The sequence below is a fragment of the Microcoleus sp. Pol12B3 genome (assembly GCF_036701355.1).
In the GTDB taxonomy this organism is placed as follows: Bacteria; Cyanobacteriota; Cyanobacteriia; order Cyanobacteriales; family Microcoleaceae; genus Microcoleus.
This window is the reverse complement of sequence record NZ_JAUBQS010000024.1, coordinates 1-57,671: the sequence shown is the minus strand read 5'-3', so window position 1 is coordinate 57,671 and position 57,671 is coordinate 1. Positions and strand designations below refer to the sequence as shown.

Annotated in this window: 51 protein-coding genes and 1 pseudogene (1 of these 52 running past the window's edge); 25 read left to right on the top strand and 27 right to left on the bottom strand. The window is 44.8% G+C overall.

Translation table 11 applies throughout. The features are described 5' to 3' along the window. Positions 1–429, top strand: the 3' end of a protein-coding gene (locus tag QUA53_RS14315) for a CapA family protein (RefSeq protein WP_333097877.1). The gene continues 1,320 nt to the left of window position 1, outside the view; 429 of the gene's 1,749 nt are visible here — the last part of the coding sequence; its start codon lies beyond the left edge, outside the window; its stop codon occupies positions 427–429. A 172-nt stretch (positions 430–601) separates the two neighbouring features. Here the strand turns inward: QUA53_RS14315 and QUA53_RS14310 are convergent, their stop codons facing one another. From QUA53_RS14310 to QUA53_RS14300, 3 genes are all read right to left on the bottom strand, one after another. After that, a complete protein-coding gene (locus QUA53_RS14310; protein WP_333097879.1) occupies positions 602–2,356 on the bottom strand; it encodes a Rieske (2Fe-2S) protein in 1,755 nt (584 codons plus the stop codon). A 76-nt stretch (positions 2,357–2,432) separates the two neighbouring features. After that, complete coding sequence (locus tag QUA53_RS14305; RefSeq protein WP_333097880.1) at positions 2,433–3,527, bottom strand: PfkB family carbohydrate kinase; 1,095 nt, start codon at positions 3,525–3,527, stop codon at positions 2,433–2,435. 286 nt (positions 3,528–3,813) lie between these two features. Further along, entirely contained in the window at positions 3,814–4,365 is a 552-nt protein-coding gene (locus tag QUA53_RS14300) for a response regulator (RefSeq protein WP_333097881.1), read from the bottom strand. Positions 4,366–4,563: 198 nt separating this feature from the next. Here QUA53_RS14300 and QUA53_RS14295 point away from each other — a divergent pair, with 198 nt between their 5' ends. Then, a complete protein-coding gene (locus QUA53_RS14295; RefSeq protein ID WP_333097882.1) occupies positions 4,564–5,538 on the top strand; it encodes a lipoyl synthase in 975 nt (324 codons plus the stop codon). A 126-nt stretch (positions 5,539–5,664) separates the two neighbouring features. Further along, on the top strand, positions 5,665–5,811 hold the full coding sequence (locus QUA53_RS14290) for a photosystem I protein PsaX (RefSeq protein WP_333069608.1): 147 nt from the start codon (positions 5,665–5,667) through the stop codon (positions 5,809–5,811). 272 nt (positions 5,812–6,083) lie between these two features. Here QUA53_RS14290 and QUA53_RS14285 read toward each other — a convergent pair whose 3' ends face one another. After that, complete coding sequence (locus QUA53_RS14285; protein ID WP_333097884.1) at positions 6,084–6,443, bottom strand: hypothetical protein; 360 nt, start codon at positions 6,441–6,443, stop codon at positions 6,084–6,086. 78 nt (positions 6,444–6,521) lie between these two features. Between QUA53_RS14285 and QUA53_RS14280 the strand changes: the two genes are divergently transcribed. Beyond that, entirely contained in the window at positions 6,522–7,112 is a 591-nt protein-coding gene (locus tag QUA53_RS14280; protein ID WP_333097885.1) for a DJ-1/PfpI family protein, read from the top strand. A 110-nt stretch (positions 7,113–7,222) separates the two neighbouring features. On the opposite strand, the gene QUA53_RS14275 is transcribed toward QUA53_RS14280, so the two are convergent. Beyond that, the gene (locus QUA53_RS14275) at positions 7,223–8,113 is read right to left on the bottom strand and encodes a sugar ABC transporter permease (RefSeq protein ID WP_333097886.1); all 891 of its coding nucleotides are present in this window, start codon (positions 8,111–8,113) and stop codon (positions 7,223–7,225) included. A 59-nt stretch (positions 8,114–8,172) separates the two neighbouring features. Between QUA53_RS14275 and QUA53_RS14270 the strand changes: the two genes are divergently transcribed. The 3 genes from QUA53_RS14270 (at position 8,173) to QUA53_RS14260 (ending at position 10,653) form a co-directional block, all read left to right on the top strand. Beyond that, positions 8,173–8,748 (top strand): GNAT family protein, encoded by a 576-nt coding sequence (locus QUA53_RS14270; protein ID WP_333097888.1) that lies wholly within the window; start codon positions 8,173–8,175, stop codon positions 8,746–8,748. A 131-nt stretch (positions 8,749–8,879) separates the two neighbouring features. Further along, positions 8,880–9,551, top strand: coding sequence for a phosphoribosylglycinamide formyltransferase (gene purN / locus QUA53_RS14265; RefSeq protein WP_333097890.1), 672 nt, complete (start codon positions 8,880–8,882; stop codon positions 9,549–9,551). Beyond that, positions 9,544–10,653 carry a class I SAM-dependent methyltransferase gene (locus QUA53_RS14260; RefSeq protein WP_333097892.1) on the top strand — a complete coding sequence of 370 codons (1,110 nt, stop codon included), beginning with the start codon at positions 9,544–9,546 and terminating at the stop codon, positions 10,651–10,653. The genes purN and QUA53_RS14260 overlap by 8 nt, the downstream gene beginning before the upstream one ends. 233 nt (positions 10,654–10,886) lie before the next feature. Here the strand turns inward: QUA53_RS14260 and rlmN are convergent, their stop codons facing one another. After that, positions 10,887–12,002, bottom strand: coding sequence for a 23S rRNA (adenine(2503)-C(2))-methyltransferase RlmN (gene rlmN / locus QUA53_RS14255; protein ID WP_333097893.1), 1,116 nt, complete (start codon positions 12,000–12,002; stop codon positions 10,887–10,889). Positions 12,003–12,368: 366 nt separating this feature from the next. Between rlmN and lgt the strand changes: the two genes are divergently transcribed. From lgt to QUA53_RS14240, 3 genes are all read left to right on the top strand, one after another. Then, a complete protein-coding gene (gene lgt / locus QUA53_RS14250; RefSeq protein ID WP_333097895.1) occupies positions 12,369–13,262 on the top strand; it encodes a prolipoprotein diacylglyceryl transferase in 894 nt (297 codons plus the stop codon). Between the two features lie 120 nt (positions 13,263–13,382). After that, positions 13,383–14,189, top strand: a complete 807-nt coding sequence (cobM, locus tag QUA53_RS14245; RefSeq protein WP_333097897.1) for a precorrin-4 C(11)-methyltransferase — start codon at positions 13,383–13,385, stop codon at positions 14,187–14,189. A 185-nt stretch (positions 14,190–14,374) separates the two neighbouring features. Beyond that, the gene (locus QUA53_RS14240; RefSeq protein ID WP_333097898.1) at positions 14,375–15,214 is read left to right on the top strand and encodes a dienelactone hydrolase family protein; all 840 of its coding nucleotides are present in this window, start codon (positions 14,375–14,377) and stop codon (positions 15,212–15,214) included. A 173-nt stretch (positions 15,215–15,387) separates the two neighbouring features. Here QUA53_RS14240 and QUA53_RS14235 read toward each other — a convergent pair whose 3' ends face one another. Then, positions 15,388–16,587 carry a glycosyltransferase family 87 protein gene (locus tag QUA53_RS14235; RefSeq protein ID WP_333097900.1) on the bottom strand — a complete coding sequence of 400 codons (1,200 nt, stop codon included), beginning with the start codon at positions 16,585–16,587 and terminating at the stop codon, positions 15,388–15,390. Positions 16,588–16,873: 286 nt separating this feature from the next. Here QUA53_RS14235 and QUA53_RS14230 point away from each other — a divergent pair, with 286 nt between their 5' ends. Further along, complete coding sequence (locus tag QUA53_RS14230) at positions 16,874–17,356, top strand: flavin reductase (RefSeq protein WP_190659726.1); 483 nt, start codon at positions 16,874–16,876, stop codon at positions 17,354–17,356. A gap of 42 nt (positions 17,357–17,398) precedes the next feature. Here QUA53_RS14230 and QUA53_RS14225 read toward each other — a convergent pair whose 3' ends face one another. Continuing rightward, complete coding sequence (locus QUA53_RS14225) at positions 17,399–17,905, bottom strand: pyroglutamyl-peptidase I family protein (RefSeq protein WP_333097903.1); 507 nt, start codon at positions 17,903–17,905, stop codon at positions 17,399–17,401. A 46-nt stretch (positions 17,906–17,951) separates the two neighbouring features. Between QUA53_RS14225 and hisH the strand changes: the two genes are divergently transcribed. The 9 genes from hisH (at position 17,952) to hpsP (ending at position 26,886) form a co-directional block, all read left to right on the top strand. Further along, on the top strand, positions 17,952–18,587 hold the full coding sequence (gene hisH, locus QUA53_RS14220) for an imidazole glycerol phosphate synthase subunit HisH (RefSeq protein ID WP_333097905.1): 636 nt from the start codon (positions 17,952–17,954) through the stop codon (positions 18,585–18,587). Between the two features lie 90 nt (positions 18,588–18,677). Beyond that, complete coding sequence (gene rsmD, locus QUA53_RS14215) at positions 18,678–19,220, top strand: 16S rRNA (guanine(966)-N(2))-methyltransferase RsmD (RefSeq protein ID WP_333097906.1); 543 nt, start codon at positions 18,678–18,680, stop codon at positions 19,218–19,220. A gap of 382 nt (positions 19,221–19,602) precedes the next feature. Beyond that, complete coding sequence (gene glmM, locus QUA53_RS14210; protein WP_333097907.1) at positions 19,603–21,063, top strand: phosphoglucosamine mutase; 1,461 nt, start codon at positions 19,603–19,605, stop codon at positions 21,061–21,063. Between the two features lie 177 nt (positions 21,064–21,240). Continuing rightward, a complete protein-coding gene (locus tag QUA53_RS14205) occupies positions 21,241–22,866 on the top strand; it encodes a glycosyltransferase family 39 protein (RefSeq protein WP_333097909.1) in 1,626 nt (541 codons plus the stop codon). Between the two features lie 18 nt (positions 22,867–22,884). After that, positions 22,885–23,859: a hormogonium polysaccharide biosynthesis glycosyltransferase HpsN gene (gene hpsN, locus QUA53_RS14200; protein ID WP_333097911.1), complete on the top strand. Its 975-nt coding sequence runs from the start codon at positions 22,885–22,887 to the stop codon at positions 23,857–23,859. 27 nt (positions 23,860–23,886) lie between these two features. Next, positions 23,887–25,056, top strand: coding sequence for a hormogonium polysaccharide biosynthesis glycosyltransferase HpsO (gene hpsO, locus QUA53_RS14195; protein WP_333097912.1), 1,170 nt, complete (start codon positions 23,887–23,889; stop codon positions 25,054–25,056). Between the two features lie 44 nt (positions 25,057–25,100). Next, positions 25,101–25,448: a hypothetical protein gene (locus QUA53_RS14190; protein ID WP_333097914.1), complete on the top strand. Its 348-nt coding sequence runs from the start codon at positions 25,101–25,103 to the stop codon at positions 25,446–25,448. Then, positions 25,445–25,624: a hypothetical protein gene (locus QUA53_RS14185; protein ID WP_333097916.1), complete on the top strand. Its 180-nt coding sequence runs from the start codon at positions 25,445–25,447 to the stop codon at positions 25,622–25,624. Before QUA53_RS14190 ends, QUA53_RS14185 begins: the two co-directional genes overlap by 4 nt. Before the next feature lie 47 nt (positions 25,625–25,671). Further along, positions 25,672–26,886 carry a hormogonium polysaccharide biosynthesis glycosyltransferase HpsP gene (hpsP, locus tag QUA53_RS14180; protein WP_333097917.1) on the top strand — a complete coding sequence of 405 codons (1,215 nt, stop codon included), beginning with the start codon at positions 25,672–25,674 and terminating at the stop codon, positions 26,884–26,886. A 12-nt stretch (positions 26,887–26,898) separates the two neighbouring features. Here the strand turns inward: hpsP and QUA53_RS14175 are convergent, their stop codons facing one another. From QUA53_RS14175 to QUA53_RS14155, 5 genes are all read right to left on the bottom strand, one after another. Then, positions 26,899–28,872, bottom strand: a complete 1,974-nt coding sequence (locus tag QUA53_RS14175; protein WP_333248915.1) for a TerD family protein — start codon at positions 28,870–28,872, stop codon at positions 26,899–26,901. Between the two features lie 157 nt (positions 28,873–29,029). Next, a complete protein-coding gene (locus QUA53_RS14170) occupies positions 29,030–29,248 on the bottom strand; it encodes a hypothetical protein (protein WP_333097920.1) in 219 nt (72 codons plus the stop codon). A gap of 33 nt (positions 29,249–29,281) precedes the next feature. Next, the gene (locus QUA53_RS14165; RefSeq protein ID WP_333219023.1) at positions 29,282–29,842 is read right to left on the bottom strand and encodes a TerD family protein; all 561 of its coding nucleotides are present in this window, start codon (positions 29,840–29,842) and stop codon (positions 29,282–29,284) included. A gap of 233 nt (positions 29,843–30,075) precedes the next feature. Next, a complete protein-coding gene (locus QUA53_RS14160) occupies positions 30,076–30,501 on the bottom strand; it encodes a DUF4359 domain-containing protein (protein ID WP_333097924.1) in 426 nt (141 codons plus the stop codon). A 225-nt stretch (positions 30,502–30,726) separates the two neighbouring features. Next, complete coding sequence (locus QUA53_RS14155) at positions 30,727–31,692, bottom strand: M48 family metallopeptidase (protein WP_333097925.1); 966 nt, start codon at positions 31,690–31,692, stop codon at positions 30,727–30,729. Positions 31,693–31,958: 266 nt separating this feature from the next. On the opposite strand from QUA53_RS14155, the gene QUA53_RS14150 reads away from it, so the two are divergent. After that, the gene (locus QUA53_RS14150) at positions 31,959–32,510 is read left to right on the top strand and encodes an acireductone dioxygenase (RefSeq protein WP_333097927.1); all 552 of its coding nucleotides are present in this window, start codon (positions 31,959–31,961) and stop codon (positions 32,508–32,510) included. A gap of 62 nt (positions 32,511–32,572) precedes the next feature. On the opposite strand, the gene QUA53_RS14145 is transcribed toward QUA53_RS14150, so the two are convergent. Next, positions 32,573–34,192: an NAD(P)/FAD-dependent oxidoreductase gene (locus QUA53_RS14145; RefSeq protein WP_333097928.1), complete on the bottom strand. Its 1,620-nt coding sequence runs from the start codon at positions 34,190–34,192 to the stop codon at positions 32,573–32,575. A gap of 171 nt (positions 34,193–34,363) precedes the next feature. Here QUA53_RS14145 and QUA53_RS14140 point away from each other — a divergent pair, with 171 nt between their 5' ends. Beyond that, positions 34,364–34,969 carry a chorismate lyase gene (locus QUA53_RS14140; protein ID WP_333072653.1) on the top strand — a complete coding sequence of 202 codons (606 nt, stop codon included), beginning with the start codon at positions 34,364–34,366 and terminating at the stop codon, positions 34,967–34,969. A 154-nt stretch (positions 34,970–35,123) separates the two neighbouring features. Here the strand turns inward: QUA53_RS14140 and QUA53_RS14135 are convergent, their stop codons facing one another. The 12 genes from QUA53_RS14135 to QUA53_RS14080 form a co-directional block, all read right to left on the bottom strand. Continuing rightward, a complete protein-coding gene (locus tag QUA53_RS14135) occupies positions 35,124–36,425 on the bottom strand; it encodes a cytochrome P450 (protein ID WP_333097930.1) in 1,302 nt (433 codons plus the stop codon). Between the two features lie 195 nt (positions 36,426–36,620). After that, on the bottom strand, positions 36,621–40,058 hold the full coding sequence (locus QUA53_RS14130; protein ID WP_333097932.1) for a PAS domain S-box protein: 3,438 nt from the start codon (positions 40,056–40,058) through the stop codon (positions 36,621–36,623). A 642-nt stretch (positions 40,059–40,700) separates the two neighbouring features. Continuing rightward, a complete protein-coding gene (locus QUA53_RS14125) occupies positions 40,701–42,731 on the bottom strand; it encodes an ABC transporter ATP-binding protein (protein ID WP_333097934.1) in 2,031 nt (676 codons plus the stop codon). 223 nt (positions 42,732–42,954) lie between these two features. Continuing rightward, positions 42,955–43,467 (bottom strand): hypothetical protein, encoded by a 513-nt coding sequence (locus QUA53_RS14120; RefSeq protein WP_333097935.1) that lies wholly within the window; start codon positions 43,465–43,467, stop codon positions 42,955–42,957. Between the two features lie 330 nt (positions 43,468–43,797). Then, positions 43,798–44,064, bottom strand: coding sequence for a hypothetical protein (locus tag QUA53_RS14115; protein WP_333097936.1), 267 nt, complete (start codon positions 44,062–44,064; stop codon positions 43,798–43,800). A gap of 98 nt (positions 44,065–44,162) precedes the next feature. Continuing rightward, positions 44,163–44,600, bottom strand: a complete 438-nt coding sequence (locus tag QUA53_RS14110) for a DUF3574 domain-containing protein (protein ID WP_333097937.1) — start codon at positions 44,598–44,600, stop codon at positions 44,163–44,165. 372 nt (positions 44,601–44,972) lie between these two features. Next, entirely contained in the window at positions 44,973–45,320 is a 348-nt protein-coding gene (locus QUA53_RS14105) for a hypothetical protein (protein ID WP_333097938.1), read from the bottom strand. Positions 45,321–45,653: 333 nt separating this feature from the next. Beyond that, positions 45,654–46,736 carry an ABC transporter ATP-binding protein gene (locus QUA53_RS14100; RefSeq protein WP_333097957.1) on the bottom strand — a complete coding sequence of 361 codons (1,083 nt, stop codon included), beginning with the start codon at positions 46,734–46,736 and terminating at the stop codon, positions 45,654–45,656. Positions 46,737–46,847: 111 nt separating this feature from the next. After that, on the bottom strand, positions 46,848–47,711 hold the full coding sequence (locus QUA53_RS14095) for a carbohydrate ABC transporter permease (protein ID WP_333097940.1): 864 nt from the start codon (positions 47,709–47,711) through the stop codon (positions 46,848–46,850). Positions 47,712–47,782: 71 nt separating this feature from the next. Next, complete coding sequence (locus QUA53_RS14090) at positions 47,783–48,691, bottom strand: sugar ABC transporter permease (RefSeq protein WP_333097942.1); 909 nt, start codon at positions 48,689–48,691, stop codon at positions 47,783–47,785. A gap of 182 nt (positions 48,692–48,873) precedes the next feature. Beyond that, positions 48,874–50,190: an ABC transporter substrate-binding protein gene (locus tag QUA53_RS14085; RefSeq protein WP_333097944.1), complete on the bottom strand. Its 1,317-nt coding sequence runs from the start codon at positions 50,188–50,190 to the stop codon at positions 48,874–48,876. A gap of 532 nt (positions 50,191–50,722) precedes the next feature. Continuing rightward, positions 50,723–52,057 (bottom strand): DUF4912 domain-containing protein, encoded by a 1,335-nt coding sequence (locus QUA53_RS14080; RefSeq protein ID WP_333097948.1) that lies wholly within the window; start codon positions 52,055–52,057, stop codon positions 50,723–50,725. An 879-nt stretch (positions 52,058–52,936) separates the two neighbouring features. On the opposite strand from QUA53_RS14080, the gene QUA53_RS14075 reads away from it, so the two are divergent. The 3 genes from QUA53_RS14075 (at position 52,937) to QUA53_RS14065 (ending at position 56,908) form a co-directional block, all read left to right on the top strand. Beyond that, positions 52,937–53,365 (top strand): hypothetical protein, encoded by a 429-nt coding sequence (locus QUA53_RS14075; RefSeq protein WP_333097950.1) that lies wholly within the window; start codon positions 52,937–52,939, stop codon positions 53,363–53,365. Between the two features lie 214 nt (positions 53,366–53,579). Further along, positions 53,580–54,536, top strand: coding sequence for a decaprenyl-phosphate phosphoribosyltransferase (locus QUA53_RS14070; RefSeq protein ID WP_333097952.1), 957 nt, complete (start codon positions 53,580–53,582; stop codon positions 54,534–54,536). 824 nt (positions 54,537–55,360) lie between these two features. Next, the gene (locus QUA53_RS14065; protein ID WP_333097953.1) at positions 55,361–56,908 is read left to right on the top strand and encodes a glycosyltransferase family 39 protein; all 1,548 of its coding nucleotides are present in this window, start codon (positions 55,361–55,363) and stop codon (positions 56,906–56,908) included. A 209-nt stretch (positions 56,909–57,117) separates the two neighbouring features. On the opposite strand, the pseudogene QUA53_RS14060 reads toward QUA53_RS14065, so the two are convergent. After that, positions 57,118–57,585: pseudogene (locus QUA53_RS14060) on the bottom strand (transposase); the annotation flags it as partial. Positions 57,586–57,671 lie beyond the last annotated feature (86 nt).

Genomic DNA, 57,671 nt, shown 5'->3' with positions numbered 1-57,671 from the left:
ACGGGAGCTGTAAATGTGAGGAATAAAACTGAAATTTTTTACGGAGAAAACCGGGGAAATATGGTTTTGTTTTCGCGGACGATGATTGATGCGGGAGCAGATTTGATTTTGGGACACGGCCCGCACGTTCCCCGAGCGATGGAACTTTATAAAGGGAAATTGATTGCTTATTCCTTGGGAAATTTTTTGGGTTATCGCACTTTGTCCACAGCAGGAACACTCGGTAAATCCCTAATTTTGGATGTGAAAATGACTCCGCAGGGGGATTTTGTTTCTGGCAAGATTATCCCGATCCAACTAGACGGGCGAGGCGTGCCATCTGTTGATAACAATTTTAGGACTGTGGGGTTGATTGACCGTTTGACAAAAAGCGATTTTCCCAAGACTGATTTGAAAATTGATGACAAGGGGATAATTTCCAAGAAATGATCGGGGCAATTATTTACCTAAAAAGTGCCTTATGACTCACATCTTTCACCATTCTCAACAACAGACAAGATGCCTGTTCCACAAAGAATGAGTTTTCTTGCGCGGTGGGCAGGAGATACCGCCCAAAAGAGGATTATTGATATTGGTGCAAGATGTGAGTTATGACGAGAAGCTATACTTCCGGCGACTCCTCAAATAAGCGATCGCCCCGGTGCAATCGATCGGCCATTTGATAAGTTTGTGCTTGCGATCGCACTGTCGGGGCATGGGCGGCTAAATACCTTGCTGCCGCCACTAATACCACAATGCGATCGCCCGCATTCTCTAATAAAGCATACTGGCGAAATGCCGCTTCTACCTGCTGAATAACGTGGAAATCCCGATTTTCCCGCAGCATCAGTTTTCCTAAAACTGCCATCAACCGTTCCGATTTGCCACCGCTATATAAGTATTTTGCAACTAATTTACCGACTTGATTCACCTGTTGCTGTCTGTCCAACAAGTCTGGCAGTTGTTTGAGCAATTCTTCGGGATTCTCAACTAAATCTGTTGGTTCTGGAAGTCGCGCAGGCGGTACATTTAAGAAACGGTTGAGATATACGCCGATCGCTGCATCGAAAACTCCCCGCAGCAATTCTATGGAAGGCGATCGCCGCAATCCTTGATGCACCGCATTCGCAAAGGTAAAGGGATGGTGCGCTGAATTCCAGTCGCTGTGGTCGTTATTCGTATTAAACCGGGCTACGCGGAGGGCCGCAGCATAAGTGACTGCACTTGCTAATTCTGCTTCGCTACAACCTTCTTTCAAGGCAGTTAAAAGTGCATCGACGATCGCCAATACATCTTCGCCCAACAACATCGGAATTAACTGTTCTCTTCCCGACCAATTGCCTCGGTGCGATCGGCCCATTTCTAAAGCTGCCGGCAACTGCGCCATCGCTGACTCTAAAATTGCCACCGCATCCACAGGGTAGCGCCAAGAACTCGACTCTTCCATGCGCGCCGCATTCGCCAAACCAGCCACCAAACTCGCGAAAATAGTTTCTGCCCCTTCCCAATTCACTGCATCCAGCGCTTCTAACGCCTTGTTAATAAAGTCGAGGCTGTGACCGACATCAATGTAGCGGTGGTCAGTAGCGGCCGCAAACAGCATATCAGCAATTTGTTCTCGTGCCAGAGGCGCGCGTACTGCTGTCAACAAACATCGTTCCGCCGCTTCACTGTCTCTGATTTCAATAAATTGCCGGAACCAGCTTTTAAGTGTCTCTGCATCAACCTCAGAATTAGGCAAGGGGTGAACCGCAAAGTGAGGAGGTGCGCCTGCACTATCGCGGGCCACGGCCGAAAGTCCCTGATAGAGGGCGGGCGGTCGGTCTTCTGGATCTAGATAAGGCAGGATATTCATCAAGCAGGTGTGGATCGATAAACCCGTATCCCATCCCGATTTGTTGTAGCGGGTGCCAAATTCTAATCCGATTTGGAAAGGTTCCCTGGCAGTTGCCCCCCCATCTAGCAAGGCAATCACTGACTTGGCGATGACTAGGGAAATTCCTTGTTCTAACCCATCTTGAAGTCTCTGGCGCTGGTGGGCGTAAGGGTCAAGCTGTTGTGCTAAATTTACCCAAACTTCCCCGTCGCGAATTTCCGCTGGGAACGATCGCACGTCGTCGGCCCAAGAGTCAAAAGTACCGCCGCTGGCGACATCAAAGCGGGCGTAGTGCCAAGGACAGGTGACTATGCCATCTTTGCAAGTGCTGCCGTTGAGGGGAAAACCCATGTGGGGACAGCGGTTGTCGATCGCGTATACCCGATCGTTTGAGTAGAAAAGGGCGATCGTGTGTTTTTCCAAATTCACTAACAAGCTGCCCTTTGTCTCGACTTCTGCAAGTTTCGCGGCGCGAACGTAATAGCCTGAAGTCTCAGCCATAAGTTTTTAAACTAATTTATATATAAACTAGATTAACTCAACCTCGATAGATCGCCAGCAGGTTTCTGTTTTGGACTCATTCCAGATTCATCAGCGATCGCAAAGCTTCTTTCATCTCCTCTACCGTTGTTGTCGCCGTACCGAATTGACGCACGACAATACTAGCCGCCAAATTTCCCAAAACTGCCGCTTCCCAACCAGATGCACCGACGCACAAAGCTAAAGTCATTGCTGCTACAACTGTATCTCCAGCACCAGTTACGTCGAATACATCAGTCTTGTTAAAAGGGGGAATGTCCCAACTTTTAATGACAAATTCCCCCTTTTCACAAATGGATGTTGGAGGGGGTGAATTTTTGATTTCTTCGCCGTTCGCCCTTTCAAACAAAGTCATCCCTTCTTCGCCGCGAGTAATCAGGATTTTTTGAGCTTGAGTTAAGTTCAATAAATCGCGTCCTGCTTGCATTAAATTTTGAGGGTTTTTGATAGCATATCCGACAGCTTGCTCGGCTTCTGGCAAGTTCGGAGTAAATAACATTGCTCCAGAATATCGCTGCAAATTTATTTGAGCGTCTACAATTGTTTTGCCGGGAACCACTGCCGATTCGATCGCCAAACGAGTCAAAACTCCGTCGCCGTAGTCGGAACAAACCACTGCATCTACTGTCGGTATTTGCTGCCGGATGTAGTCTGCCAATTGCAACTGCAAATCTAAATCCGGCAACTCGTCCGATTTGCGATCGACTCGGACAATTTGCTGAGTCACCGACTGCCGCGCGTGCCCCGAAATTCGAGTTTTGGTGACAGTTGGACGCTGCGAATCGATTAAAATCCCACCCGTATCAATTCCCGCCGCCTCAAAAATACCGCACAAAGCCTTTCCCTGGTCGTCTTTTCCGACCAAACCAGCAACTTTTACTTTGCCTCCCAGTTTGGCTAAATTATAGACAGCATTTGCGCCACCTCCGGGTACTTGCTGAGTATTTTCGTAGCGCAAAATCAACACAGGTGCTTCGCGGGAAATTCGCTCTACTTGTCCGGTAAGAAACTCGTCCAAGGTCAAATCTCCGATCGCTAATACCTGCGCTCGATCGAAGCAGTCTAATCTTTTCAATAATTGCTCTGTTGAGGCACGCAGTTGAGGCAAAAAATCGGAATAGTCGTTAGTCATTAACCAAAAAAATGAGACTGAGGAGTTGATAATTGAGTGTGGAACGAGCGGGAATTAAAAATCCTAATATTAATTAATAATTAATTTCCTCCCTTGTTTGATTTTTAACTTTTAATTGATTTTCTCACTGGGATTTTGAGCAACCAGTTGCAGGGTATTGGCAATCGCACTCGCTCAAACAATTTGGCAAAAAAATGCCGATAAAATCGCAGCCCTTGAGACTAAACTGAACGTTTCACGGTGTGGAAGTTTCCTTCTACATAAGTGCCTTCAAAAAACAGCAGAATTATTTCAATTTCTGCTTGATGATCGTAATCACCTGAGTCATTTGTTTTTTGAGTGCATCAATTTCCGCTTGCATTTTCGCCATTTTCGCAGTCATCGCCTGAATTTCGGCGGCGCCCCCTCCAGAAGTGGGTGCAGCGACGGCGGCTGGGGCTTCTGGCACTGGTTTCTTTTTGGCCAGTACCATCGCCGATTTGATTGCCTCGGTTAGCTGCTTCTTCTCAAATGGTTTGGCGATGAATGCAAAAAAATGCTTCTCAAAGGGTTTCGGAATTTTTTCCATCACCTCTTCTTCGCGGCCCGACATGATCACCAAAGGTATCTTAGAAAGCTCAGGATGGGCTTGCACTTTTTGATACACTTCCCAACCGCTGACTTTGGGCAGTAGGAAATCTAACATAATTAGATTTGGCCGGGCTTGACGGATCAGTTTGAGTCCCTCTTCGCCGTCTTTTGCTTCTAGAACTTCAAAGTTACCCTGAGGCAACATCTCTCGGACTCGGACGCGGATGACTTTACTGTCATCGATTACCAAGATTTTTTGACCAGCCACGACTGACTCCTTCAGTAATGAATGAGTGATGATTTGCAACCTTCAGTATATCCCTAACAGAATTCTACCCATAATTCTGGGCGAGTTTAGTTTTGTTGCACCTCGGCGCGATCCTGATTTCGGGTGATACTCCTACAAGTTCAGGGGCTTTGATTTCGGATACGATCGAAGGAATTAACTCGATCGCTACTTAATTATATGTCGCCCCAAATTCCTCAAACTCCTACAGTCAAAGCAGTTGCCGCCAAAATGCGGGGTGAAATCGAGGCGATGCCGGAGTGGTTGCGTAGGCCCGTTGGCAAAGCTAGCGAACTTTCTCAAGTGCAAAAAATTATCAAACAGCGGCAAATTCACACGATTTGTGAGGAGGGGAGATGTCCCAACCGGGGCGAGTGCTACGCGCAAAAAACGGCGACTTTTTTGTTGATGGGGCCGACTTGCACCCGCGCTTGTGCTTTTTGTCAAGTAGATAAAGGCCATTCTCCGATGCCCCTAGACCCGGAGGAACCGAACAAGGTAGCCGAGGCTGTGCAGTTGTTGGGTTTGCGCTATGCGGTGCTGACTTCGGTGGCGAGGGATGATTTGCCGGATGGGGGTGCGGGTTGGTTTGCCAGGACGATCGCCCAAATCCGCCTTCTGAACCCGCATACTGAAGTGGAGGTACTGACGCCGGATTTTTGGGGGGGAACGGGTAGGGGCGGTGCCTCCGTGCCCGCCCCCAACGGGGAGAATTCCGACCTCGATGAGTTGCAGCGACAGCGGATTCGCACGGTGGTGGAGGCTAAACCGGCTTGTTACAACCACAATATTGAGACGGTGCGGCGGTTGCAAGGGCCGGTGCGGAGGGGGGCCAAGTACGATCGCTCGATCGACGTTCTGCGTATTGTTAAGCAATATGACCCAACTATTCCCACCAAATCCGGTTTGATGTTGGGACACGGGGAAACCGCAGCCGAGATAGTCGAAGCGATGGCCGATTTGCGGGATGCCAAGTGCGATCGGCTCACCCTCGGTCAATACATGAGACCATCTCTAGAGCACCTCCCAGTGCGTAAATACTGGACGCCGGCCGAATTTGACCGTTTCGGGTCGATCGCGCGGGAGATGGGGTTTGAGCGCGTGCGATCGGGGCCTCTCGTCCGCAGTTCCTACCACGCCGGAGAGAGCGATTGAAATTAATCTAAATTCAACTCGGTATCAACTCCTTGTTACAAAAAATAACTCTAGAGGATTGTGCATAAGTGCGACGCTCTCTGCTATTTGTAAATAGAGTGACATTATCAATTAGGAGCTTTACCTATGCCAGAGATAGCGAAGAACCAATTAAAATCCGAGTCCGTGATGAAAACGGGAAAATTCCCTTACACCTTTCGCGCAGGCTGGTTTCTGTTGCTGTTAGCGATCAATTTTCTGGTTGCAGCCTATTATTTCCATATCATTGAATAGTTCTGCAAGTTAACTTTTAGCAGACCCTGCTGTTCTCGACCTCAACGTCAGAGAATGGGAGAGAGGGAGAGGGGGAGAGGGAAAGAGTTTTGAGTTGGGGAGAATATTACTTCATCCCTCTAACTAATGACTACTGACTACTAAGTTCTTCCCTCCAACTTCTTCCTTCTGACTTTTGAATCCAGATCCAGACTTTGGCTCAATAATTAATCGGTGTATCAGTGTCAAAATCCCTGTCGTGCCTTCCTTCTTCCTTATAACTAATGACTTGTCTAGCGATTTCTCGACGCTTCTAGCTTTGACAACCGCTCTTGAATTTTGATAACATCTTGCTTAGTTTCAATTGCCAAAGTTGCTAAGTTGTCAAACATCGGGTCTCCCGACAGCATTCTAGGATTTGTCCGACCCGAACCGGAAGGAGAGGGAGCCCTGTTAACTCTAGAACCTTGATTCTGCAAACTGTAGATTTGTCCTCGGAGTTCAGAAATTTGACGTTCTAATTGAGTAATGCGAAATTCTAATTGAGTTGTGGATTGAGCTGGTGTAAAAATTGGTGCTACAGCAATTGCTAAGGCACAAGCCAGACACAAAAAACTGATTTTTAGGGCGCGATGGCGATTTTTTTTCGGCATAGCTTTAATAATTTAAATTATACCATTTCTACGATAACAAATCGCCGATATTTTTGGACTCTATCAGAAGTATGTCTTATGGCAAGTAGGAACGTAGCAATTTTAATGTTCGATGATGTCGAGGTACTGGACTTTGCAGGCCCTTTTGAAGTGTTTTCGGTGGCATCAGAATTAAGTAAGGGCGAGCGACCTTTTGCAGTCTCTACCGTAGCCGAACATCCGGGTTCTGTCAGCGCCCGCAACGGTTTGAGCGTAAATCCCGACTGCACCATTTCCGATTGTCCGCCACCGGATATTTTAATTGTACCGGGAGGACAAGGTACGAGAAAGTTAATCGATAATTCAGCAGTTATTAATTGGATAAAAGATTCTGCGCGAACAGCAGAATTAGTGCTTTCTGTCTGTACGGGTTCGCTGCTTTTGGCAAAAGCTGGGTTGTTGGAAGGTTTGGAAGCAACTACACACCATCAGGTATTGGAGTTATTGAGAGAATTAGCTCCCAACACAATTATTATCGAAAATCAGCGATTTGTAGATAACGGCAAAATCATCACTTCTGGGGGAATTGCTGCGGGGATTGATATGTCTTTGCACGTTGTTGGCAAACTTTTGGGTACAGCACAAGCTGAACAAACAGCAGAGCACATGGAATATAAAATTGGGAATTGATAATTGGGAATCCAGTTTATTCAGGACATACACAAAACCTCTAAATTTAGGGTGCGCCGAGGCGCACATTACCGCTGTAATTCCCGCACGTGAAACTACGCATAACCTAATTAAGAATCTTCGCCCCAAACTTTTAGTTGTAAATAAACTAATAGCAAAGCTACAGCCATTAGAAAAGTTGCCGCAGCGGCTGCATAGCCAAAATCAAATTGCGAAAAAGCTTGCTCGTAAATATAATAAACGAGCAAATTAGTAGAGTTCAAAGGACCGCCGCCGGTGATGACGTAAACTTGCTCGAAACTTCGGAGGGTAAAAATAGCAGTAGTGACGGTAGCAAATACTAAAGTCGGTCGCAAACCTGGTAAAGTGATGTACAAAAATTGCTGCCAAGCATTAGCTCCATCCAATTCTGCAGCTTCGTAACGATTTACCGGAATTGCTTGCAATCCTGCTAAAAATACTACCATATTAAAGCCTAATTGTTTCCAAACACTGAGCAGAATTATCACTGGCATTGCCCAAACTGTGCTGCTAAGCCAAGGAATTGGATTTAAGCCGATCGCACTTAGCGCATTATTCACCGGGCCTGCGGTTTGAAACAACCACCGCCAACCCAAGCCAACTGCAACTAAAGAGGTAATCGAAGGAATAAAATAAGCGGTGCGGAGAGCTCCTCGCCAAGCAAACGAGCGATTTAGCAAAACAGCTAAGCCTAATGGAACCACTAAACTGGGAATGACTGTTGCAGTAGTAAAATAGAGCGTATTTTGGAGAATTTGCCAGAAATCCGGGTTTGTGACTAGACGCCAGTAGTTGTTGAAGCCAATCCAACGCACTCCCGACTGGGTAAAGCTGCCGCTGGTAAAGCTGAGGTAAAATAAATAGGCGATCGGCCAAATCAAAAAAGTACCCAGAAACAGCAAAGCTGGGGCCAAGAAAGTCCAAGCTGCGATAGTATCATTATCCAACCAGTTAAAACGCCCAAATTTAATCCGAACCATTGGCTTCTAAATTTTAGCTTTTAGTTTTAAATGGTATCACAATATAGGTCAATTTCCAAATGAACCTTCTAGATATATTAGCTCATTTACCTACTATAGAAACAGAAAGGCTGCTGCTCAGAAAAATAACTTTAAACGATGCTAGCGATATGTTTGAATATGCTTGCAACCCCGAAGTGTCAAAATACACAATGTGGTCAACTCACACATCTATCGAAGATACTAAATACTTTCTCAAGTCAATTACTAAAATGTACAAGAGACGAGAGTTGGTAGATTGGGGAATAGTCCACAAAGCAGATAAAAAGTTTATCGGGACTTGCGGATTTGTGGAATGGAGCATGACGCACAGCCGCGCGGAAATCGGCTACGCACTTTCTAGGAATTATTGGGGCGAAGGATACATGAGCGAGGCTGTCAATGCCGTTATTGAATTCGGTTTTCGGGAGATGTTGCTGAATCGAATTTTGGCTCGATGTGAAGTTAGCAATATTGCTTCAGCTAGGGTGATGGAAAAAGTGGGGATGAAATTGGAAGGGATATTGCGACAGCACATATTTGTGAAAGACAGATATTGGGATCTAAAACTTTATTCGATTCTCAGGGAAGAGTTTTTTGATAATATTGTAGAATAGGAGTGAATCAGTCGGTCTGCAAAAAAAAATAATATACTTAGGACTTCCGCAATATCTCCATGTAGAGTGCGCCGAAGCACACCTTACCCTTTACCTCTATAGTAGAATACGAGTGAATAGTTTTTATCTTTATGACCGCTAATCCAGTATCTGTTAATTCCAATGCCTGCCTGATTTCTCCTGAGATTGGCAAAAGTGGGCTCGATCCGGCCCATCCTCCATTAAAATTAGGAGTTTTAGCATCAGGAAGCGGAAGCAACTTCGAGGTAATTGCCCACGCCATCCAAAATCAACAACTCAACGCTAAAATCCCAGTATTAATTTACAACAACCCCGAAGCCAAAGCCGCAGCCAGAGCAGAAAAATACGGTATTCCCTCGATTCTGCTCAATCACCGCGACTGCAAAAGCCGCGAAGAATTAGATACAAAAATTGTCAAAACTTTTCAAGAATATGATGTAGAATGGGTAGTGATGGCGGGTTGGATGCGAATTGTTACCAAAGTTTTGTTGGATGCTTTTCCCGATCGCGTTATTAACATTCACCCCAGCTTACTGCCGAGTTTTCCAGGAATTCGCGCCGTCGAGCAAGCACTAGCTGCCAAGGTTAAAATCACCGGATGTACGGTGCATATCGCCCGTTTAGAAGTAGACAGCGGGCCGATTTTAATGCAGGCTGCAGTGCCGGTATTGCCTGATGATACCGCAGAAACGCTGCACGCTCGAATTCAGGTACAAGAACACAAGATTATGCTCGGTGCGATCGCACTTATTGCCGAATCTAATCAAAAATATTGTGACTAAAAATCTTACCAGTGCTGCATCTTTCTCGGAATTGCCAGTCAGTGAATCACCCGAAACAGGTCCGCCGCTGACAGACTCCAATCGCCTGAAATTAATTCTCAAAGAAAGGCTCAAAAAGAGCATTGGCATCAAGGGAGAATTCTATCTTCCTTGCTTGCCATCAATGCTAGATGACTATCTTAAATTACTCTCAGACTTGTTAAACATTCTCGGACAAAACATCGACGCTGCCCAAGCGGAAAACTTGCGGACATTAATCGCCAACGCCTTAGCAGAAGGATTCAAAAATTCCCCCCACGCTAATCTAATAGTCTCCTATTTTCCCGCCAATTCCCAAAGCGGTTTAGCCGGTGGCATTACTCTGAATACCAAGATTCAAATCGAATCGATGGCCCAGAAATATCATAGCTGGCCGGATATTCGCCCAGAACCTTTATTCGGCAGCCATCCCGATGCCAAAGTCATCGCCATTGCTGCCGAATTAGGCGAACCGGGAAAAGCACATATTTTAGATGTTGGTGCAGGCCCAGGGCGCAATAGTCTGCCTTTAGCAAGGTTAGGTCATTCCGTGGATGCGATCGAACTAACACCCATATTTGCCGAGAAGCTATCAGCCGCAGCAACCGCCGAAAACTTGCCGATAAATGTCACCCAAGGCGACGTTTTAGATCCATTATTAAGGATGAAAACTTATCGGTACAAATTAGCCATTGCTACCGAAGTTCTCTCTCATTTCCGCTACCCCGAACAAATTCGTCTTTTCCTGGGTAAAATGTCCGATGCTGTTTTAAGCGGCGGGTTTATATTATTCAGTGCTTTCTTAGCTGTAGATGGGTACGAACCAAACGAGATGGCAAAACAAATGTCTGAATTGTGTTGGTCTTATCTGATTACCAGGCAAGAATTGCAAGCAGCAATCGAGGGTTTGCCTTTAGAAATTATTTCTGATGAATCTGTCATTGAATACGAACAGAAACATTTGCCTGACTCGGCTTGGCCACCGACACCTTGGTTTGTCAGTTGGGCTAGCGGGCGCGATTTATTTCCCGTCCAACAAACACCGCCGTTAGAATTGCGGTGGCTACTTGTTAAACGTTTGTGAGTAGTTAGTATGGTGCATCACAAAGTAGTTTATCGATGATTGATAAAATCACGCGGTCTAACTCACATCTTGCACCATTTTCAAGAACAGGCAAGATGCCTGTTCCACAAAGATGGAGTTTTATTGTCGGGAGTAGGGGTTGGGCAGGAGAACCCGCCCGCAAAAGGCTAAGTGAGAAGGGTGCAACATCTTAGGTCTAACGCACCCTACGACAATTTGTAGGGATTAAAAATTCAATTCTCAACCTCGGATGCCCGCAATTGTCCGCAGGCTGCATCTGCTTCTAATCCGCGAGAATAGCGCACGCTAACTGCAATTTTCTTTTCCTTCAAAGTCGCAACGAAACTGTTAATTCGATTGGGAGTAGGTCGCTTATATTCAGCTTCCTGAATCGGATTGTAAGGAATCAAATTGACGTGACACTGAAAACCGCGCAACTGAGTTGCTAACTCGGCTGCGTGTTCCGGCAAGTCATTCACGCCTGCTAAAAGTACGTATTCAAAACTCAATCTGCGCCCAGTCGATCGCACATATTCCCGACATTCTGCTATTAACTCACCCAAAGGATAAGGGCGGGCGCTAGGAATTAACTCTTCGCGCAATCTTTGATTGGAAGCGTGGAGGCTGACGGCGAGGGTAACTTGCAGTTGATGTTCGGCTAGTTGGCTGATGCGATTGCGAATTCCTACTGTGGAAATGGTGATGTTTCGCTGTCCAATTCCTACGTCTTGATTCAAACACTTGACAGCAGCTACAACATTATCGAAATTCAACAGGGGTTCGCCCATTCCCATAAATACGATGTGGCTGACTCGGCGGCCGAAATCTTGCTGTACTGTCAAAACTTGATCGACGATTTCGTGTTTTTCTAAATTGCGCTTGAAACCGCCTTTTCCGGTAGCGCAAAAGTCGCAGCCCATCGCGCAGCCAACTTGGGCTGAGACGCAGACAGTCAGCCGTTTATCGGTGGGAATGCCTACTGTTTCAATGATTTGACCGTCTGCCAATTTTAAGAGATACTTTACCGTGGCGTCTGGTGCGACCGATCGATAATGAATGGTCGATCGCCCGATCGGAATTTTAGCAACAGTCTCGCGCCACTGTTTCGAGAATACAGAAATGTCAGAGATCGATCGCGCACCTTTCTCATAAATCCACTGGTACAACTGCTTCCCGCGATAAGCCGGTTGTCCCTGCTGCTGCACCCACTCCGTTAACTCAGCTAAACTCGCCCCCAGCAAGGGCGGAATTTTACCCGACTCAACAGCCAAAGCAGCAGTCTTGCGAGACTGATTCGCGCCCCTGGAATTACCAGAAGAGTACACCTGAGAAACGGAAGTAGGAGACATAGGTCATCAGAAAATTTAAAGCCATCCTCCATATTAAAACTTCTCGACCAAAGCTGCCGTTAATCCTCCAGAAGGCACTTATGCAGAAAGCAGAAGGCGGAAACTCGATCCCGCTAAATCCCTTAATAAGGGCAAGTTTAAGAATAATCCGGTTCCCCCCTTAAAAAAGGGGGGTTAGGGGGTTCTTATTGTGGACTCACAAAAAAACTCCAGACAACAATCTGCAAAATCAAGAATCCAGTTAATATTTGGTAAAATTCCCCAAATATTGCGTGTAAATGACCGCAGCCACCTAAAATAAACTCTGGAGTTTGTTAAAGGGTATGCAAAATTTAACTGCTTTCCATCACAATTAATGCAACTTTTATGGTGCTAAATATTCTTGCGCTGCCCTTAGCGTTTCAATTTACATCGCCCGGCCCAATTATCTTTCAACTTGGCGCCGTAGCCATTCGCTGGTACGGGCTGTTGATAGCTTCTGCCGTCTTGATTGGGGTGAGTCTGTCCCAATACTTGGCCCAAAAACGCCGCGTCAACCCGGAATTGCTGGGTGATTTGGCAATTTGGCTGGTTCTGGGCGCTATTCCCTGTGCTCGAATTTATTACGTGGCTTTCGAGTGGCAGCAATACGCCCAGAGGCCAGAGGATATTATTGCGATTTGGAAAGGCGGAATTGCCATTCACGGGGCGATTTTGGGTGGCACGATCGCAGCTTTAATTTTTGCGAAAATCCAGCGAGTTTCTTTTTGGCAATTGGCAGATTTAATCGCACCTTCGGCCATTCTCGGTCAGGCGATCGGACGCTGGGGAAATTTCTTTAACTCCGAAGCTTTTGGCCGTCCTACGGATTTGCCTTGGAAACTCTATATTCCGCCAAACAGCCGCCCGCCCGCCTACGCTAATTTTGAATACTTCCACCCTACATTTCTCTACGAATCCCTGTGGAATTTGACAGTATTTTGGTTGCTTCTGACTTTGTTTTTTCGCGATTTGCAGGGCAAAATTCGCTTGAAAACTGGTGCTTTATTTTTGGTTTATATCGCAGCTTACAGTTCCGGCCGAGTCTGGATTGAAGGGTTGCGGACTGATAGTTTGATGTTCGGGCCGCTGCGGACAGCGCAAATGGTAAGCTTGACTGGGATTGTTTTAGGGTTGGGTGGGTTAACTTGGCTTTATTTGCTCGATCGACCTTTACCTGATGTTGTCTCCCCCAATAGCGATCGGGCAAAAATTACTCAGAAATTGCCAGAAGATCAATAAAAAACCCCAGAGAGGTTAGTCTCTAGGGTTCAAAACCAGGGTGCATCTACCATCTCTTACTTCAAACTAAAATAGGTACATCCGGAAGAGTCCGTAAATTTAGCAAATTTTTTAGCAGCAATGAGTTTGACAGAGATTGAAGCCCTAATTCCAGGGGTATACATTGTAGGTGCAGGCCCGGGAGACCCGGATTTGTTGACTGTTAAGGCTCAAAAATTACTGGCTGCAGCCGATGTCATATTATTTGCTGATTCGTTAGTTCCAGAGCAAATTTTGCAGGGGGTGCGCGCGGATGCTGAAGTGATCCAAACTGCGGATAAGACCCTCGAAGAGATTGTACCTTTGATGGTGGAACGAGTGCGCGAGGGGAAAAGCGTCGTCCGCCTCCATTCGGGCGATCCCTGTCTCTACGGGGCCGTCGGCGAACAAATGCAAGCTTTGGCTTCCGAGGGAATTGCTTTTGAGGTAATTCCGGGAATTAGCGCTTTCCAACTTGCCGCAGCTAAACTTAAAATTGAGTTGACAGTTCCCGGAGTTGTGCAGACAATTATTTTGACGCGAATTAGCGGTCGAACAGAAGTACCGGAACGCGAAGAATTGGCGAGTTTAGCGGCTCATCAAGCGAGTTTGTGCCTGTATTTGAGCGCCCGCCATGTCGAACAAGCTCAAGCTAAATTGATGGAACATTACCCCTCGGATTTGCCTGTAGCAATTTGTTATCGGTTGGGCTGGCCGGATGAAAAAATTGTGCTAGTTCCCCTTGACAAAATGGCAGTTGCTACGCGCGAAAATAATTTGATCAGAACGACAATGTACGTTATTAGTCCGGCCTTGGGAAAATCAGGAGAAGGGCGATCGCGCTTGTACCATCCTGAGCACGAGCGGCTTTTTAGACCCTCGAAGGAAGTTCGGCAACGGATTTTGTAACGGATGTAACGGATGCCAGGAAGAAGAAAGTTCGGCAACGGATTCGCTTTCTTCGGATGTAACGGATGTAACGGATGTCAGTCCGATGTCCGTCGGGAGAGGGAAGAAGGAGCAATTATGAAATAACCAATTACCAATTTCCAATTCTCAATTGCCCAATCTAAAATCTAAAATCTAAAATCGCCATGACTGATTTAACTCGCAGACAATTTATCACTGTCACCGCATTAAGCGCCGGATTTGCCTTAGCAGTTCATCCTATTGCTGCTGCCGTTATCAATACGGATGCTGCTGGTTTAGTTGCAGGTGAGGTAAAAATTCCTGTAAAAGACGGCTCAATTCCAGCATACAGAGCTATGCCAGCCAGCGGCAGCAATTTTCCAGTAATTTTAGTAATTCAAGAAATCTTCGGAGTTCACGCACACATTCAAGATATTTGCCGCCGTTTTGGCAAATTAGGTTATTTAGCGATCGCCCCAGAAATGTTTGCCCGTGAAGGTGATGTTTCTAAAATTACCGACATCCAAGAAATTATTAGTAAAGTTGTCTCGAAAGTTCCCGACGCTCAAGTTATGTCGGATTTAGATGCTACCGTAGAGTGGGCACAAAAGTCCGGAAAAGGCAATACTAATAAGTTGGGAATTACAGGATTTTGCTGGGGTGGCAGAATTGTTTGGCTGTACTCTTCCCACAACCCCAAAGTCAAAGCTGGCGCTGCTTGGTACGGGCGTTTGGTTGGCAATTCTACGGCTTTAACTCCCAAACAGCCGATCGACATTGCAGCAACTTTGAAAGTGCCTGTATTGGGGCTTTACGGCGGTAAAGACGAGTCAATTCCCAAGGATACAGTCGAGAAAATGCGGGAAGTTCTCAAAACTGGTAGCAGCGGTTCAGAAATTGTGCTTTATCCAGATGCGCCGCACGGTTTTAACGCCGACTATCGCCCCACTTACCGGGAAAAAGAAGCTGAGGATGCTTGGAAACTGATGCAAGATTGGTTTAAGAAGCACGGAGTTGCACAATAGTTTTGAGATTTCTTCGTTCTTCGCACCCCTTCGCCTTTCGATGAGTTTTGAAGTTCATAAACCCGGTTTATTCGTAGATATTTAGTCGCCCAACCAGGATGTTTTCGTATAAACCGGGTTTATGAGGCAAGCGCCTCTTATGATAATTTCTGCCCCTGGCAACTCTGCGAAAATCAAGCCATTTCTTGCTGAAATTCTTGACGAGATTTAGCTTTCATGCTGAATGCAAGAACACCAACTACCAGCATCAAAACAACAATTGTTCTCCAGTGAATCAAAAAAGGCAGACCCGCTGCTAAAAATATACGTCTCGGAAAAAAGAGCAGAAAAACTAAAGCAATACTGGTGAGCAAAGCATTGCGGTTATTGCTACAGTACAGCCACAGCGAGGTCAGAATCGGGAACAAACCTACATAATCGTAAACGTGAGTATATCCGAGAAATGTGAAGGATATACCCATCAGCACAGCCAAGACATCTTCTCGATTAATTCTATTGCGGAACACCCACAGCAGAACCGCTAAAATGACTGCCACAATCTTGATAGCCGGTATCTTCAAGCCTAAAGAAGCGAAAAGACTTTCCATACCAACTTTATCTTGAAACCCCGGTTGATTGAAAGGCAAAGAGCTATAGCTGTCTTGAATTCCTTGATGCCACGCTGCCAGCATCCCAACGGGCCCGCCGTACAGCACCAATGGGTAAGCGCTCATAATTGTAACTGTTGCGAAGGCTACAGCTAATATTTTCCAGTTCCGTTCTAGCAAAAACCAAATACCCAGCAATAAGCATAGTTGCGGTTTAAAGCTGGCTACACCCAAACAGATTCCTGCTAATACAAATTTTTGCCGTTGGCTGAAGAACCAAGCACCCATTGTCGCAGCAAAAGCGATCAAAGAAGTTTGACCCATCCAGACAACGTGGGCAGTGAATGGGTTGCCGATAATCATCGCACTGATTACCCAAATTCCGAGTTGATTTTCACTATTATTTTGATGTTGGTTGATGGTGCGAACTGTCATCGCAATAATAGCTGCGATTGACAGCAAGTTGAGTAAGACCCAGACGAACTTGGCAACGGAGTAATCGAACAGACCGACAAACATACACAATGCGGCTGATGGAGGAGGATAAAAGAAAGCGGCATTTTCTAGACCGTCAATTTCCTTTATTCCTGCTACACTTTGAACGAGGAAATCGTGGTTGTAGGGATTTAAACCCTTAAGCCAAGCACGTCCAGCAGCGTAAAGGACGCCACCATCAGCATTGAGTTGACCGTCTCTGCCAATCCCTATTATGCCGAAACAAATTAGAGATAATATACTGACGGCTACAAGACCTAAACCAAAGTTCCGCTTAAACGATTCTGTCATCGAATTATCTCCGATTTTACTAACGAATTGAGGGGCTACTTTGAGATTGCAATATTAATGGCTAAAGTTTTAACACAGCATATAGTTAGTTGCAAACAAATCCGAGCAACTTAATTTAAGTTAATAAAAATAAATGTTGGGGGAAGCAGAAGATTTGGTATCGAAAAAAACAATATTGGCAATCTCAACAGTTTCGGTATCGGGATCGCCCTTAAGACAGTTGGGTTTGTGGGCCCGACATTGGTAAACTGGGCGGTGTAGAATTATCGAGCGAACAGGTAAGCCCGTGCTAGACGAACAAGCTAAAAAAACCATCTTGCGGAAAATCCCTCACGGATTGTACATCTGCGGTGTCAAAGACGGGGAGGAAGTCAACGGTTTCACCGCTAGCTGGGTGATGCAATCTTCCTTTACCCCTCCCTTAGTTGTTAACTGCGTCAAGCAAGACTCCAAATCCCACGGCATGATCAAAGCCAGCGGTGTCTTTGCTTTGAGTTTCCTAGAAGCAGGGCAAAAAGAGTTAGCCCAGAAATTCTTCAAGCAGCAGCGCCGCGTTGGCAATAAATTTGAGGATGTAGAATTTTATCCCGGCGCGGAAACTGGTTGTCCGATTATCTCGGATTCTCTGGGTTACGTCGAGTGCAAAGTTGTCGGTGCTGTGGAACACGGGGATCACACGGTTTATGTGGGAGAAGTTGTGGCCGCAGGCGTCCACCGAGAAGGCAATCCGTTGCTGCTAGAAAGCACGGGTTGGAATTACGGCGGCTAAAGAGTTGGCAATTGGCAACTGGCAGTTGTCAGTTGTCAGTTGTTAAGGGACGCGAGTTAAAATTAATAAAAAATCGGCGACAATTTTGTCGGCATTTTCTTCTGTCAAAATTGGTACGTGTACGAAAATACATTTGGTGCTAAGTAGAGAATCTGCAAGGTGTTTTAAAACTGCATAATATAGAGCTTCACAAACAAATTTTCCGGCTTCGTGACTGATTTCGGTTGCAGCTAAATCAGCGAGTAGCGGTTCGAGATTAACTGTTGTTTTCATAATGTCGCTCTCGCAACAAGCGCAGGATTCTACGGTTAATTTTTGCCTGCTTTCGGCCATGCCGCAGCAGATAATAGTATCGGGTTGGAGTTGGTTGATTTGGGCGATCGCTAAATTAGGTGCTAGCTGAAAATCTACTGGCAGTTTCCTCAAAAAAGTCAGGGAATCAGGCAAAGATTTGATTTGGGAAATCTTGGCTAATAAGTCGTCCGAAGAGTTAGATTCCTGATGTGGAAGCCAAGTATCAAATGAGGTTAACAGGATTTTCGCTGTCATATTTGTGCAATAATACTGATATTGATAATATAAGGCAAGTAAGTCAATGTCTGTCATTGCAGTAGTAGACTATGACATGGGCAATCTGCACTCAGTCTGTAAAGGCTTGGAAAATGTGGGTGCAGTGCCAAAAATTACAGATTCTCCTGCTATAATCGAGCAGGCTGATGCCGTGGTTTTGCCGGGAGTTGGTTCGTTTGACCCGGCAATGCAGAATTTACGATCGCGCAATTTGATAGAACCGATAAAAAGTGCGATCGCATCGGGAAAACCTTTTTTAGGCATTTGTTTGGGTATGCAAATTCTGTTGGAAAGTTCCGAAGAAGGTGTAGAACCGGGATTGGGCGTTATTGCGGGAAAAGTGCGCCGATTTCGGTCGGAACCGGGTTTGACAATTCCGCACATGGGATGGAATCAATTGCACTTTACTCAGCAGAATTGCCCGCTGTGGCAAAATTTACCGTCCAATCCTTGGGTTTATTTCGTGCATTCTTATTATGTCGATCCAGCTGATTGGGAAGTGCGATCGGCAATGGTGAGTCACGGCAGTCAAAACGTGACGGCGGCTATAGCTAAAGACAATTTGATGGCGGTGCAATTTCACCCGGAAAAGTCTTCGAGTACGGGATTGCAAATGCTGTCAAATTTTGTCAGTCTCGTGAGGGAAAAAGTACCTGCTTAGGTGGCATGAGTCTTGAAAAACCCGGTTGATTGCCGAAACCGGGTTTGACATTTTTAAAAGTCTTATTCCTTATTCCTTCTTTCTTCCTAAATGAGTTTAAGAATCTCTGGCAATCGCCAAATCAAAACCCTGCCGGGACTCGCCACTCGCCCTACACCTTCGCGAGTCAGAGAAGCTTTATTTAATATTTGGCAAGGGACGATCGCAGATTGCAGATGGCTTGACATTTGTACCGGCAGCGGTTCGATGGGTGCAGAAGCTTTGTGCCGGCAAGCCGCGAGTGTCACTGGCATCGAACAGTCGGCGAAAGCTTGTGCGATTATCCGCGAAAACTGGGAGCAAGTAGCAGACTCGTCCCAAACATTCCAAATACTGCGGGGAAACGCGACGGCGAAGTTGGCAACACTAGCTGGGCAGCAGTTCGATCGCATTTACTTCGATCCGCCCTACGCCAGTGACTTGTACGAACCTGTGTTAAACACGATCGCCAGCCAAGAAATGCTAGCACCAAACGGCGAAATCGCGATCGAACACAGCCCGGAGCGATCGGCACAACCGATTTCCGGTCTAGAAATTTGCCGCCAGAAAATATACGGCAATACAGCATTAACCTTCTACACACGCAGTTGCTGACAGGCTCAAACAGCAGCAGCGTCAATCGATTTTAGATTTTAGATTTTCGATTGACCCCACGGATAAATGCGGGGGCTTGAGGATTTTCGATTTTGGATTGATTCCACGGATAAATCACGTGGCGGGTACCACCTTTGAAATTCGCGGTCAAGCCTGGAGGCAGAAAGAAACCGGGTTTCCGGGCGTTGGCGCGCCCGGAACTCCAAGTTTTTCCCTTGGATACAATACAAATTTTTCCGATGAAGTTAAGCTTTGTGCGTAGGTTGTCACAGCAAGTTGCTTGAGCAATCGACTAAATAAATGGAGTTTACGCTGAAAATAAAGACTTTCAGTTGTAACATGAACCCAAAGTGTGAGTGTGAATATTCCTAAAGGAGTGAATATGGTTCAGACACCTTCGCGCCCTCGTGGCAGCGAGTTTCCGGCTGTTAACTCGGTACAGCCAGCCAAACTGGATACGATTCTGCTGGGAAATAGCCTCTCCCTGCCAAATACCAAACTCTTCGGCACAGACGGCATTCGCGGGAAAGTTGGAGAATTGCTGAATGCACCCCTAGCCTTGCAAGTGGGCTTCTGGGCCGGACAAGTTCTACGCCAAAATACCCCCAACCAGGGGCCTGTGATTTTGGGGCAAGACAGCAGGAATTCCAGCGATATGCTGGCAATGGCACTGTCAGCGGGTTTGACGGCCGCCGGTTTAGAAGTGTGGAATTTGGGATTGTGTCCCACTCCCTGCGTTGCTTATCTGGCAAGCGTTTCGGAGTCGGTCGGCGGAGTGATGATTTCGGCTTCTCACAATCCCCCAGAAGACAACGGCATTAAGTTTTTCGGCTCAAACGGCTCCAAGCTGTCGCAACAGTTGCAGGAACAAATCGAAGCGGGAATCCGGGGGGCAAAGGTTCCGGTTGCTAGCTTGGCTTGGGGACACCACTACCATCGCTCTGAGTTGGTTAAAGATTATGCCACTTCGCTCTGTGATTCGCTACAACAGATGAATTTGGAGGGAATGCGGATAGTTTTGGATTTGGCTTGGGGGGCCGCTGCGGGTTTGGGGCCGGCGGTGTTCGCGCAAATGGGGGCGGAGGTTATCTGTTTGCACGACTCTCCTGATGGATCTCGCATTAATGTTAACTGCGGTTCTACTCATCTCGAAAGTTTGCAAGCGGCAGTTTTGGAACACAATGCCGATTTGGGCTTTGCTTTTGACGGCGATGCCGATCGAGTTTTGTGTGTAGACAACCAAGGTCGAACGATTGACGGCGATTACATTCTTTATCTGTGGGGCCGCCAGTTGCGCGACTCCGAACAGTTACCATCCAATTTAATTATTTCTACTGTAATGGCTAACCTCGGCTTCGAGCGAGCTTGGGAAGAATTGGGCGGCAAACTAACTAGAACCAACGTCGGAGATCAGTACGTTCACGCTGAAATGCAGCGCACCGGTGCAATGTTGGGCGGCGAACAGTCGGGACACATTCTTTGTCCGCATTACGGTGTCAGCGGCGACGGTTTGCTGACAGCTTTGCATTTGGCTTCGCTGGTGCGCCAGTCCGGGCAATCTTTGGCACAATTGGTAAGTGGCAGTTTCCAAACTTATCCGCAGTTGCTGCGAAATATTCGGGTGGACGATCGCGAAAAACGCCTGAAATGGCACGAGTGCGAGGCAATGCAAAGTGCGATCGAACGTGCTACAACAGCAATGGGCGAACAGGGACGGGTTTTGGTGCGCGCTTCTGGCACTGAACCGCTAATTCGAGTTATGGTGGAAGCTGCCAGCGCCGAATTGGCTAATTTCTGGACTGAAAATTTAGTTTTAGCCGTTCAGCAACACATAGCTATCTGATGGAAATGGGGAATTAATCTGAAGGAAGAAGGAAGAAGGAAGAAGGAAGAAGGAAGAAGCCTCTAGATAAATATAGGAGCTATTGAAACCAATTTCTCATTCTTTATTCCCTCTTGCTTATTTCCTCTGTCCTAAATAACTAAATCCTTCTTTCTTCATTTCCCCATTTCTGATTGTATGAACACCAAATCAATTCAAAATGGGCGGCTGCATCGAATTTGGTTAAAATTTTTAATTGTCGTCATATTAATAACTGGGATATGGTTTCGCTTTACTAATCTGGATCGCAAAGTCTACTCGTTCGACGAATCTATCACCTCGCTGCGAATTTCTGGCTACACCTGGACGGAAATGGTGCAGCAAGATTTTCAGGGCAAAACAATTAGCGTCGCAGATTTGCAGCAGAAATACCAGCAGATAAATCCCGAAAAAACTTGGTGGAATACTGTTAAAGGTTTAGCTACAGAAGAACCCCAACTATCACCGTTATATTTTATTTTAGCCAGGTTTTGGGTACACTTGTTCGGCCCGCAAGTGGCGACTGTCAGAAGTCTTTCAGCTTTGATTAGTTTGTTAGTTTTTCCCAGCATTTATTGGCTGTGCTGGGAATTATTTCGATCGGCGTCTGTGGGATGGATGGCTGTTACAATCATTGCTGTTTCACCTTTTCACGTCTTGTACGCGCAAGAGGCAAGACCGTACATGATGTTTGCAGTCCTGGTTTTGCTCTCGAATGCAATTCTGCTGCGGGCGATCGCCCTACAAAATTCTCCCGGCACATCTAATTTGAGCAAGGCTGTTTGGTTTATTTATGCGATCGCCCTGACTTTAGGACTGTATTGTAGTTTATTATTTTTTTTAGTAGTATTCGCCCACGGTATCTATGTAATTATCACAGAAAATTGTCGTTTTAGCAAAACATTAATTGCTTATTTACTAGCTTCAGTGGCAGCAATAATAATTTTTGCTCCTTGGATTTTGGTATTAGTTTATAACTCTAAAAAAATCGAGGCAACAGTAGGCTTGCCCCGCCTTTCCCTGTATTTCATATCTTCACTTAAACCTTTAATTATCATTACCTGCCGAATGTTTATCGACACGCATTGGGCGGGCGGAATCATCAAATTGGCTTCGAGCCATCTGACTGCAGATGTAATCCGACTGATTGTAGTGGCCGTATTGCTGTTAACGCTCGCACATTCACTATACTCGCTCTGCCGCTCAACTCCCAAACGAGTTTCGCTGTTTGTATTGACAGCGATCGGAATTACAGCGATAGTATTGGTAGCAGTGCGAGGCGTTGCCGATCGCTATCTAGTTCCCTATATTTTAGCAATCCAGATAGCTGTTGCCTACTTATTCACCGCTAAAATTGCAGTCACCCCCAATCCCCGCCAACAAAAACTGTGGCAGCTAGGTTTAATAGCACTAATATCGAGTGGAATAATTTCTTGTGCCGTCAGCTCACAGTCACAACTTTGGTGGAACAAATACCCTTCTAGCACTAAATACAATCCCCAAGTAGCCACGATTGTCAATCAATCGAAAAAACCTTTAGTAATCAGTCATGGAGGCAACAACATCACAGGAAAAATACTGTCTGTCAGCTATCTGCTGAAGTCGCAAGTAAAGCTTTTGCTGGCAGTTAAGCCCGATCAAGTTAAAATTCCTGATGGTTTTAGCGATGTATTTCTCTACCGAGCTACAGAAGCATTAAAATTTGAACTAGAAAAAGTGCAAAAATATCAAATCACACCAATTTACAAACCCGGCGATGTCTGGCTTTGGCGTGTAGAGAAATAATGAAGGCGGCAACTGCAAATGATGATTTCTGTTGTGATCCCCACCTACAACCGCGAGCAACCTCTGCGAGAGACATTGGCTGATACGCTTCGGCAAAATTACCCGAATTTTGAAGTCTTGGTAATCGATCAAACTCGCACCCACGAGTCGGAAACTCAAGTTTATTTAGAGGAATTGGCAAATGCTGGCAAAATTCGGTGGTTTCGGGTAGATTGGGCAAGTTTGCCGGCAGCTCGAAATTATGCAGTGCGCCGCGCAGTTGGAGAGATTATTTTATTTATTGATGATGATGTACAATTGCCAGAGGGTTTTTTGGCAGCTCACGCTGACAACTATTTAGAAAAACCCGATGTGGGATGTGTGGCGGGCAGGGTTTTTGACAGAATAAAACTGGATAATTCTGGAGGGGATTTGGCGATCGAATATTTGCCCTCAGAAGCGATGGATGCGGGCATTGCCTGGTATTTTATCGATTTGGTGCATACAGTAAAACCGCAGCAGGTGCTCTCGGCTAGAGGCTGCAATATGTCATTTCTCCGGCAGGTTTTTGCCGAGTGGGGGCTGAGGTTTGATGAGCGCTTTACAGGGAGTGCGGTGCGGGAGGAGTCGGATTTTTGTTTGAGATTGCGATCGACTGGCCTGAAAATTTGGTACGATCCCAATGCGTGTTTAGTTCACTTTGGGGAAGAGAGCGGCGGGTGTCACGATGTCAGCACGCGATCGATCGAATATCAAATCACATTCTATCACAATCACTTTCTGATGGGATTGAAAAATTTAACAGCCTTTCAATGCCTGCGATTTTTTGCCAAACTCTTTGACTGCCACGTTTTGGGAAATCCGCCTTGTTATAAAAGCCACTCGCCCATTAAAATTATAACTAGATTTGCTTTTTATATCTTGGGTTTCCTCAGTGCTGTAAATACAGTAATTCAATCTCTGTGGAATGATGGACAAATTTACACCCATCAAGACAACTTTAACGCTCAATAATTCCCTATTCCTTCCCCCTTCCCCTAAATGAGAATTCTCGTTGCCAGTCACACCTATATTGTGGACATTAACCGGGAAAAATTCAAGATATTAGCAAACCTAGAACCTGATATTGAAGTAACAATTGTAGTGCCGCAGCGTTGGAAACCCGGAGGCGTACAAAATAAAATTATAGAAACGGAATTTTATCAAAATGGTTCCTTTAAAGTCATCCCTGTGTCCAACTTTAGCCAAAACAATCAAGGATTGCTAAGCTTTGGTTGTGATTTAATTAAAGTTTTGCAAAATTTTAGACCCCAGATCATCCAAGTTGAACAAGGTTCAAAATCCCTTGCTTGCGCTCAATTAATTTTATTAAATAAACTGCTTAAATTAAAGGCAAAAAATATATTGTTTACCTGGTGGAATCTGCCTTATCAATTGAATTGGCCTGTGTCAATTTTAGAAAATTACAATCTTCAGCACACCAACGGAATTATTGCAGGCAACCTAGACGGAGCTAAAATTTTGCGGCAGCGGGGCTATCAAGGTGCGGTAAAAGTAATGCCACAACTCGGAGTAGATGAAACTTTGTTTCGCAGCACTGCTAAAGACGCTGATTTATCCAGCAGGTTCGGCATTGCACCGACCGATTTTGTGGTAGGATTTGTAGGGCGATTTGTCGAAGAAAAAGGACTGTTCACTTTAGCTGAGGCCTTGGCAGGGTTGAAAAGAATCCCTTGGAAGTGGCTGTTAGTAGGACAAGGAAAATTGCGGACGCACCTCGCAGAAAAATGTATTGAATGGGGAATCAGCGAGCGAATAATCTGGGTAGAAAGCGTTTCTCACGAAGAGATTCCCCCCTACATTAACTTAATGAACTGTTTGGTATTGCCCTCGCAAACCAGCTATAAATTCAAAACTTTGACCACTGTGGGCTGGAAAGAACAATTCGGTCACGTTTTAATTGAAGCGATGGCCTGTCAAATTCCGGTTATCGGTTCCGACTGCGGGGAAATTCCCCACGTCATCGGCGATGCGGGGTTAATATTCCCCGAGGGAAATGCAGGGGTTTTGCGCGAGTGTTTGCAGCAATTGATGGAGCAACGGCAGTTAGTCGCAGATTTGGGCGATCGGGGTTATCACAGAGCGATGAGCAATTATACCAATCAAGCTTTAGCTGAGCAGTTATTGGAATTCTACAAAGAATTGTTGTAACTTTTAGCTATAATGCAAGTGTTAAATAAAAAAAACTGTGGTAAATGTCTATTCCTCCCGACATACGCTCTTTGGTTAGCGAACTCTACCAGGTACTAGACGATACTGAGCGCCAAGCAACGCAGGGACTTTTTGCACTTAGAAGAGCAATGTCTCTTTTTCCCCAGAATGAAATACTGATGCAATACTTTTCTTCGATCAGTAATTTTCAATTCTGCGTATCAGGTGTTCGCTTACAAGCAGAGCACATTGTGGGCAATGTATTGATGGCTGGTGTGCCCGATGAAGATGTTCAAAAAGCAGGAGATTATTTAGCAGCTTTGCTACATATGGCTCCTGAATCAAGAATTATGATTGACAAAGTAGTTGAGAGATTAGAAGCATTGCCATGAAACAATTACCTGATGAAAGCCTACTCCGGGAAATCCTGGAAATTGTGAAAGCGGCGGAAGCAAAAGCGAGTGAAATGTATGAATTTTCCAAAACAATGGCTCACAATACCCAAATTACAGCAACAAAGAGAGAGGAAGCTGAACAGCTAGACGGGCAGCCTTTTCCAGATAATTAAATTGGTAATGGGAGATGTTGGTATCTTGATTTAAAGAACTATCCCCCATGCGAATTCTCCAAATTATCCCCTCAATTTCTCTCGTCTACGGCGGGCCAAGTCAAATGGTACTCGGACTTTCTGCGGCCCTCGCTTCCCGAGGTATTGATATCACAATTATCACCACAGATTCTAATGGAGATATCGGTCAACTTCCCTTAGATGTCCCCTTAAATCAACCAATACAACAAAACGGTTATCAAATTATTTATTTCCGCTGTTCTCCCCTTCGTAGATATAAGTTTTCTCTAAGTTTATTGCAGTGGTTAAATGAAAATGCGCGACAATTTGACCTGGCTCACATTCACGCTCTTTTCTCACCAGTAACTACCCTCGCTGCTACAATTGCTAGATATCACAAGTTGCCATATATTATGCGTCCCTGCGGTATGCTTGACCCCGCCGATTTGCAGAAAAAAAAGCGCTTGAAACAGATTTATGCCACGCTTTTAGAACGCCCTAATTTAGCAGGGGCAGCCGCAATTCACTTCACAAGTAAAGAAGAAGCTAAAATCTCAGAAAGATTTGGTTTGGGTAGCACAGGCAAGATGCCTGTGTCACAAGATTTGAACTTCACAGGCAAGATGCCTGCGCCACGGGATTTAGTGATTCCATTGGGGGTGACAGCAGGTTTGTTTCCTCAGAGATTGCGGGAATCTCAAGTGCCAATCATCTTATTTATGTCGCGAATTGAACCTAAAAAAGGGCTTGATTTGTTAATTCCAGCATTAGAAAGTATTTTGGCATCGGGCATAGAGTTTCACTTTATTTTAGCTGGGTCAAATACCCAAAATGCTGATTATGAAACACAAATTAAAAGTAAAATATACAATTCAAGCTTAGCAAAATATACAACAATTACTGGTTTTGTGAGCGGTGATTTAAAAGTTGAACTTTTGACAAAAGCTGACTTATTTGTATTGCCTTCTTATTACGAAAACTTTGGTATTGCTGTAGCAGAAGCTATGGCCGCGGGTGTACCTGTGGCCATTTCCGATCGCATACATATTGCCGAAGACATACAGCAAGCAGAAGCTGGTTGGGTGGGGCCTTTGGAAGTAGGGGCGATCGCCAATTCAATTAAATCAGCACTTCTGAATCCCGAAGAGCGCAAACGGCGGGGATTGAACGGCAAAGAGTATGCCAAAAAGCATTATAACTGGGATGCGATCGCCCAGCAAACCATCAATGCTTACCAGCAGATTTTGTCGTCTACTAACTAATGCCACAGCAGTTTACCTTCTGCTTCTTCGCCTGCTGCGAGTTATTGTGCCACTGCTATCAGAATTTGCCGGTGAGATTTTTTCAACGCTGCTATTGCTTTTAAAATTAGTAGAGTCAGAGTTTGAGGCATCTCTGACCGATTTTCTTCTAATTATAATCGGAACATTCAGAGATCGACCGCAAGGTCGGCCGAAGGAGTCTATCTTCCTTCGATAATCGCAGATTGCAGCCTCTGCAATCGGTTCTTGACAATCTTTAATAAAGCTTTGTGCTAATTGGTAATTCTTGCCGTCTCCCTGCTTTGAAAAAAGTTCTCCAGCTTGATTAAAATCTGCTACTGCTTGCGATTTGGTTCCCAACATACAGCGAATAGCACCTCGTTCTAAATAAGCCAAACCATAATTAGGATTAACGCGAATAGCTTGTTCGTAATCCCCGATCGCCTTTTGCTTATCTCCCAATTCATAGTATGCTTGACCGCGACCGAAATAAGCTTCTGCCAAGTTAGGATTAAATTGTAGCGCTCGATCGTAATTGTAAATTGCCTGCAGCTTGTTTCCCTGTTGGCCAGTAGCAATCCCCAATCCGAGGTAAGCTTGAGGTATGTTCGGATTCAGCGCTAAAGCCTGAGTAAAATTGGCGATCGCCCCCGGAACATCTCCCTTTTGAACTTTCAAAGAACCTTGGTTGCTGAAATTTGCAGCTTTTTGAGCGATCGCAACTCTTTGACTGATAACAGCGCGATTGGCCCGGTAATTAGATAACTTATTTTGAGCGAGATTATAAACAGGTGTACGTGAATCGATTGCTTCTAAAAGTGCGATCGCCTCTTGCCATTTACTTTGCGACTGATGCCAAACTTCCATCGGATGAGGCGGTTTTTGCACAACCACAGCAGCTTCCATTGCCAATTGTTGAGCTTTTTCTAGACTTTCTGCAGCCTGTAAATTTTGCGCTACTGGAACCAAACTCGGGCGCAGTTTCAGCAAATCAGCTCTAGCTTGTTGATACCCAAAGCCAGGGAAGTTAGGAATTTTCTCTAAATTGGCGATCGTTTCTTTAAGTCGTTTATCGAAACTTCTGAGCAAATTGACATCCGTGACTTTCTCTGAATTCTGCGTTTCAACGGCCAGTATTTGCGCTTGCTTCAGCGTTTCATTTCCCGATCGCATAAAGGCGCTCATCGCTGCACCTGTCCCTAAAACCAAAACCCCTAAACCTGCTAATAAAGCTGCGGGGATTTTTCGGCTTCGCGAGTTATTAACTTGATTATTAATTAGTGATGGCTGTACCCTTCGAGTCTGACGAGATTGTTGCGCTTCCGGTTCTGACTCTACCTCCAACTCCCAAGCCGGCAACTGCAAATCATCTGCTGCTGTTTCGGCTGTCAACTCGCTACTAATTCGAGCAATATTATGGCTGTTTCCGCTTTTATACTTGTCAACCAAACTCTGCAATCCTGCTTGATATCCTTCTCCTACTGCCTGAAATCTCCACTCTCCATTCTTTCTATACAAACGACCAAACTCTACAGCAGTCTCTCGTGAAAAGTTCTCTTTTAATTCATAGCGAACCAGTTCGCTTCCCGTATCCAAATTGGTAATTTTGATAAAAGCATTTTTGATATTGCTAAAATTTGCCTTAATTTTTTCGGCTTCGTGAATAGTAACCGCAAAAGTTATTTCCTCAATTTCAGCATTAATTTTCTCTAAAATAACGCCGTAAATAGTCTTCTTTTCTTGACCTAGGTTATTTTTGTCAGGAATCGATTGCAGTAGCGAACCGTCACAGGATTGCAGATTATTGTAAAAGATAAAATATTTATCATTAGGTAGTTTTCCGTCAGCACCTAGCATAAAGGCAGAGACATCAATTTCGTAGCTTTGTCCTGCCTCTGTCACCTGCCAACCCAGGGCGATCGCCATTTTTTTCAAACCGGGCGCTTCTTTAGAGATATTAAATCTCTCACCCTTACTTAATTGCATTGCCATCTGCTTATTTGTTAAACATCAAACTTTATAGTGTTCATGTTAATATTAAGTAGCCGCATAATTTAGGCTATTCAATAAAACTTAATATTTTGCTTTGAATAGGGGGCTTGATTAAAAATATGTGCTGCCTGTATCGGAAATTTGTTGAGATTTACTTAAGTACAATTACGTAATTAAAAACCTGAATTTCTCCCAAACGGGTTTCTACAATTGAACTTAATTTGACATTAATTTGAAGCATTTTCATCACTAAGTAGTAAGGTAACAAAGTTACCAAAAGCTCCTGACGAGACTGTTCCGCTTCCGGTTCTGACTCCACCTCCAACTCCCCAGCCGACAACTGCCAATCCTCTGCTGTTCTCGCCGCCAACTCGTGAGGAATTGGAGCAATATTATTACTACTTTAGCTGCAATACTTGTCAACAAAACTCTGCAATCCTGCCTGATATCCTGCTCCTACCGCCTGAAATCTCCACTCTCCATTCTTTCTATACAAGCGACCAAATTCTACAGCAGTCTCTCGCGAAAAATTATCTTTTAATTCATAACGAACAAGTTCGTTTTCGGTATCCAAATTGGTAATTTTGATAAAAGCATTTTTGATATTGCTAAAATTTGCATTAATTTTTTCGGCTTCGTGAATAGTCACAACAAAAGTTATTTCCTCAATTTCAGGATTAACTCTTTTTAAGATAACGCCGTAAATCGTTTTATTCTCTTGACTTCGGTTGTTTTTATCTCGAATCACTTGCAGTACAGAACTGTCACCGGATTGCAGATTATTGTAAAAGATAAAATATTTATCGTTAGGTATTTTGCCGTCAGCACCTAGCATAAAGGCAGAGACATCAATCTCGTAGCTTTGTCCTGCCTCTGTCACCTGCCAACCGAGGGCGATCGCCATTTTCTTTAAACCGGGCGCTTCTTTAGAGATATTAAATCTTTCACCCTTACTTAATTGCATTGCCATCTGCTTATTTGTTAAACATCAAACTTTATAGCGTTCATGTTAATATTAAGTGGGACAATAACTTTTATTTTTTAAGAAAACTTAATATTTTGTCTGTAATAGCCGACCTCATTAAAAATATGTGCTACCGCTCTCCGAAGTTATTGAGATTTACTGAAAGAGAATTACGCAAGCAAAAACCGGGCTTTCTACCAAACCCGGTTTCAACAATTGAACTTAATTTGAGTCTAATTTTGAGCATTTTCAGAACTAGGTGGCAGCGTCACAAAATTACCAAAAGCTCCAACCGTTTGATAGCTTTTTTTGCCTAATTCAGTTGTGTAAATACTGACTACACCTAAATTTTGACGCTGCGTTGTATTGTCGAGCAAGCTTTCGATCGTGTCCCGCTGCGAAGTCAGCAAATTCTTGCAACTGCCGATCAAAGTATCTGCAACACCGCTCAAAGCTTTAGGCACGCGAGAATCTTTGCACACAGTGCTTTCCAACTCGGTTTGGAGTACGCCGGAAGCATAAGTTAGGTATTTGTCTCTCCCAGGATTTGTAAATGCCATGCCGGCGGCTAGAAGAGTCAGAGCCATCGCGACTTTCCCCACATTGCCGAAAAAATTAGAAGTTGGCTTGTTAGTATTCATTGCGTTATCAATATTCATTTTTTTTAGCCCCGTTGATTTATAAGCTTCTCTTGATTTAAACTACACCTCCTCAGAAACAGATTTCCGAAAGGAGGGGACAGTTTTTAGATTGGAGGCCAGTTGCGAGTAAGTCTCTCACTGGTTTACCTCCCTTTTACGTTTACCCCTCCCTCAAATCCGGTAAATCTTCAACAAAACATTTAGCTGGTTCCCAGGCACAGCCTGGAAACGAGGAATTTAAACTTAGTTTCGCTTTGATTTTTGCCTCTCGATCTCCCGCTGTAACTCTTCAATCTGACGGCGCAAAGCCTCCGTCTCGCTGTTAGGCGTTTGGGACTTCACATCAACCGCACCCTCAGCTACAGCCCGCTTGTAGTTCCCCAGCTTAATTTGGCGGTATTCCTCGGAACTGGCCCAGTCTCGCAAATAGCGCAGGCGTTCCACGGGGAAAGGGTGACTCAGCATCACGCCCTGGCCGCCGTTGTAAAGTAAAAACTTATACACTTGGTTGAGATTGTCTCGATCGAGCTCTTGATAGTTGTCAGACTGGCGGATAAATTCTTGCAAACTGCATTGATCGGCATATTTACTGCTAACCCCCGCCAGTTGCATCATCGTCTTCATCACACTGTTTAAGTCATCCGTTACCAACAAAGCCGCCCGGTCTGCCGACAATTCAGCCTTGCGCCGCCACTCGTAAAAAGCGAAAATTAAACCGCTACCGACCATATTTCCCAAACCGAAAGTCATCTCGCCAATTGTCGATGCGACGCTCATCGCCCACATCGCCATTTGATTTAAAGTTGGATGGCCGCATTTAATGTGTCCCAACTCGTGAGCCAAGACTACCCGCAGTTCCGCCTCGTCCAACAAGTCTAAAAGACCAGTGTTTAATACTACATAAGGCTGGTTTTTTCCCAGGGCATCGCTGTTAACCGAGGGATTCTGAGAAACAAACAAACCCGGTTCTGGAAAAATATCTAAAGCCTGCACGCACTCCCGGAATATATGATAAATGCTTGCATATTGGCGGGGCCCGACTTGAATGCTATTTCCCATGAGGTAAACGAATTGCGGTCGTTCGTAGACAAATTCTACAAATTTGCTGGCAATTAAGTCAAATCCAGGCACGCTTCGCAGCGCTTGCTCAGCTTGGCGATCGAGCGGATGCTGAAATGCTTCGCTAGAAATTTCCGTATAAGTAGGCATGGTTGTTGCAAAAATTACAGTTAAGATATCAGTATTGCCGATCGCTGCGGGTGCTAGCTGGTGGCTGACTTATTAATCTTATCGCGACAAATCTGGAACTATTGTAGAACAGGCATCTTGCCTGTTCAAATCATTAAACTATTGTGGAACAGGCACCTTGCCTGTTCAAATTAGCGTTAAAATTGTGAATCTGGTACAGGCGCGATCGAGAAACATCTTTCACAGTGCCTGTCTATCGCCTCACCCAAAAATTGGAACGTGCAAAAATGGCTATCCTGCGACTCGAAAACGGTACAACCTACACTCAACAAAGCGACATTACCCGAGAACTCGCTTCCTTAAACATTCAACTCAACCGCTGGCCCGTGGGTGATAGCGCTGAAATTCAAAATTTGTTAGCGAAAGATGCTCTTGACGACAATCAAAAAGAGCAAGTGCTGCAAGCCCTCGACGGCTACTTTCAACAGTTGTCGGAAAGTGCAGGCTATCAGGATCGGGACTTAATCGTACTGCACCCAGACATTCCCAACCTCGACATCATGCTGTCGAAATTCAACAAGTGCCACATCCACGCCGATGATGAAGTCCGCTATATCGTAGCAGGCGAGGGCATTTTCGGCTTCGTGCGGCCCGACGGCAGCCAAGTCGAACTCACAGTGCAGCCGGAAGAATTTATCAACGTGCCGGCGAATACAGAACACTGGTTTTATTTGACAGCAGCCCAGAAAATTAAAGCGGTGCGCTATTTTACTACCAAAGAAGGCTGGACGCCGGAGTATACCGATACGGAAATTCGATCGCGTTTAGCTGCTGTTTGAACAGTTGACAGTTGACGGTTGACGGCAATCTTCAAATCGTCTAAAAATCCTCAAATCCAGCCTCAATTTTTGTGGTTTGAAGATTGCAAAATACTCAAAGCAACCGCCTCCGCCACCTTAATCCCATCAATCCCCGCCGACAGAATTCCACCCGCATATCCTGCACCTTCCCCAGCAGGATAAAGACCTTCTGTATTCAAACTCTGATAATCTTCCTTGCGTTTAATCCGAATTGGTGAAGAAGTGCGCGTTTCCACCCCAGTCAAAACCGCATCATCCATCGCAAATCCTTTAATCTGTTTGTCAAAAGCCGGAAGTGCTTCGCGGATAGCTGCGATCGCATAATCTGGCAAACTTTCGCTCAAATCAGTCATCACAACTCCCGGCGTATAAGAGGGCTGGACACTGCCTAGCGCCGTGGAAGGGCGATTCGCCAAAAAATCACCCACAAGCTGCCCAGGGGCGTTGTAAGTGCCACCTCCTAACTCAAATGCCCGTTCTTCTAAGCGACGCTGAAACTCAATTCCTGCTAAGGGATGACCGGGATAATCCTCCGGCGTGATACCCACCACAATCCCGCTGTTAGCATTGCGTTCATTGCGAGAATATTGACTCATCCCATTAGTGACAACTCGCCCCGGTTCTGACGCAGCCGCCACTACCAAACCACCGGGACACATACAGAAACTATACACAGAACGATTGTTTTGGCAATGGTGAACCAGTTTGTAATCGGCGGCGCCCAAAAGCTTATGGCCGGCCCGATCGCCAAAACGACAGCGATCGATAATAGTTTGGGGATGTTCCACCCGAAAACCAATGGAAAAAGGTTTAGGTTCGATGTAAACCCCGCGCGAAAACAACATTTCAAAAGTATCGCGGGCGCTGTGTCCCACCGCCAGAACTATATAATTACTAGCAATATATTCTCCGCTGGCGAGGGTAAGTCCCTGCACTTTTCCATTTTCGATGTGGATATCTTCCACACGACTTTGAAACCGAATTTCTCCGCCTAATGATTCAATTTGGGCGCGAAGACTTTGGACAATTCCCACCAGTTTGAACGTGCCAATATGCGGTTTATTAATATATAAAATTTCCGGTGAACCTCCTGCATTCACAAGTTCCGTCAACACCTTCCGTCCATAATGCTGAGGATCTTTAACTTGGCTGTAGAGCTTGCCATCGGAAAAAGTACCCGCACCACCTTCGCCAAACTGAGCGTTAGATTCTGGGTTGAATTCTGCTTTTTTCTTCCAAAATCCAAAGGTATCAACCGTGCGATCGCGCACTGCTTTTCCGCGTTCTAAAAGGATGGGGCGAAACCCCATTTGTGCCAGCATGAGACCTGCCAACATACCGCACGGCCCTGTACCAATCACAATGGGGCGAATCGTCAAATTGCTGGAGGCTTTGGCTACATAGCGATAACTCGTGTCTGGCGTTACCATCACATGAGGATCTTTTTTGAAGCGCGCCAAAAGTTGCTTTTCCTGTGTCGTCTCCACATCCACAATATAGACAAGGAAAATTTCGGGTTTTTTACGAGCATCGTAGCTGCGCTTGAAGATGGAATAGCCGAGCAATTCTTCGGGGGGAATTTGCAGCTTTTTGACAATCGCACTGCCGATCGCATCTTCAGGATGATCGAGGGGGAGTTTTATTTCGGTTATTCGTAACATATAGTGGAAGGAAGAAGGAAGAAGGAAGAATAAAAATCCCGAACAGAAGTATTATAACTATTTAACCGGACATCCTATGGGCGATCGTCCTCGGTCGATCAATTTTTAATTTTTGAGTGGATAATTGAAGAAGCGTTATAATAAACAAAAAATTAAGTTTTGTAAAGACCCTTGACTGCAACATTTACACCCAAAAACAGCCGCACCTGGCACGCTCTCAACCCCCTGTGGCAAGGAGCAGAAGACGCAGTACAGAAGGGTTTGCCCCACACCAAGCTCGCACCGGCGTGGCAAATACTGCTCCTGGGCGACGGTTCCCCTACCCGTCACCTGCAACTGCTGACAGGGGAACCCACAGAAGTAGATGTGATCGATATGTCTTTAGTGGGTGAAGACGCAGACGGCGCGCCCCAGCAAATTGTCGCGGTTCCGGGGCCGCGCCTGCGCCGCCAAGTGTGGCTGCGAACAGCTTCTGGACAGCGTTTAGCCTATGCAACTTCTTGGTGGGAAGCCAGCCACGTAGACGAATATTTACAAAATAAATCTTTGCCAATTTGGGCAAGTTTAGCGAGACTGCGGACAGAATTGTATCGCGATGTTCAGGGCATTTATTGCGGTAATTCGGCTGCTTTGGAATCAGCGTTTGAAGAGTCGGGGCCTTTTTGGGGGCGACACTATTTGTTTTGGCATCACGGGAAGCCATTGACTCTGATTTATGAGGTTTTTTCTCCTTATTTAACTAAGTATTTGGGGCCGATGCAATTGGATGTTGATTGAGGCTGAGATCTTGCACCATTATCAATCAGGCTTTCAGGGCGGGCTAGAAGCCCAACCCCTACTCCCCACAATAAAATTCATCTCTCGCTTCACAGGCATCTTGCCTGTTCTGAAGAAGAGGAAAATCAGGAGGGTGTAGAACAGAAGCTTCTACTTATTTCATTGTTGTTCGACGAAATTTTACTCGCAAACCGTCGCGGGGATGCGGAGTCGGTACTGCGATCAAATGCAAATCTTGATCTGGTAAAAGCTCCCATTCAAACTCCCGAACAATCTTGGCCGCAAACAACTTCATCTCTAACCGGGCAAATTCTTTGCCCAAACATTCCCGCAAACCTCCACCAAAAGGCACGTAACTGAACGGTTTAGCCGAGCGCTCGGAGTTAAATCGATCGGGATCGAAGCGATCGGGTTCAGGATAAAGTTGACTATCCTGATGGGTTTGATTAATTTGAGAAAGCACAGTCCAACCCTTTGGAATTTCATAGCCGCCGAACTCACAAGCATTAATGACTGTCCGAAAAATACCTCCCACTGGTGGAACTAAACGCAGCACTTCTTGCAGCACCTGTTCTAAATAGGTCATTTGTTTGAGTTGTTCCAAGGTTAGGGGTTCCGTAGCGGGGAACTGCTGCTGTTCGGTGCGGACTTTTGCCATCACATCGGGATGTTGGGCTAGGAGAAGACAAAAAGAGGCGATCGCCGAAGTTAAAGTTTCGTGTCCCGCAAACAGCAGCAACAGCACTTGATCTTTTAACTCCTCCAAACTCAAACTATTTCCCTCTTCATCGCGAGCCGAAATCAGCAAACTCAAAGCATCATTGCCGCTAGGGGTTCCTTGTTGTCTGTCTCGAATAATATTTTCAAGTTCTGCCAACAGCAGCTTGCGGCACTTTTTCGCCTTGCCAAACTGAGTCCAAGGCACATCTAAAGGAATCGAAAATAAACCATTACACCAAGTTTCAAAATAATGTCCTAGCGCCGTTTCCGCACCATTATCAATCCCAACCAACAACTTACCCGCCACATCAAAAGTATAATTTCTCAGTTCAGGATACCAAGTCATGGTTTCCATTTTGACCCATTTTTCCAAATAGCGCTGAGTGATATCTTCCATCCCGCCGATGTAGCCAGCCAGCGCTCGCGGCTGAAACGCTTGGTACAGCAACTTGCGCCGATTTTGGTGGTTAGCACCCGTTTGTAATGCCAAGGAAAGGGACCCTAAAAGCGCTCTCGTGCTGGGAGGCCAAGTCACAACAAAATATCGGTTGTCATTGCTTAAAACAAACAACTTAGCCTCTTGGCCACGCATAAACACGGTAGGCTGTCCGAAAAGGCTGGTTTTGAAAAGGGGCCCGTACTGCTGGTGGCGTTTTTTGGCGAATTGGGAATCTTGCAAAAAGTTGATAGTATCGCCAATTAGGGGTAAACCGAAACTGCCGGGAGGTAATGCCATTTGAGATTTGAGATTTGAGATTTGAGATTTTTAATATCATATCAATTTTAGTTGGAGGGTGGGCAATACGCACAGACAAATTTATGATAAAATAACTTTTATCTAGTTGTAGCTTCTCGGGTGCGTCCGTCTTAAGATTAGTACAAGAAAATCGGGTTTTCCAACTGACGATTATTAGTATTTTTGCCGAAAAAATTAAGTTTCTGCCCTTTTAATCGGAATCTCGATTATAAATTCAGTGCCTTTCCCCACCACCGATAAACACTTAATTTCACCTTTATGTTTTTCGACAATAATTGAATGCGAAATCGCTAAACCCATTCCCGTTCCTGAACCGATGCGTTTGGTAGTATAGAAGGGGTCAAATATCCGTTGCTTGACTCGATCGGTGATACCTGCACCGTTATCAGCAATTTTAATCACAGCGAGAGTACCTTCTACCTCTGTACGAATGCGGATAATTCCCGGATTTTCGAGCTTTTCTTGTAACACGTCAATAGCGTTAGCGATAATATTCATAAACACCTGATTCAAGAGTCCGGCGTAGCACTCCACCCGTGGCAGTTGTCCGTATTCTTTAATGACTTGAATTGCTGGGCGATGAGACTCCGTACCCCCTACGCTATCGGGCTGAAATTTCAGACGGTGTTCTAAAATCATCAATGTGCTGTCGATGCCTTCGTGAATGTTAACCTTTTTCATGTCAGATTCATCGAGGCGAGAGAAATTCCGCAAACTACGCACGATATCCCGGATGCGAGTAGCTCCCACCTGCATAGAAGACAGCATTTTCGGCAAGTCGTCTAGCACAAAATCCAGCTCTAAAACTTCTATTTCCTCCTGAATCGCTGGAGAAGGTTCCGGGTATTCATCTCGATACATTTGCAGCAGTTTCATCAGGTTTCTAGTGTATTCTTCTGTGTAGGTAAGATTGCCGAAAATAAAGCTGACTGGGTTATTGATTTCGTGGGCTATCCCTGCTACCATCTGACCGAGACTAGACATTTTTTCTGCCTGCACGAGTTGAGTTTGAGCTTGCTGGAGTTCGCACAGAGTTACTTCGAGTTTTGCAGCTTGTTCTTGTGCTATCCGAGCTGAATCGACGCTTTTAGTGTAAAGTTCAGATTGACTGATGGCGATCGCCAATTGATCGCCAATTGCCTCCATTAACTCCACTTCCTCTTTTGTCCACTTGCGAACCTCCCTGCAAGAAACGCAGCTAACAACACCAGTTAAACCTCCGGCACTTTTAATCGGCAAATCCAAAACAGACTTGCAACCAACCTGCAAAAAGAATTCCCTTTCTACTGGATCGCTGAAAGTTGCAACATCATCTATTTGATAAACTTCCAACTTAGCGATTTTTTGCGGCAGCGTACCCCTTATGTCAGCCGGGTAATAACCCAAAAGCGAGAATAAATCATCATTTTTAGATTCGTGGACGACATCCCAAGCAGGTGGCGAAGCGTCGGGCAAATACCAGATAAACACACAGCGATCGACTTGCAGCAAGTCGCGAATTTGCTGCACAGTTGTTGCTAAAATAGTACCTAAATCCAGAGATTCGCGGATATTGCTAGCTAGCTGATTCAGCAGCGCTTCCTGCTCCGCTAATTTGCGGAATCTCGCTTCCGACTTTTGCAACTGTCTTTGAGATTCTTTTTGTTTTGTAACGTCTAAACCCAAACCGATTAAGCCGATCGCGTTTCCAAAATCATCTTTGACCTTAGTTTTAATTGTCTCCAAATAATGTTTTTTACCATCAGCAAGCTGCATCGCTTCTTCAGCATAACAGGGAATATCCTGGCTCCACGCTTGCGCGTCAGATTCCATGCACGTAGCAGATGCTTCTAATCCCAAAACTTCGGAATAGTGAGATGCTGCTAAAAAACTTGATTCAGGTATAGCCACATCTTCGCAGAAAGTTTTGTTAATTAATAACATCCGCCCGCTAGCATTTGTCAGCCATACCCAGATCGGAGCGTTGTCAATAATTGCCCTCAAAGTTTGCTGTTGTCTGGCGAGAGCTTCTTCTGTTTGTTTGCGCTTAATTCCCAGGGCGATCGTATCGGCACTTGACGCCAAAGCAATCAGCATTGATTCGTTCAACTCCTGGCGAGCAAACATCGCGATTACTCCCAGCAACTGATTGTCAACAATTAGCGGATATCCAGCAAAAGCCACCATTCCTTCTCGTGAGGCCCATTTTTTGTCCTGGATTCGGGGATCTTCTTTCACACAATTAGTGATGTGAGGTTGTCGCTCCAGGGCGATTAAACCAATCTTGAACTCGCCGACAGCAATGCGGCTGTGAGCGCCGTCAATATGAGTATATATCCCCGCGCTTGCTTGCAGTTGCAATACATTTCCGTCTTCATTCAATGTCCAAATCCGAGCAAAGGCAACATCCAAATGGCGCACAACTGCATCGGCGCAATATTGCAAAGTTGTACGCAAACCCTGGTTTTGAGTTAGAACAATTCCCACATCTGCTGTGAATAAAGAAAGTTTCAATTGTTCTGCTAAAGCTTGTTCTGCTATTTTGCGCTCTGTAATGTCCGTAGCAGCACCGAGACGCTGCTTAATTTTTCCCTCCTCTGTTCTGCTAAATACAATATTCCGGCTGACTAACCAGTGCCAACAATTATGTTTGTCGCGCACCCGATATTCGTACTCAATAACTTCGCCGTCGGGAGCATTTTCTAATTGCTGAAAATATCCGGGAAATTTAGCTAAGTCGTCAGGGTGGATGATGGTGGGCAGTAGATTGCTGCCCATGTTTTCAACTTCTTCGGCGGTATAGCCGAGGATGTCACTGATTTCGCGGTTGCTGTAGACATTTCGCTGCTCGCTTTCATCGTAAACAAAGAGAAGATTCGGACTGGTATTGGCAATTCGCTCAACAAAATGCTGACTCTCTTGCAGCGCTGCTTCTGCTTGTTTTTGAGCGGTAATGTCGCGGCCGACACCATACATCAATTCTTCCTCCCAGAAACGGCTACCAGTCCAGGCTATCCACTTGTAAGAACCGTTCCGACAGCGCCAGCGGTTTTCAAACCCAACGGTATTATTCCCCGCAGCAAGACTTTCAGCTTCTTTTAAAGTAGCTTCGCGATCGTCTGGATGCACGAATTCGAGGAAGAGTTGGCCAATCATTTCTCCTGGGGAATAGCCGAGTATTTTTTCTGCTGCTGGGTTGATCAGTGTTACATAACCGTCAAAACTAAGGACGCACAGCAGATCTAGCGAGAGGCTAAAAAAGCGATCGCCCGCGTTAGGTGGGCTGGAGGGGCGATCGTTTTGGGCTACGACAGCAGAGGCGTTTGAGCGGGCCGATACCGCTAAAAAGACAATATTTGCAATTGCCAAAAATCCCAGGGCGAGTTGGCTATCGTAGAAATTATCACCGCTGTTAGCTACGAGCCACCCGTTTAAGAGAAGCAGTACAATTATCAAAATTGAGAATACACTGCCAGGGGCGATCGTCGCTAGGCACATTTTTTTTTCATACTGCTTTCTAGATTCTGATTTTTGTATTGTGGTGACTGCTGCCGTAATTTTTGTCCACAACACTTGCAGCAATTTCACCAATTTAGTGCTTTTGAATTCTTCTAGTTGAACTGAATGTTTCATTCTTTTAATCTAGAGTTACTTTGAGTTGTGCTGATTTAAAAATTACAATAAAGATGTTTAAATATTATAAATATTTCCTATGTGGCGAGTTCTAGTATTCGATAATTACGTAAATTTACGCAATACGAGGCGATAATTAAGTGTATTTACGGAAGTAGCAACCAATCTCTTTTTAGCTTGGGTACCCATTTTATAATTTTTCCGACTCCTCGAGAGAGTTTACTTATAATACTACGCGACATATTGTTGTTAGTCATTGGACATTTGGCCTAATTTAGCTAGTTCTGGACTCTGAAACTCGCACTCCTGGGTGCATAAGCTAATTATGTAGGCGGAGCCTGAAGCTGATTACTGTGTTAGAGTAGCGTGTTATACTCCACTTTGTGCGTCTAGAAATAACAGGGTTTGATGTAGGAAAATACTGCGTGGAGCGCCTTGGCTGTGGGTTGAAAAACCCGGAATGTTAGTTAAGTTCAAGCAGGTAGAATTTGACCATAAATTATGAAATTAAAATCAAGGTAAACTGCTAATTTTTGAAGATAAAATGAAAAAAACTTCGTAGCAGTTTTTCGTAGCCCGATATGTTTGCGCGTAATGGCTAATTAGTAATTGGTAATTGATACCAGTTTAAAAGCCTAAAGCTCAAACGTGTTTCGATTCATCTGCAGGCGATGGGGGCCAAGCTGGGCGACCTAGTTGCTGTTGCCGAATTCGCTCCAAATTCCCTGCTGGAATAGAAGCTATGAGTTGCCGCGTGTAAGCTTGCTGCGGTTGGCGGTAAATGCGCTCAGCAGTGCCAATTTCCTCGATTTTACCTTTGTTCATGACGATCGCGCGATCGCTCATAAACTTAACCACGCTCAAATCGTGAGAAATAAAAATATAAGTCAGTCCAAACTCTGTTTGCAACTCCTTCAGCAAATTTAAAACTTGCGCCTGCACCGACACATCTAATGCTGAAACCGACTCATCGCAAATAATAAACTTAGGATTCAAAGCCAAAGCTCTAGCAATACAAATTCGCTGCCGCTGTCCGCCCGAAAACTCGTGAGGGTAGCGCCGCATAAAATCGGGATTTAAACCCACTCTATCCAACAAATAAGCCGCGCGCTCGCGCTGTTCTTTCTGGTTCTTACCAAAGCGGTGAATCACCATCGGTTCCATCACCGCATCCCCAACATTTAGGCGCGGATCGAGAGAACTAAAAGGGTCTTGAAAAATAATTTGCAGATCGCGCCGCAGCCACCGCAATTTGCGATCGTACTCTTTTTTCATCCGATAATTACCCATCCACTGCGATGCCGAACTACTTTTGGCAGGAGGCGTAATTTCTTGACCTTCAAAAAACACTTTACCGCTGGCTATCGGAATTAATTGCAGCAAAGCTCTCGCCAAAGTAGATTTGCCGCAGCCTGACTCGCCCACCAAACCCAAAGTCTCGCCTGGATAAACCTCAAAAGAAATATCGTTGACCGCCATAAATAAGCGTTTGGTTTCGCCAAACATTCCCTGCACCGGAAAACCGACTCGCAAGTTATTAACAGCCAGTAAAGGCCCGGAAATATGCGGCAGCCGAGGCGGTTTTCCGGTTGTAAAAGCGGGATTTCCCCCGCTGCTGTCGCCGTCTACATCGGCATTTTTCTCGACAATTACTAATTCGCCGCTAGCATTTGTGGTGACATCCATAAAATCGGAAACTGTCGGCAAGCGGCGCCTTTGCCGATCGAGAGTTGGGCGGCAAGCTAATAAACCTTTTGTGTAAGGATGTTGGGGATTGCTGAAAATTTGTTCGATCGCACCGCACTCAACAATCTTGCCTCGGTACATCACCGCCACCGTATCGCCAATTTCCGCAATGACGCCCAAATCGTGGGTAATAAAAATCATTGCCATGCCTCTAGAGTCTCGCAACTCCCGCAGCAAAGCTAAGATTGTTGCCTGCACGGTTACGTCCAAAGCCGTTGTCGGTTCATCAGCAATTAATAAAGTTGGATTGCAAGAAATGGCCATTGCAATCATCACGCGCTGGATTTGGCCGCCTGAGAGTTCGTGGGGATAGCGATCGAGCATAGCTTGTTTTTGGCCGTTGACGAGCTGCATCAAATCGCGATCGTCCTCCATAACTGCTTGATTCCCCGCAGCAGTCCGGGAGTGCTCTTGCCGCAAAGCCAAACACCGCTGCCTGATCTCATCGTCGCCCGGTAGCAGTTTCACTTCTTGCAGCAGAGAAGCGGCTTGACGCCGCGCTTCTGTCTGCGATACCTGTTGGTGCAAACAAATGGCTTCTGTGAGTTGAAATCCGATCGTATAAACGGGATTTAGCGAACTCATCGGCTCTTGAAAAATCGTCGCAATCTGGCTGCCCCGGTATGTTTGTTTTTCCCTGTCCGGCATTTCCAGCAGATTCACAGGCCCATTGCTAGCGCCGTCTTTTGTCGAATAAAACCAAATTTCGCCGTCGATTTTCGTTGACGAACTCGACAGCAAACCCATAACAGCGAGGGATGTTACCGATTTTCCCGATCCCGACTCTCCCACGATGCCCAGAGTTTGCCCTCGCTTGACCTCAAACGAAATGCCGTCAACCGCTTTGACGGTTGCAGACGCATCGCCTGCGTCCGCAGATTGAAATTGAACCCGCAGGTTGCGAACTTCTAGGACGGTTTCACTCATGGAGGTCTATGGCAGTTAAATGGAGATTAAGTGGATTGTAGCAGGGCCTGCTGAAGGCAGAAGGCAGTAGGAAGATTTTAAGATGGCTTTGCATAACAGATGGCGAAAGCTAACATTCTTCGCAACGCTTCGCCGTGGATGAGTTTTGAATTTTAAATGGTTTATAACTTAAAACTCAAAACTCAGAACTACTGGAGTGCCTTCTGCCTGCGAGTAATTTTCCTCAAAAACCAATGATTTGAGTGTCAGCAGGCAGTGCAGTGGCCTCGGAGACCTTTTTAAACACGGTTGCCTGTTCGTTTAAGGAATTAGGTCTCGCCTGTCCGGGATTAGTGCCTTGCAACTGAAGGCGCATTTGACCTTCGGGAGTCAACTCAAAAACAGTCTCAACGGTTTCTGTGCTGCTGAGGCCGACATCAAGGTGCATCGGTTTTTCACCGAGATTAACTTTGTACCTCATTTCTTTGGCGCGGGCGGCTCCGTCGGGGCCTTTAGCCATGAGAAACAATTTGCCTTCTGGGGCAAAGACGAAGGTGAAAGACTGACCGGAGGGGACTGTGCCTTGCCATTGACCTAGGAGTTGCTGGTCGATGCTGCTAGCGGCCGGGGCTGCTGTTTCTTGGGCAATTATTGGTGCTGCTGCGGATGCGGGGCCGTGTGAAGCGGTGAAGCTGGCGAGGATGCCGAAGCAAAGGCCACCTGCGATCGCTTTACCAATCATTTTTGAATTAGACATGAGACCGATCTAAAAATTGGTTATTTGTTTTGTACACTGTAGCGGTAAAACCGTACTTTGTTTAGTTTAAATTTCTTTTAGGCATAGATATAAGTTGAGGTTCGCACCTGCAACGCCGCTGTCATCCCCGGACTAAAGCTTTTCCTGAGCTTGTTGAAGGGTCACGGGGCTTTCAGTTTTTTTTCTTGTAAAATCCCCTACAAATCCGGCTAAAGCTGCACAGTTCGCTGTTCTGAGTTGATTGTTTTTAACTCAAAACAGCTAACTGACTATTGCGTTCGATCGCACCCTCAGATAGTTTGTCAAATCGATCGCATTAATAGTCTTTCATTAATTTTTTTCAGGATCGGGTTCGACTTGTTCTGTCGGAGATTCCGGCGCGGGTTGCTGTGGATTTCGCGATCGTTTCATTCGCTCCAATGCCTCTGCGTAAGACCAAGCCACGCTCACAAGAAAAGCTTTCGCCATGCCGGACAAATTTTGTGACTCCTGGGTTTCAGGCGCTTCAGCTTTTTGGTTGCCGTCGTTCATCATGTTTTTGTTTTCTCCCGGGCAGGTTTTTCTAGCGATTTTTTGCAGTTGGCGATCGATACCCACAACTTATGAATTTTCTTGCACCGCACCCTAATTATCTTTGAGGATATGACCTTGATTACCACGGATAATATCATAAATACGCTGATTGGATGACCACATCAGAAAGAAACCTTAACTTCGCTGGTTGCCCGCAGCACAGACTCTTGCAGGAAAGTGCGCTTGTAAGTTTCGATAATTTCATTAATAGCTTGATTTTTTTCAGGACTACTTTCATAAATTAAAATAACTATTTTAGTGTTTTCTCTAATCAGAATACCCGCTCTGTTGAGAAACTGCCCGGAGCCGTCTAATACGGTTAGCCCTTCCCGAAAGCGAGGGGTAATAACTGCTGTGACAAACTCCTGCCATTCTGATTCAGAAATTGTCTCGCCTCCCGGTTTTGTTAAGCCAAAATAGAGTTCATCTTTGAGGAGATTTGTTTGCTGGGCATTAATATCCGAAGTTTCGGGAAGTTGAGCGCGGGCAATTGTTGCCGGAGAAACAGGCAGGATGAACAGCAGGCCGGTCAAGCAAAGACTGTTAAAATGTTTATTCATCAGGAATTACGTGGAACTTCTATATTGTGGGCCGTTGTTTCTAGCGTGCCCTTGAAAGGATGATTGAGAATACTGCAATATCTCAGTTTTAACCACCGAGTTTGAGCAACGGGCTTTTAACGCGAATTTGATTTAATTTAACAGAAAAGACTTCCAACTCAAAAACCCAGTTTCTCAGGTGAAACTGGGTTTTTGAGCATCTGTTCTAGTTTATGTATGCTCGCCTACTTGATTGCGTCTGTCGTATTAAGTAGCTCAACTTATTTAAACGTCAAACTTTCCATGTGTTCAGAAACCCGGAAGGGCGAGCACTCTTGGCTGCCCCCCGAAAGCAATCAGGTTTCTCAGTGTTATATTTTTTAGGTGGAGCTACTAATCCTTTAATTCGCGGATACTTCTCTTAGCAGTGTCTTGATACATCTCCCCCATCTCTTTCACGGCTGCTCCTGCCTCTTGGCCAATCTTCTGAGCTCGATCGCCGGGAGAGTCTGAGGTTTCGCGAGCTTCTTGCCTCCATTCGCGCGTGGTTTGGGGTCTTTCAGGATTGTTGAGCTCAGATTTTGAGCTTGCTTGCGTGGCAAAACCTTTGTTAGTGCGTCCCGAATCAACAGTGGTTGTCAGCACCAGAAAACCGACTAGGACAACACTCAAAAAACTCTTAATTTGAAAGCCCTTAAGCAGGGAACTGATGCGAGCAATGGCTGTGGAAATCAAATTCATCTCAGTAATACTCCCTAAGTTGATTGGTGATAATTTTCAACATTTTTTCATCTAATTGACTCGCTCCAAAATCAGCAGCTAATGCGAGGTAAAGCCAACTTAGCTTTAACTTCCGATTAACCACCTAAATAGAGTTATAGGTTAGCGATAAAATCTGGTAGACACGCCACCTATGTGTCAGCCAATTAGCTTTTTCACACATGAATATCACCTTAACAGCAGCCAAATAGTTCTACCTCTAACTAAAGTCATAACTTAGTTAGAAGAAAAAAAAATATTTTTCAGCACAGGGTTAGACAATTTTTAATCAATCCTGCTCTGCAAAGCAAATTCTTATTGCAAGCGATCGCCCGTTTTTACGTCAAACCAGTGCAGCAACTGAGGCGGAAAAACCAGCTCTACAATTTCGGAATTCCAGTGGCGGTCATTTGGCAGCAAAGCCCGCACCGTTACTGACTCCAAACCTTTAACTCGGACGCTAACTAAATTTTGCATTCCCAAGTTTTCCACTAAAAAAACCTCACCTTTAATTGCCTCTGTGGCCGACATCTTACCGGCCTCTGCATCTGCAAAGCCGACGTGTTCCGGGCGAATTCCTAACACAATTTCTGGGGGCACAGTCGGCATATTTGGTAGTCGAACTCGAAAATCGCCCAACTGAGCAAAATTTCCCTGGCATTTAAGCACTAGCAAATTCATTTGCGGGCTACCCACAAAACCGGCTACAAACTGATTGGCAGGACGGGTATAAATTAAGTGTGGCGGGTCTAGTTGCTGAACGTTGCCGCTGTTAAGAACTGCGACTTTTGTAGAAAGCGTCATTGCTTCGGTTTGGTCGTGAGTGACGTAAACTACAGGAGCTTTTTGGGAGGAAAATAATTGTTTGAGTTCTGCCCTAACTTTTTCCCGCAATAATGCGTCGAGATTGCTCAAAGGTTCGTCGAGCAAAAATACTTCCGGTTGGCGCACTAATGCTCGGCCGAGGGCGACTCGCTGCCGCTGTCCGCCTGATAATTTGCCGGGTTTGCGATCGATTAATTCCGTCAATCCTAGGGATGCTGCAACTTCTGTCACTAACCGATTGATGTCGCTGGAGGAGATTTTGCGAAGTTTGAGGCTCGATGCCATATTCTCGTATACTGTCATGTGCGGATAAAGCGCGTAACTTTGAAAAACCATTGCAATATCGCGATCGCCCGGTCTGAGATAAGTGACATCGCGATCGCCAATTCTAATCTCGCCCCTAGTTGGCTGTTCTAACCCTGCAATTAACCGCAGTGTCGTAGATTTGCCACACCCCGACGGCCCCAGCAAGGTTAGAAATTCTCCTTCGCTGACATCCAAACTAATGTCTTTTACGGGAACTACTTTAGGGCTGTAGGTTTTATTGAGGTTTTTTAGTTGCAATTTTGCCATGATTTTTAAAGTGTTGACTGTTGACTGTTGACTGTCTTGTTTGACTCGTTCCCAGCCAGAACCCAGGAACCAGTTCAATCTAAAATCTAAAATCTAAAATCTAAAATCGATTTATCCTTTTACAGCCCCCGCAGTTAAACCCTGAACAATGCGCCGCTGGAACACTAAAACCAGCAAAACTAAGGGCAAAGTTCCCAAAACGGTGGCTGCGGCGATCGGGCCGTAAGGAATCTCAAATACTGACACCCCGCTGAGTTGAGCCGTGGCGACTGGGATTGTTTTTAGAGATTCGCGAGTCATAAATGTTAGTGCAAAAATAAACTCGTTCCAAGCTGAAATAAATGTCAAAATTCCCGTTGTGACTAACGCGGGAAATGTCATCGGTAGCACGATTTGCCACAGCATTTGGAAAGTGTTGTATCCGTCTACTTTAGCCGCATCTTCCAAATCTTTGGGCAACTGTTGAAAGAAACTCCGCATTACCAAAATTGTCAAGGGCAGATTGATCGCTGTGTAAGGAATAATTAATGCTAAATAATTATTGCCTAAATCCAAAGCTTTGACAATTTCCAGCAGTCCCAAAAATAGCAGAACTGCCGGAAATAGCGTTACAATCGTCACAGTTGCCAGAATTATTCTCTCGCCCCACAACCGCAACCGGGCTAAAGCGTAAGCTGCGGGAGCGCCTACTGCTAAACACAGCAATGTTGAAGTAATGGAAACAAAAGCGCTATTTAAAATATAAAGGGCAAACGGGCGGCGCTGGAACAGCGACAGGTAATGCTCGAAAGTAATTCGTTTGGGAATGTAGATGTTGGGAATCGCCGAAATATCTGCATTTACTTTGAAAGAAGTTAGCACCTGCCAGATAATAGGTGCGAGGAAATAGGCGACAATTAAGAGCGCTGAGATTGGCAAGATTAATTGCCGGATGTTAAAGGTTTTTTTCGTGGGTTGTTCGCGGGCTATCGACATAATTTATACCAATCAAATAAATGTGCAACTGTGGGTTATCTAAAATCCAAAATCCAAAATGTAAAATCGTCTTAGTTTCCTCCGGCTGCATTGATGCGGGCTCTCGATAACAGGTAAGCGGCGATCGCAACTGCTGCCACTAACAGCAAAAAAGTACAAACCACCAAAGCCGCCCCGTACCCAAAGTCTAAATACCTCATTACCGTGCTGTAAATGTAGATAGAAACCGTCTCCGTTGCCCCCGCCGGTCCCCCTCCCGTCATCACCTGAATCAAGTCAAAAATGCCGAAAGACTGGGCAAATCGAAACAGCAAAGCAATCACAATTTGGGGCATCAGCAGGGGCACAGTAATTTGACGGAAACTCTGCCAGCTACTGGCGCCGTCAATCGCGTGGGCTTCGTACAAATCACCGGGAATTGATTGCAATCCCGCTAGCAAAAGCAAGCTGACAAAGGGCGTAGTTTTCCACACATCTGCTGTAATCACTGCCATCATTGCCAAAGTCGGATCTCCCAGCCAGCTAATGCTATTTTGAATCAATCCTAATCGCCTCAAAATGTCGTTAATTACGCCGTATTGGTCGTTAAAAATCCACGCCCAAGCTACTCCCATCAATGCAGTGGGCAATGCCCAAGGCAGGAGAGAAATTGTGCGAACAATGCCGCGCCCTGTGAAAGATTGATTTAAGACTAAGGCAATGCCCATACCGAGAATTAATTCCACCAAAACAGAGACGACTGTAAATACTGTGGTGTTGCCTAAAGTTTGCCAGAAACGCCCGTCGCCTAACATTCGACTGTAGTTAGCAAAACCAGAAAAAACCAGTTTTAATTCAGTACCGAGGTTTTGGGTGAATAAACTCAGCCAAAAAGCGCGCAATATTGGGTAAGCAAATACTAGCAGCAGAATTATCAAAGCTGGTGCTACTAATATCCATCCGGTTGTTTGTTCGCGCTGTCGCATCTTGTCTAATTGCATAATTTTCACCTTTAATTTATTTTTGGGCGGGCTAAAAGCAATGCCCCACAATTGAATTAACTTTTTGTGGAACAGGCCCGAAAGCCTGTTCGGGCGGGCAAGATGCCCGTCCCACAATAAAAAAAATCACTCTTCGCTTCACAGGCATCTTGCCTGTTTCTGACAGAGGCAAGAGGTCAAATTTATGAAGTTTGGGGTTGTTTCAAACTGCCTAATAAATTGCGCGTTTCGTTAGCTGCTGCTTTCATTGCTTGTTCTGCACTCATTCTCCCGGTAAAAGCTGAACTCAAATAACGCTGCAAAATATCAGAAGCTTGAGCGTATTGTGCCAGGGGCGGGCGCAAAGCTGGCCGTTCCACTACTTTTAGCAGTTGCGGGTAGTGGGGATATTTTGCGACTATTTCTTTGTTGGTAAATAGTGATTTGTAACTGGGAATTAAACCGGTTTGTAAAATAAATTTGCGCTGGGTTTCCTCGCTAGTAAGGTACTGAATTGCTTTCCACGCTTGTTCTGGATGTTTTGAGGTTTTGGCAATTCCCCAGCCCCAGCCGCCCAAGCAGGAACCGCCTGTTTTACCGGTACTGCTGAGCATTGGCTCGATCGCAATTTTGCCTCTAACATTCGATCCTTCGGCATTTGCCAGCTTCCAAACATACGGCCAGTTTCGCAAAAACAGCGCTTTGCCATTTTGAAACAACAGCCGGGTTTCTTCTTCTCCGTAGGTGGTGACACCCGGAGGAGAGATGCCGGAGGCGATCGTATTTTTGAGAAATTCCACTGCTTTAATTGCCTCCGGTTTATCTAACCCAACTTCAAAAGTTTGAGGGTTAGCCCAGAAGCCACCAAAACCGGAGAGCACTTCGACAAACATCGCAGATACTCCCTCGTATTGTTTGCCTTGCCACAGATAACCCCAAGTAGCTTTTCCCTGTTTCTGCAAGTTTTGAGAGATTTTTACCATCTCTTCAAAGGTTTTCGGGGCTGGAATTTTCGCTTGTTCTAAAATGTCTTTGCGGTAATAAAGCATTCCGGCATCGGAAGCGTGGGGAATTCGGTAAAGTTTGCCTCGATACCGCCCGCCTTCGACGTTACCTTGGATGAATTTGGAAAGTTGTTCCGGGGGAATTCTGTCTGTCAAATCGCTTACCCAACCTGCGGCTGCAAATTTGGGAACCCAGACAATATCCATGTTGATGATGTCGTAGGGCGATTCGCCTAAAAGAAAGGCAGATGTATAAAGATTTTCTATGAGGTTGGTGTCAAAAGGCCCTTCTATGAGGTTGATGCGAATGTCGGGGTTTTTCTGTTCAAATTCTTTGACAAAGGGTTTCCAGTTAACAATGTCTTGGCCTTGCATTAACATGGTGAGCACGACTGGCTGTTGAGTCAGTGCCGGCAGAATAAATAAAAGCAAGACGGCGGTTAATGTGGCAGCGAATAAGGCTAAAAGACGGGGACGCTTCTGGCTTCGTTGCTGCGGGGAATTTATGTTTTGCATTTGCTTTTGAGAAATGGCGCTGCGATCGCCTTATTTCTCTCATAACTCGCTTTCTTTTGTTTCGCTGGATTTACCGAGTTTATGCAATAAAAGTTTAAGTAAACTTTAGCTTACTTAATAATGCTTGAGTCAAAAGTGCAAATTTTGATTGAACTGATTAGATGGCGAGTTAAATCAACATCTATCTACAGATAGATATTAAACCTATTACAAAAATCATCAACTATCTTGAGATTATCTGCGTTTATCTGTGTTTATCTGCCTGTAATCTACGGTTGATCCTTCAATCAAAGATTTATGCAATTCAAGTATATTGAGAACATTTAAATAAATAATTCTTCCTTCTTCCTTCTTCCTTCTAAACACAAAAAACACCGCTCCTCAAAACAGGAGAACGGTGTATAGGGGGTGTTATGGGTTGTTGTCTGGGATTAACCTTAACAAATCACGATCGGCTGAGGCTATGCCTTGTGATGGTTCAAAAATTGGCACAAACCTGCACGATCGCCCGCCGCTCGATCGAGCTTTGGGATTAGCCCAACCATTCCACAACGGCATCCTGCTTGGTATTGGTGCGCCGTTCTGGGGTTTCGCGGTTGAATTTCAAGTGGATGGCGCGGTTTTGTTCGCCGTCTGCTGCTACTGCAAAAATCGGATAGTCGATTAAGCCGTCTTGGAAGGACATCTGGAAGCGGAAAGTGCCGTCAGCATTGAGTTTAATCGGCTGTCCGCCTACGTAGACGGTAGCGTCGGGTTCGGTGGCGCCGTAGACGATCAGTTCGGCATCCGCAACTAACCAGAACTGGCGAGGGCGCATCGGGGCGGCAAAGCCAACTCCCGACATACCGACACCCGACATACCGAAACCGGACATTGTGAGACCGGACATACCGACACCTGACATGGTGAGGCCGGACATACCGACACCTGACGCGGTAAGGCCGGACATGGTGGGAGCCGCCCACATTCCGACGCCGGAGGGGAACACGTAGGAACTGAGGGCTTGTTCGTGGATGCCGACTTGCTGGACCGAACCGGCGACGTGCTGCATGGAACCGAAGATAGAACCCGCTACGCGCATGGATTCGGCAGATTCTGCCATGCCGAAGATTTGTTCGTAGATAGCATTTTCGGTGCTGAAACCAAAGCCATTGGCTGCTTGTGCCATTTTCTTTGCCGGAGGAACCAGTTCGGCGAAAGTTTTGCCTTGCAACTCTTCTTCCCAGTCGAGGGTGATGAATTGATCTTCAATCCAGTCGCTGGGATAGACGGGAGGAACGCGGACTTGGGCAGATCGGGCTAATACCAGCCAGCGACCATCTGCACAGCGGTAGCCGATGTCGATCGCGTAGTCCCGATCGCTCACGGGGATTGGCACATACCATTCCCGTGCCAGTTCGTCGCAGGGATATTCTTGAATACTGTGCGGGCTTTGAGTGTCGAGGTTAACATCTGTAACGTCGTAGATCCGCAGGGCGAGTTGCTGTCCTCCTTGGCGGCGCATTTCTTCTTTGCGATCGTTGGGAATGTCCCAGTAAGTGTAGGCCCATTCAGGATCGCGGGGCATTAAAACCACCCGGCTTTCGCCGTAGCCGTTGGGCAAATCTGCTAAACCTTCGTCTACAGACGACAAAGAACCGCCTGTTCTATCTTCTTGACCGAGTTCAAACTTTGCTGCTTCCACTGCTTCTTGTGCCTCTAGTTTGCGAGATGGGCTGTAGGAAAATTTGGTGCGCTGAATTTCTTGAATTGATGCCAGGAGTTGCGATTTCCGCATCCGGCTGTAGCGAGAGACTCCACATTCGCTAGCAACTCTGCGGAGTTGTCGCAAAGTCATCTCTTCTAATGGTGGGCGTTCTTTTGCCATGAGTTCGTTCTCCACTAATTTGGGATGGCGGGTTAGATTTTTTCTTTCAACACAAGTGTGTTGACTTTTTGAGTTAGAAACTCTTTTAAATCCACATATTATCGAGCTTCCAAATCTCTCCAACCTTTGAAGCCTTGCTTGTTTTTAGCTTGTCTTGTCCCCCATGCGATCGAGGGTTTGGACTTATTGGCTTCTGCGCGCACCGTCCGATCTAAATAAAGCTTTATCTGTCGATTCTTGATTGACAAGATCGACTTTGTGAGTGCGACCGGTGCTGCTAGCAACGCTGTGCTAGCAGCACACGCGCTATTCGACTCCCAGGCCTGCTTAATTCAAGCATTTCTTTGGGATCGCTTTGTCATGACTTAATGTTGCAGACAACTTGCGATCGGGTCAAGGGGTCTTTTCCCTCAATCCTGGGTACTTATACGCATTTTCGTGATTTTGGGGATCAGATTGTCAGGGAATCTTGACATTTTGGGGAGTAGGGGGATCGGTGGTGAAGCGAATGTCAGGATTTGATGACATATTGCGATAGGGGGCTTTTGATGGATTTGGAGGGTGGGGGCGATCGTTTAGATATGTCAGCGATCGATGCAATCCGACTCCTCGAAACCGGGTTTTTTACGAAAATACTTCGTTAGACCATCGCAGATTCGGTAAAAAACCCGGTTTCTTGGCTCCCAGCGTCCACGACTATATAGGAATCCTAAATGATTCACAAAATTTTATAATTTATAATGGTTGTGGAGTATAATACTTGCATAGGGAATATTAATAAAAAAAACAATATGTGTGAGCAACAACATTTAAAAGAGTTAAATGATTTTATAGATAGCAACCCAGCTCCGATACAAATGAAGTGAGCTTTGAGAGTTAATGATGTGGATTGAGGGGATGCCTTGTTCTAAAATACAAAAAATATTAAATGTATCAGCAACATTTATCAGTCAATGCAAAATGAAATTTATCGAAAATGGAGTTGAAGAATTAAAACTGAAGTATCAAGGGTCAAACGCCTATCTCAGTCAAGCGCAACGCCGGGAGATTATTAATTACTTAGATCCTCAAGTGTATTTAAGCCTACAGGAGTTTCGAGAATATATAGAAGACAAGTATGATGCTCGCTTCAAATCAAACTTATTATACATTAATTACTTGATGAAGCAAAGATTAGCTGGAATGAAACTCAATAAAATAACAAAAAAATCCTTAATTGGTAGAAACAAAAAAGATAGAAATAGAGAGAATTTCGGCAGAAAAACGAGACAAGATAGAAGCTGGAAAACTTGTCTTGTGTATGATTGATGAATGTCATCTACTGTGGGGAGATGTCTGTGGATATGTTTGGGGAAAGACTAAGGTAAGAATAGAAGTACCCATGACAAATCAGAGACAAAGGCAAATATATTTTAGTGCTCTCAACTATCAAACAAAAGAATTTTTGGTTCGACAATATGAAGCCGGAAATTCAAAAAATACACTTTTATCATAATGTTAAACAATAAAATTCCCAAAGAGTATGTCTACAAAAAATCATGTTTTATTATTACCAGGAAAACTAGCCTACTTGAAGGCTTTGCGTCCAAGGCAATGGACAAAAAATCTCATTGTCTTTGCTGCACCTTTGTTTGCCTTTAGCATCAATTTACAATCATTACTAGGTAGCCTGTTGGCTTTTGCATTATTTTGTGGAGCGTCTAGTAGTTTCTACTTAATTAATGATCTTGTCGATATCGAAGCCGATCGTCAACATCCCGTCAAAAGGCAGCGACCGATCGCATCCGGCTTAGTTAGCATTCCCGTCGCGATAGGGATGGCTGTTTTGCTATTAGGTAGCGCTTTGACTCTTAGCTGGTTAAGGACTCCTCAGTTAGGTGCAAGCATTACCGCTTATGCCTTATTGCAAGTTGCTTATAATTTTCGACTTAAACGGATGGTGATTTTGGACATTGGCGCAATCGCCACCGGATTTGTTCTCAGAGCCTTTGGTGGTGCAGCAGCTACAGGTGTAGTTTTATCATCTTGGTTTCTACTCTGCACAGCAATGCTAGCATTGTTTTTAGGGATTGAGAAGCGCAAAGCAGAACTGCGATTGACACAACTCAAAGGTAGCACACCTCGTTCTGTCCTCCAACGCTACTCCTTACCAATGTTGAATAGCATGGAAAACGTTGTTACTTCTAGTACAATTGTAACCTATGCACTTTGGAGTTCAGGCCCCTATATGCGTGGAGCATCCACTTCTTGGATGCTACTGACAATACCATTTTTACTCTATGGCATTTTTCGCTATCAACTACTAAGCGAACCCCAGGAAATTTCTCTTAACAGTGATACTAATATTGAGCAAGGAGGTAGCAGTGAAAGACCTGAAGAAGTTCTCTTAAAAGACGTGCCAATACTACTCACGGTTATCGGTTGGGTTCTCACCTGCTTTACGATTTTGTGGCTAAAACATCAATCACTAATCGACTAAAAATTTCAAGATCAACATTTTGGGAATAGGGAAATGGGAAATTTAAAGAATTTGTTGCTAAAGTTACGCCAGATAGGAATCAAAAGAAAACTTCCTACATTGGCACACGGAGCAGATCTACTAGCTCAAATTGAGATTAACTGCTTGAGAGAATCTGGAATTAAAGGAATCATTCTCGATCTAGACGACACGATCATCTCTGAAGATGACCAGTATATTTATCTCCGGATCCAGAGGATTGGATTACACAGACAAAATTTGCATGGTTGCATTTGTTTATTCTCTCAAATGGGAAACGACATTATCGAGTTAAATATTGGTTTCATAGTCTAAACATTCAGGCGATTAGTCCAGCCCCAAAAAACTTTTCCTTCTGCATTTACCAGGCAATTGCTTATATACAACTTAACCATAAACAAGTAGTAGTAATAGGTGATAGTTTACATACTGATGTTTTAGGAGTATGGCTTTCGGGATAGTGGTGTCTCAAGGTTTATACACTACCACATCCGCCTAGATGGTGGGATAAAATTGCCGGGGAATGGGTACATAAACCTTATCTCTACCTTAAACAACTTGGGAAAATTTATGGTATATTTGAAGATAAAATGTTCTTATATATAATTATTTACAGAACCCATTTGACATCTTTATTTTATTGTATTGCAGTATGGCCCACTGGTTGGGGGAGGGGTTAATGTTAAGTGTAATTTCAGCTATCACTTTCACTAAATCTGTTTAATTGTCATTCTAATTCAGGAAAAAAGTCCTGTCAGAACAGACTACATGAATTTTCGTAAATTCGCGCTCGTAGGCAAAGGAAAATGAAAAAATTAATTCAAGTTGGTCGTCAAATTTATTGCGAACATCAAATACACTTCAACGTCTTTATTTTTTTCTGGGCTTTATTTGCTCTAAGTAATAGTGGATTTGATACTTCTGAAGGTGTATCCCATTACAAAGTCGCAGTTCAAATAGTTAAACACGGACAGTTAGGTTTTGATAAGTTACCGTCAGGAGTATTTCAATTGGCACCTAATGGCAAAGCTTATGGGTCTCATGAAATTGGCAACACTCTTTTCATACTACCAACAGCATTGATAAATGTGATGCTAGAAAATGTTTTATCTAGATTTGTCAGTCTAGATAAAATAGTATTACTACAAAATTTTATTTTATCTTTTCAAGCCGGTGTTTATTCAGCAATTACAGCCACAACCTTCTTTGCGATATTGTATACTAGATTTTTGGTAGCAAAAATCCCCAGCTTTTTAGCAACATTATGTCTGGCACTGACCACATATTTTTGGACTTATTCTCGCAACTTATATGACGGTGTACTCTGTGCCACACTGTTGACAGTATCTTTTTTTCTCCTATTAACATATCGGCATAAAAATACACCCCAGTATTTAGTTGGTTGTTTTATTTGCCTAGGATTCGCTTTTATCACTCGTATATCCATGATATTAGCCATCCTAGTAACTTGTGCTTATTTGTTAATCGTTTATCGCTCAACATTAGCAACACGCATTCAGGGATTGTTCTTAGCAGGATTAACATTGTTACCTTTTATCGCGTGGCAATGTTGGTATAACTATCTTAGAACAGGAATATTTTATAAATCGCCTGTACAAACAGCAGTATATGCACACAATAACGCTTTAGACGGAAATATTTTTGTAGGAATAGCAGGTATACTCATTAGCCCAGGGAAAAGTCTATTGATTTATGCACCTTTACTAATTTTGTCTGCATTCCTGTTTAAGAAATTTTATCAAGAACATCAGAAAGAAGCCATATACATTGGTGCTTTAACAATACTATGGTTTCTACTTCACAGTAGATTAAGAAGTTGGTATGGCGCTTGGGGATGGGGGCCAAGGCACTACATTACTATTTTGCCTTTAATATTTTTACCATTTGCGGTCAATATTGAGTATGTACTGAGAGACAAACTTTTAAAACTTACTTCCATAATTCTAGGAACTTTTGGTTTTATTCTAGGGTTATCATCAATTATTTCTAATTGGCACTTTCGGATGGAGTATGCCACACAGCGCGGTTTAATTGGTGATAAAGTATTTATTTGGAGTTGGGGAAATAGCCAATCAATAGATATGTTGAAGGCGGGATTTGGTAATATTTTTCGGATGCTAACCCATGGACCAATTATCAGAATCCAAGATACATCTTCTGAAGCTAATGAATATGCCAGCAGCACGATAAATCTCTGGGTTAACTCTTTTATCTATGCAGGTATTCCTTGGTATTTCGTAGTGATTTTGGTGATTCCTTTAGTGGCTTTGATGTATTTTTCAGCCCGAAACATTCTTACTACCACAAAAAAAATATTTGGCACAGGTAAATAAACGGATGTGATGCTATCAAGATGTCCTCGACTGGATGAAAGCAGCAGATTTTTTAGTTTTTCCGTCCCGTTATGAGCCTTTTGGTTTAGTAGTGCTATATGTCTTTTGGGATCTGACAAACTGCAAGACTTTCAGCCAAAAAGTTAGCTACCCCAAATAGTCCCCAGCTATCAACTAATATAACACCAAATATAGTAGTCCTAGATGATTTATGAGAATTTACCATAAATGTGAAGCTTAGCGAAATCAAATATCTGATAATGAGTAAGTAACTTAAATATACATTTGACGGCAGCAAAAGTCTTACACATATGATAGCAATCCTTAATCCATTGTTTAGCTTGTAACCAAATATCTTCTATTAGATTCTGAGTCGGATAGTTGGGCGCAAATCTCAAAGAAGTGATTTTCCAATTAGATTCATCTAAACCATTATTCACCACTGATAAAAAATCTTTAACCTCTGCTGAAGAATGATATTTAGCGCCATCCCAAATTAATGCTATCTGCTGAGCCTTATATTGGCTCATCAGATACTTTAAAGATTGAATAGTATGTTCTCCATTTCCCTTTGGATATGCCTGAATTAGACATTGACCAGTCGCAATATTTACGGAACCAAAGTAAGTCTGTCGCTCTTTCTCATTCACAATTGGGACTTCCACTCTTTGATTCTTCTTGCCCCAAACTGGAGTTTAGACTAACAAGGGAAAGAAAAGGGAGCCTGTGATTGGCACAGGCTCCCTAAAGGCAGAAAATTGAG

Bases quoted from the DNA above. Each gene is read 5' to 3' on its own strand.
- hpsP (WP_333097917.1), top strand. From the start codon at position 25,672: ATGCGAATTCTCCAAATTATCCCCTCAATTTCTCTCGTCTACGGCGGG.
- QUA53_RS14070 (WP_333097952.1), top strand. From the start codon at position 53,580: ATGTCTACAAAAAATCATGTTTTATTATTACCAGGAAAACTAGCCTAC.
- QUA53_RS14235 (WP_333097900.1), bottom strand. From the start codon at position 16,587: ATGACAGAATCGTTTAAGCGGAACTTTGGTTTAGGTCTTGTAGCCGTC.
- QUA53_RS14090 (WP_333097942.1), bottom strand. From the start codon at position 48,691: ATGCAATTAGACAAGATGCGACAGCGCGAACAAACAACCGGATGGATA.
- QUA53_RS14205 (WP_333097909.1), top strand. From the start codon at position 21,241: ATGAACACCAAATCAATTCAAAATGGGCGGCTGCATCGAATTTGGTTA.
- QUA53_RS14135 (WP_333097930.1), bottom strand. From the start codon at position 36,425: ATGGCATTACCTCCCGGCAGTTTCGGTTTACCCCTAATTGGCGATACT.
- cobM (WP_333097897.1), top strand. From the start codon at position 13,383: ATGAGTTTGACAGAGATTGAAGCCCTAATTCCAGGGGTATACATTGTA.
- QUA53_RS14100 (WP_333097957.1), bottom strand. From the start codon at position 46,736: ATGGCAAAATTGCAACTAAAAAACCTCAATAAAACCTACAGCCCTAAA.
- QUA53_RS14185 (WP_333097916.1), top strand. From the start codon at position 25,445: ATGAAACAATTACCTGATGAAAGCCTACTCCGGGAAATCCTGGAAATT.
- QUA53_RS14290 (WP_333069608.1), top strand. From the start codon at position 5,665: ATGCCAGAGATAGCGAAGAACCAATTAAAATCCGAGTCCGTGATGAAA.
- QUA53_RS14280 (WP_333097885.1), top strand. From the start codon at position 6,522: ATGGCAAGTAGGAACGTAGCAATTTTAATGTTCGATGATGTCGAGGTA.
- purN (WP_333097890.1), top strand. From the start codon at position 8,880: ATGACCGCTAATCCAGTATCTGTTAATTCCAATGCCTGCCTGATTTCT.
- hisH (WP_333097905.1), top strand. From the start codon at position 17,952: ATGTCTGTCATTGCAGTAGTAGACTATGACATGGGCAATCTGCACTCA.
- QUA53_RS14095 (WP_333097940.1), bottom strand. From the start codon at position 47,711: ATGTCGATAGCCCGCGAACAACCCACGAAAAAAACCTTTAACATCCGG.
- QUA53_RS14295 (WP_333097882.1), top strand. From the start codon at position 4,564: ATGTCGCCCCAAATTCCTCAAACTCCTACAGTCAAAGCAGTTGCCGCC.
- QUA53_RS14240 (WP_333097898.1), top strand. From the start codon at position 14,375: ATGACTGATTTAACTCGCAGACAATTTATCACTGTCACCGCATTAAGC.
- QUA53_RS14275 (WP_333097886.1), bottom strand. From the start codon at position 8,113: ATGGTTCGGATTAAATTTGGGCGTTTTAACTGGTTGGATAATGATACT.
- rsmD (WP_333097906.1), top strand. From the start codon at position 18,678: ATGAGTTTAAGAATCTCTGGCAATCGCCAAATCAAAACCCTGCCGGGA.
- QUA53_RS14075 (WP_333097950.1), top strand. From the start codon at position 52,937: ATGATGTGGATTGAGGGGATGCCTTGTTCTAAAATACAAAAAATATTA.
- rlmN (WP_333097893.1), bottom strand. From the start codon at position 12,002: ATGTCTCCTACTTCCGTTTCTCAGGTGTACTCTTCTGGTAATTCCAGG.
- QUA53_RS14165 (WP_333219023.1), bottom strand. From the start codon at position 29,842: ATGCAATTAAGTAAGGGTGAAAGATTTAATATCTCTAAAGAAGCGCCC.
- QUA53_RS14285 (WP_333097884.1), bottom strand. From the start codon at position 6,443: ATGCCGAAAAAAAATCGCCATCGCGCCCTAAAAATCAGTTTTTTGTGT.
- QUA53_RS14105 (WP_333097938.1), bottom strand. From the start codon at position 45,320: ATGAATTTGATTTCCACAGCCATTGCTCGCATCAGTTCCCTGCTTAAG.
- QUA53_RS14310 (WP_333097879.1), bottom strand. From the start codon at position 2,356: ATGGCTGAGACTTCAGGCTATTACGTTCGCGCCGCGAAACTTGCAGAA.
- QUA53_RS14305 (WP_333097880.1), bottom strand. From the start codon at position 3,527: ATGACTAACGACTATTCCGATTTTTTGCCTCAACTGCGTGCCTCAACA.
- QUA53_RS14065 (WP_333097953.1), top strand. From the start codon at position 55,361: ATGAAAAAATTAATTCAAGTTGGTCGTCAAATTTATTGCGAACATCAA.
- QUA53_RS14155 (WP_333097925.1), bottom strand. From the start codon at position 31,692: ATGCCTACTTATACGGAAATTTCTAGCGAAGCATTTCAGCATCCGCTC.
- glmM (WP_333097907.1), top strand. From the start codon at position 19,603: ATGGTTCAGACACCTTCGCGCCCTCGTGGCAGCGAGTTTCCGGCTGTT.
- QUA53_RS14085 (WP_333097944.1), bottom strand. From the start codon at position 50,190: ATGCAAAACATAAATTCCCCGCAGCAACGAAGCCAGAAGCGTCCCCGT.
- hpsN (WP_333097911.1), top strand. From the start codon at position 22,885: ATGATGATTTCTGTTGTGATCCCCACCTACAACCGCGAGCAACCTCTG.
- QUA53_RS14080 (WP_333097948.1), bottom strand. From the start codon at position 52,057: ATGGCAAAAGAACGCCCACCATTAGAAGAGATGACTTTGCGACAACTC.
- QUA53_RS14130 (WP_333097932.1), bottom strand. From the start codon at position 40,058: ATGAAACATTCAGTTCAACTAGAAGAATTCAAAAGCACTAAATTGGTG.
- QUA53_RS14225 (WP_333097903.1), bottom strand. From the start codon at position 17,905: ATGACAGCGAAAATCCTGTTAACCTCATTTGATACTTGGCTTCCACAT.
- QUA53_RS14125 (WP_333097934.1), bottom strand. From the start codon at position 42,731: ATGAGTGAAACCGTCCTAGAAGTTCGCAACCTGCGGGTTCAATTTCAA.
- QUA53_RS14150 (WP_333097927.1), top strand. From the start codon at position 31,959: ATGGCTATCCTGCGACTCGAAAACGGTACAACCTACACTCAACAAAGC.
- QUA53_RS14160 (WP_333097924.1), bottom strand. From the start codon at position 30,501: ATGAATATTGATAACGCAATGAATACTAACAAGCCAACTTCTAATTTT.
- hpsO (WP_333097912.1), top strand. From the start codon at position 23,887: ATGAGAATTCTCGTTGCCAGTCACACCTATATTGTGGACATTAACCGG.
- QUA53_RS14190 (WP_333097914.1), top strand. From the start codon at position 25,101: ATGTCTATTCCTCCCGACATACGCTCTTTGGTTAGCGAACTCTACCAG.
- lgt (WP_333097895.1), top strand. From the start codon at position 12,369: ATGGTGCTAAATATTCTTGCGCTGCCCTTAGCGTTTCAATTTACATCG.
- QUA53_RS14175 (WP_333248915.1), bottom strand. From the start codon at position 28,872: ATGCAATTAAGTAAGGGTGAGAGATTTAATATCTCTAAAGAAGCGCCC.
- QUA53_RS14145 (WP_333097928.1), bottom strand. From the start codon at position 34,192: ATGTTACGAATAACCGAAATAAAACTCCCCCTCGATCATCCTGAAGAT.
- QUA53_RS14110 (WP_333097937.1), bottom strand. From the start codon at position 44,600: ATGAATAAACATTTTAACAGTCTTTGCTTGACCGGCCTGCTGTTCATC.
- QUA53_RS14270 (WP_333097888.1), top strand. From the start codon at position 8,173: ATGAACCTTCTAGATATATTAGCTCATTTACCTACTATAGAAACAGAA.
- QUA53_RS14120 (WP_333097935.1), bottom strand. From the start codon at position 43,467: ATGTCTAATTCAAAAATGATTGGTAAAGCGATCGCAGGTGGCCTTTGC.